This window comes from Rhizobium sp. USDA 4016 (genome assembly GCF_056279705.1).
Genome location: NZ_JBWCCY010000004.1, coordinates 334,073 through 389,171 on the forward strand (window position 1 = coordinate 334,073; position 55,099 = coordinate 389,171).

Annotated in this window: 56 protein-coding genes, 1 other RNA gene and 1 pseudogene (2 of these 58 cut by a window edge); 21 read left to right on the forward strand and 37 right to left on the reverse strand. The window is 60.2% G+C overall.

All coding sequences use genetic code 11. The annotated features are described in order from the left end of the window. The 7 genes from ACZ9DP_RS16825 to ACZ9DP_RS16855 form a co-directional block, all read right to left on the reverse strand. On the reverse strand, positions 1-421 hold the 5' end (the start) of the coding sequence (locus ACZ9DP_RS16825; RefSeq protein WP_476202958.1) for a 5'-nucleotidase C-terminal domain-containing protein. Its footprint begins 1,439 nt before the window's first position; the window shows 421 of its 1,860 coding nt (coding positions 1-421); the start codon lies at positions 419-421; its stop codon lies off the left edge, out of view. Positions 422-629: 208 nt separating this feature from the next. After that, positions 630-992: an outer membrane lipoprotein Omp10 gene (gene omp10 / locus ACZ9DP_RS16830; protein ID WP_027508040.1), complete on the reverse strand. Its 363-nt coding sequence runs from the start codon at positions 990-992 to the stop codon at positions 630-632. A 169-nt stretch (positions 993-1,161) separates the two neighbouring features. Beyond that, a complete protein-coding gene (locus ACZ9DP_RS16835; protein ID WP_476202960.1) occupies positions 1,162-2,616 on the reverse strand; it encodes a homospermidine synthase in 1,455 nt (484 codons plus the stop codon). 209 nt (positions 2,617-2,825) lie between these two features. Further along, positions 2,826-3,110 (reverse strand): YciI family protein, encoded by a 285-nt coding sequence (locus ACZ9DP_RS16840; protein WP_074069646.1) that lies wholly within the window; start codon positions 3,108-3,110, stop codon positions 2,826-2,828. An 88-nt stretch (positions 3,111-3,198) separates the two neighbouring features. After that, positions 3,199-3,825, reverse strand: a complete 627-nt coding sequence (locus tag ACZ9DP_RS16845; protein WP_476202963.1) for an aminotransferase class IV family protein — start codon at positions 3,823-3,825, stop codon at positions 3,199-3,201. Then, positions 3,822-4,982, reverse strand: a complete 1,161-nt coding sequence (locus ACZ9DP_RS16850) for an aminodeoxychorismate synthase component I (RefSeq protein ID WP_476202964.1) — start codon at positions 4,980-4,982, stop codon at positions 3,822-3,824. The genes ACZ9DP_RS16845 and ACZ9DP_RS16850 overlap by 4 nt, the downstream gene beginning before the upstream one ends. Positions 4,983-5,273: 291 nt before the next feature. Then, entirely contained in the window at positions 5,274-7,127 is a 1,854-nt protein-coding gene (locus ACZ9DP_RS16855; RefSeq protein ID WP_283069515.1) for a M3 family oligoendopeptidase, read from the reverse strand. A gap of 206 nt (positions 7,128-7,333) precedes the next feature. Here ACZ9DP_RS16855 and ACZ9DP_RS16860 point away from each other — a divergent pair, with 206 nt between their 5' ends. Together ACZ9DP_RS16860 and ACZ9DP_RS16865 are read left to right on the forward strand one after the other, a co-directional pair. Beyond that, positions 7,334-8,881, forward strand: a complete 1,548-nt coding sequence (locus ACZ9DP_RS16860; RefSeq protein ID WP_194728175.1) for a sigma-54-dependent transcriptional regulator — start codon at positions 7,334-7,336, stop codon at positions 8,879-8,881. Positions 8,882-9,061: 180 nt separating this feature from the next. Next, positions 9,062-10,885, forward strand: coding sequence for a peptidoglycan L,D-endopeptidase MepK (locus ACZ9DP_RS16865; protein ID WP_074069641.1), 1,824 nt, complete (start codon positions 9,062-9,064; stop codon positions 10,883-10,885). A gap of 110 nt (positions 10,886-10,995) precedes the next feature. Here ACZ9DP_RS16865 and ACZ9DP_RS16870 read toward each other — a convergent pair whose 3' ends face one another. The 4 genes from ACZ9DP_RS16870 to ACZ9DP_RS16885 form a co-directional block, all read right to left on the reverse strand. Continuing rightward, positions 10,996-11,817 (reverse strand): alpha/beta fold hydrolase, encoded by an 822-nt coding sequence (locus ACZ9DP_RS16870; RefSeq protein WP_476202966.1) that lies wholly within the window; start codon positions 11,815-11,817, stop codon positions 10,996-10,998. A gap of 350 nt (positions 11,818-12,167) precedes the next feature. After that, the gene (locus ACZ9DP_RS16875; protein ID WP_003585771.1) at positions 12,168-12,431 is read right to left on the reverse strand and encodes a DUF2312 domain-containing protein; all 264 of its coding nucleotides are present in this window, start codon (positions 12,429-12,431) and stop codon (positions 12,168-12,170) included. Between the two features lie 90 nt (positions 12,432-12,521). Then, the gene (locus tag ACZ9DP_RS16880; protein ID WP_476202968.1) at positions 12,522-12,827 is read right to left on the reverse strand and encodes a DUF1244 domain-containing protein; all 306 of its coding nucleotides are present in this window, start codon (positions 12,825-12,827) and stop codon (positions 12,522-12,524) included. An 11-nt stretch (positions 12,828-12,838) separates the two neighbouring features. Beyond that, positions 12,839-13,630, reverse strand: a complete 792-nt coding sequence (locus ACZ9DP_RS16885; protein WP_476205385.1) for an N-formylglutamate amidohydrolase — start codon at positions 13,628-13,630, stop codon at positions 12,839-12,841. A 218-nt stretch (positions 13,631-13,848) separates the two neighbouring features. Between ACZ9DP_RS16885 and ACZ9DP_RS16890 the strand changes: the two genes are divergently transcribed. The 3 genes from ACZ9DP_RS16890 (at position 13,849) to ACZ9DP_RS16900 (ending at position 16,509) form a co-directional block, all read left to right on the forward strand. After that, a complete protein-coding gene (locus tag ACZ9DP_RS16890) occupies positions 13,849-14,316 on the forward strand; it encodes a DUF1036 domain-containing protein (RefSeq protein ID WP_022715823.1) in 468 nt (155 codons plus the stop codon). Beyond that, on the forward strand, positions 14,316-15,755 hold the full coding sequence (gene pyk, locus ACZ9DP_RS16895; RefSeq protein WP_476202969.1) for a pyruvate kinase: 1,440 nt from the start codon (positions 14,316-14,318) through the stop codon (positions 15,753-15,755). Before ACZ9DP_RS16890 ends, pyk begins: the two co-directional genes overlap by 1 nt. Positions 15,756-15,873: 118 nt before the next feature. After that, positions 15,874-16,509, forward strand: coding sequence for a LysE family translocator (locus tag ACZ9DP_RS16900; protein ID WP_476202970.1), 636 nt, complete (start codon positions 15,874-15,876; stop codon positions 16,507-16,509). A gap of 1 nt (position 16,510) precedes the next feature. On the opposite strand, the gene ACZ9DP_RS16905 is transcribed toward ACZ9DP_RS16900, so the two are convergent. Together ACZ9DP_RS16905 and ACZ9DP_RS16910 are read right to left on the reverse strand one after the other, a co-directional pair. Beyond that, the gene (locus ACZ9DP_RS16905) at positions 16,511-17,059 is read right to left on the reverse strand and encodes a DUF4865 family protein (RefSeq protein WP_476202972.1); all 549 of its coding nucleotides are present in this window, start codon (positions 17,057-17,059) and stop codon (positions 16,511-16,513) included. Then, positions 17,056-17,484, reverse strand: coding sequence for a tautomerase family protein (locus ACZ9DP_RS16910; RefSeq protein ID WP_476202973.1), 429 nt, complete (start codon positions 17,482-17,484; stop codon positions 17,056-17,058). Before ACZ9DP_RS16910 ends, ACZ9DP_RS16905 begins: the two co-directional genes overlap by 4 nt. 114 nt (positions 17,485-17,598) lie before the next feature. Here ACZ9DP_RS16910 and ACZ9DP_RS16915 point away from each other — a divergent pair, with 114 nt between their 5' ends. Next, on the forward strand, positions 17,599-18,516 hold the full coding sequence (locus tag ACZ9DP_RS16915) for a LysR substrate-binding domain-containing protein (RefSeq protein ID WP_074069634.1): 918 nt from the start codon (positions 17,599-17,601) through the stop codon (positions 18,514-18,516). Between the two features lie 17 nt (positions 18,517-18,533). Here ACZ9DP_RS16915 and ACZ9DP_RS16920 read toward each other — a convergent pair whose 3' ends face one another. After that, the gene (locus ACZ9DP_RS16920; RefSeq protein WP_476202976.1) at positions 18,534-19,508 is read right to left on the reverse strand and encodes a threonine ammonia-lyase; all 975 of its coding nucleotides are present in this window, start codon (positions 19,506-19,508) and stop codon (positions 18,534-18,536) included. A 70-nt stretch (positions 19,509-19,578) separates the two neighbouring features. After that, complete coding sequence (locus tag ACZ9DP_RS16925; protein ID WP_074069633.1) at positions 19,579-20,649, reverse strand: helix-turn-helix domain-containing protein; 1,071 nt, start codon at positions 20,647-20,649, stop codon at positions 19,579-19,581. A 157-nt stretch (positions 20,650-20,806) separates the two neighbouring features. Between ACZ9DP_RS16925 and ACZ9DP_RS16930 the strand changes: the two genes are divergently transcribed. Beyond that, positions 20,807-21,514, forward strand: coding sequence for a hypothetical protein (locus tag ACZ9DP_RS16930; protein ID WP_476202978.1), 708 nt, complete (start codon positions 20,807-20,809; stop codon positions 21,512-21,514). 12 nt (positions 21,515-21,526) lie between these two features. Here ACZ9DP_RS16930 and ggt read toward each other — a convergent pair whose 3' ends face one another. From ggt to ACZ9DP_RS16965, 7 genes are all read right to left on the reverse strand, one after another. Further along, positions 21,527-23,272, reverse strand: a complete 1,746-nt coding sequence (gene ggt / locus ACZ9DP_RS16935) for a gamma-glutamyltransferase (protein WP_476202979.1) — start codon at positions 23,270-23,272, stop codon at positions 21,527-21,529. Between the two features lie 68 nt (positions 23,273-23,340). Beyond that, complete coding sequence (locus tag ACZ9DP_RS16940) at positions 23,341-24,351, reverse strand: alpha/beta hydrolase (RefSeq protein WP_476202980.1); 1,011 nt, start codon at positions 24,349-24,351, stop codon at positions 23,341-23,343. Between the two features lie 66 nt (positions 24,352-24,417). After that, positions 24,418-25,032 carry a tetratricopeptide repeat protein gene (locus ACZ9DP_RS16945; RefSeq protein WP_239597010.1) on the reverse strand — a complete coding sequence of 205 codons (615 nt, stop codon included), beginning with the start codon at positions 25,030-25,032 and terminating at the stop codon, positions 24,418-24,420. A gap of 113 nt (positions 25,033-25,145) precedes the next feature. Next, entirely contained in the window at positions 25,146-25,271 is a 126-nt protein-coding gene (gene ykgO / locus ACZ9DP_RS16950) for a type B 50S ribosomal protein L36 (protein WP_003582204.1), read from the reverse strand. A 157-nt stretch (positions 25,272-25,428) separates the two neighbouring features. Continuing rightward, a complete protein-coding gene (locus ACZ9DP_RS16955) occupies positions 25,429-26,493 on the reverse strand; it encodes a 5-(carboxyamino)imidazole ribonucleotide synthase (RefSeq protein WP_476202982.1) in 1,065 nt (354 codons plus the stop codon). Beyond that, complete coding sequence (gene purE, locus ACZ9DP_RS16960) at positions 26,490-26,984, reverse strand: 5-(carboxyamino)imidazole ribonucleotide mutase (RefSeq protein ID WP_028739727.1); 495 nt, start codon at positions 26,982-26,984, stop codon at positions 26,490-26,492. Before purE ends, ACZ9DP_RS16955 begins: the two co-directional genes overlap by 4 nt. Before the next feature lie 19 nt (positions 26,985-27,003). Further along, positions 27,004-27,207: a YdcH family protein gene (locus tag ACZ9DP_RS16965; protein WP_027508067.1), complete on the reverse strand. Its 204-nt coding sequence runs from the start codon at positions 27,205-27,207 to the stop codon at positions 27,004-27,006. A gap of 228 nt (positions 27,208-27,435) precedes the next feature. On the opposite strand from ACZ9DP_RS16965, the gene ACZ9DP_RS16970 reads away from it, so the two are divergent. Beyond that, positions 27,436-27,609 (forward strand): YdcH family protein, encoded by a 174-nt coding sequence (locus ACZ9DP_RS16970; protein ID WP_022715810.1) that lies wholly within the window; start codon positions 27,436-27,438, stop codon positions 27,607-27,609. A gap of 161 nt (positions 27,610-27,770) precedes the next feature. Here the strand turns inward: ACZ9DP_RS16970 and ACZ9DP_RS16975 are convergent, their stop codons facing one another. Together ACZ9DP_RS16975 and ACZ9DP_RS16980 are read right to left on the reverse strand one after the other, a co-directional pair. Next, positions 27,771-28,031: an ArsR/SmtB family transcription factor gene (locus ACZ9DP_RS16975; protein ID WP_022715809.1), complete on the reverse strand. Its 261-nt coding sequence runs from the start codon at positions 28,029-28,031 to the stop codon at positions 27,771-27,773. Between the two features lie 81 nt (positions 28,032-28,112). After that, a complete protein-coding gene (locus ACZ9DP_RS16980) occupies positions 28,113-28,877 on the reverse strand; it encodes a sulfite exporter TauE/SafE family protein (RefSeq protein ID WP_283072404.1) in 765 nt (254 codons plus the stop codon). 107 nt (positions 28,878-28,984) lie between these two features. Between ACZ9DP_RS16980 and ACZ9DP_RS16985 the strand changes: the two genes are divergently transcribed. The 6 genes from ACZ9DP_RS16985 to ACZ9DP_RS17010 all read left to right on the forward strand — a co-directional run bounded on the left by ACZ9DP_RS16985 (position 28,985) and on the right by ACZ9DP_RS17010 (position 35,778). Next, positions 28,985-29,638, forward strand: a complete 654-nt coding sequence (locus ACZ9DP_RS16985) for a thiamine phosphate synthase (protein WP_283069491.1) — start codon at positions 28,985-28,987, stop codon at positions 29,636-29,638. 10 nt (positions 29,639-29,648) lie between these two features. Continuing rightward, entirely contained in the window at positions 29,649-30,728 is a 1,080-nt protein-coding gene (locus ACZ9DP_RS16990; RefSeq protein WP_476205386.1) for a tetratricopeptide repeat protein, read from the forward strand. A gap of 196 nt (positions 30,729-30,924) precedes the next feature. After that, complete coding sequence (locus tag ACZ9DP_RS16995; protein ID WP_476202983.1) at positions 30,925-31,725, forward strand: inositol monophosphatase family protein; 801 nt, start codon at positions 30,925-30,927, stop codon at positions 31,723-31,725. Between the two features lie 114 nt (positions 31,726-31,839). Then, positions 31,840-32,934: a flagellar motor protein MotA gene (locus ACZ9DP_RS17000; RefSeq protein WP_074069625.1), complete on the forward strand. Its 1,095-nt coding sequence runs from the start codon at positions 31,840-31,842 to the stop codon at positions 32,932-32,934. A gap of 3 nt (positions 32,935-32,937) precedes the next feature. Then, positions 32,938-33,969 carry a peptidoglycan -binding protein gene (locus ACZ9DP_RS17005; protein ID WP_074069624.1) on the forward strand — a complete coding sequence of 344 codons (1,032 nt, stop codon included), beginning with the start codon at positions 32,938-32,940 and terminating at the stop codon, positions 33,967-33,969. A gap of 171 nt (positions 33,970-34,140) precedes the next feature. After that, positions 34,141-35,778 (forward strand): FAD-binding dehydrogenase, encoded by a 1,638-nt coding sequence (locus tag ACZ9DP_RS17010; RefSeq protein ID WP_476202985.1) that lies wholly within the window; start codon positions 34,141-34,143, stop codon positions 35,776-35,778. Between the two features lie 30 nt (positions 35,779-35,808). Here the strand turns inward: ACZ9DP_RS17010 and ACZ9DP_RS17015 are convergent. Then, positions 35,809-35,998: pseudogene (locus ACZ9DP_RS17015) on the reverse strand (YegP family protein). A 66-nt stretch (positions 35,999-36,064) separates the two neighbouring features. Beyond that, positions 36,065-37,048, reverse strand: coding sequence for a Bug family tripartite tricarboxylate transporter substrate binding protein (locus tag ACZ9DP_RS17020; protein ID WP_476202987.1), 984 nt, complete (start codon positions 37,046-37,048; stop codon positions 36,065-36,067). 235 nt (positions 37,049-37,283) lie between these two features. On the opposite strand from ACZ9DP_RS17020, the gene ACZ9DP_RS17025 reads away from it, so the two are divergent. Then, a complete protein-coding gene (locus ACZ9DP_RS17025) occupies positions 37,284-38,501 on the forward strand; it encodes an adenylate/guanylate cyclase domain-containing protein (RefSeq protein WP_074070422.1) in 1,218 nt (405 codons plus the stop codon). Between the two features lie 3 nt (positions 38,502-38,504). Here the strand turns inward: ACZ9DP_RS17025 and ACZ9DP_RS17030 are convergent, their stop codons facing one another. Next, positions 38,505-40,307, reverse strand: a complete 1,803-nt coding sequence (locus ACZ9DP_RS17030) for an ABC transporter transmembrane domain-containing protein (protein WP_476202989.1) — start codon at positions 40,305-40,307, stop codon at positions 38,505-38,507. Between the two features lie 192 nt (positions 40,308-40,499). Here ACZ9DP_RS17030 and rpmE point away from each other — a divergent pair, with 192 nt between their 5' ends. Then, entirely contained in the window at positions 40,500-40,721 is a 222-nt protein-coding gene (gene rpmE, locus ACZ9DP_RS17035; protein ID WP_027508080.1) for a 50S ribosomal protein L31, read from the forward strand. A 628-nt stretch (positions 40,722-41,349) separates the two neighbouring features. On the opposite strand, the gene rcdA is transcribed toward rpmE, so the two are convergent. The 3 genes from rcdA to ACZ9DP_RS17050 form a co-directional block, all read right to left on the reverse strand. Next, complete coding sequence (gene rcdA, locus ACZ9DP_RS17040) at positions 41,350-41,865, reverse strand: protease adaptor protein RcdA (protein ID WP_022715797.1); 516 nt, start codon at positions 41,863-41,865, stop codon at positions 41,350-41,352. A 366-nt stretch (positions 41,866-42,231) separates the two neighbouring features. Further along, entirely contained in the window at positions 42,232-42,420 is a 189-nt protein-coding gene (locus ACZ9DP_RS17045) for a DUF1192 domain-containing protein (RefSeq protein WP_022715796.1), read from the reverse strand. Between the two features lie 21 nt (positions 42,421-42,441). Next, complete coding sequence (locus ACZ9DP_RS17050; RefSeq protein WP_074069622.1) at positions 42,442-43,722, reverse strand: MFS transporter; 1,281 nt, start codon at positions 43,720-43,722, stop codon at positions 42,442-42,444. Positions 43,723-43,893: 171 nt separating this feature from the next. On the opposite strand from ACZ9DP_RS17050, the gene ACZ9DP_RS17055 reads away from it, so the two are divergent. Continuing rightward, positions 43,894-44,058 carry a hypothetical protein gene (locus ACZ9DP_RS17055; protein WP_022715794.1) on the forward strand — a complete coding sequence of 55 codons (165 nt, stop codon included), beginning with the start codon at positions 43,894-43,896 and terminating at the stop codon, positions 44,056-44,058. Here ACZ9DP_RS17055 and ACZ9DP_RS17060 read toward each other — a convergent pair. The 7 genes from ACZ9DP_RS17060 to tkt all read right to left on the reverse strand — a co-directional run bounded on the left by ACZ9DP_RS17060 (position 44,055) and on the right by tkt (position 53,598). Further along, positions 44,055-44,972, reverse strand: coding sequence for a PhzF family phenazine biosynthesis protein (locus tag ACZ9DP_RS17060; RefSeq protein ID WP_476202990.1), 918 nt, complete (start codon positions 44,970-44,972; stop codon positions 44,055-44,057). The genes ACZ9DP_RS17055 and ACZ9DP_RS17060 overlap by 4 nt on opposite strands. Positions 44,973-45,242: 270 nt before the next feature. After that, entirely contained in the window at positions 45,243-46,268 is a 1,026-nt protein-coding gene (locus ACZ9DP_RS17065; protein WP_476202991.1) for a class I fructose-bisphosphate aldolase, read from the reverse strand. A gap of 223 nt (positions 46,269-46,491) precedes the next feature. Continuing rightward, positions 46,492-47,691 (reverse strand): phosphoglycerate kinase, encoded by a 1,200-nt coding sequence (locus ACZ9DP_RS17070; protein WP_074069619.1) that lies wholly within the window; start codon positions 47,689-47,691, stop codon positions 46,492-46,494. 71 nt (positions 47,692-47,762) lie between these two features. Then, positions 47,763-49,625, reverse strand: a complete 1,863-nt coding sequence (locus tag ACZ9DP_RS17075; protein WP_074070420.1) for a potassium/proton antiporter — start codon at positions 49,623-49,625, stop codon at positions 47,763-47,765. Positions 49,626-49,919: 294 nt separating this feature from the next. Next, positions 49,920-50,426, reverse strand: a complete 507-nt coding sequence (locus ACZ9DP_RS17080; RefSeq protein ID WP_476202993.1) for an N-acetyltransferase family protein — start codon at positions 50,424-50,426, stop codon at positions 49,920-49,922. 125 nt (positions 50,427-50,551) lie between these two features. Next, positions 50,552-51,562, reverse strand: a complete 1,011-nt coding sequence (gap, locus tag ACZ9DP_RS17085) for a type I glyceraldehyde-3-phosphate dehydrogenase (protein ID WP_194728154.1) — start codon at positions 51,560-51,562, stop codon at positions 50,552-50,554. 62 nt (positions 51,563-51,624) lie between these two features. After that, the gene (tkt, locus tag ACZ9DP_RS17090) at positions 51,625-53,598 is read right to left on the reverse strand and encodes a transketolase (protein ID WP_476202994.1); all 1,974 of its coding nucleotides are present in this window, start codon (positions 53,596-53,598) and stop codon (positions 51,625-51,627) included. A gap of 339 nt (positions 53,599-53,937) precedes the next feature. Between tkt and ACZ9DP_RS17095 the strand changes: the two genes are divergently transcribed. The 4 genes from ACZ9DP_RS17095 to ACZ9DP_RS17110 form a co-directional block, all read left to right on the forward strand. Further along, positions 53,938-54,213, forward strand: a complete 276-nt coding sequence (locus tag ACZ9DP_RS17095; protein ID WP_022715786.1) for a DUF4164 domain-containing protein — start codon at positions 53,938-53,940, stop codon at positions 54,211-54,213. Positions 54,214-54,228: 15 nt separating this feature from the next. Then, entirely contained in the window at positions 54,229-54,606 is a 378-nt protein-coding gene (locus ACZ9DP_RS17100; protein WP_039846043.1) for a cell division protein ZapA, read from the forward strand. Positions 54,607-54,665: 59 nt separating this feature from the next. After that, positions 54,666-54,824, forward strand: a non-coding RNA gene (gene ssrS / locus ACZ9DP_RS17105) — 6S RNA. Between the two features lie 256 nt (positions 54,825-55,080). Next, positions 55,081-55,099, forward strand: the beginning of a protein-coding gene (locus tag ACZ9DP_RS17110) for a LysR substrate-binding domain-containing protein (protein ID WP_476202996.1). 905 nt of this gene lie beyond the right edge of the window; the window shows 19 of its 924 coding nt (coding positions 1-19); the start codon lies at positions 55,081-55,083; its stop codon lies beyond the right edge, outside the window.

Below are 55,099 nucleotides of genomic sequence, written 5' to 3' on the forward strand. Positions count from 1 at the left end.
ACTGGACCTTGTCGAGGAAGGCGGCGAGGCCGTCTTCGCTGTCGTCAAATTCATGGTTGCCGACGGTCATCACATCGAACTTCATGGCGTTCAGCATCTCGGCTTCCGCAGTACCTTTGTAGGTCGTGTAAAAGAGCGAACCCTGAAAGTTGTCGCCGGCGTTCAAAAGCAGGACGTTCTGGCCGGACAGCGCCTGGCGGCGCTGGTCGATCGCGGTCTTCAAGCGGGCGGCGCCGCCGAAGCATGCGTTCTTGCCTTCGTCCTCCGCCGAGCAGGTGGAATCGAACTTGTTGATCGACTCGATGCGTGAATGGAAATCATTGATATGAAGAATATTGAGCTGGTAGTCCGCGAAAGCTGCGCCAGCGCTAAGCGCCAGCATCGATGCGGTCAACAGACCGAAGCTAAATGACTTGGTCATACTGTTCTCCTGATTTAATGGCGAAGCCCCGTACCCCTGACTTCGTCCTTCCCTTACTCGTTTGGCGGCTACCCGGCGTGCGGATGTTTTCATCAACGATGACCGACCGCAAGTGCAAAAAAGCTGTTGTTCTCGGGGTGCTTTCCAAGAGGCAAAAAACGAAAAAAGCTCCCGCAAAGGAGAGCTTCTTCATTAAAAGCGGAGGAAATTACATGCGGCGCGTCAACGTGAATTGCGAACCTGCATCCGAGGTGCAGTTCAACTGACTTTGGTTGACGAGCGCGCAATTGACCTTCGACTGCGTCTTGCGAACCAGCGATGTCATGCTGATTTCGACCAGTGACGGTGAGGTGTTGATATAGGTGCCGGACGCGAGCAGCTGGTTGCTGTCGGTCGTGCGGGTGGTGAAGGTGCCCGCCTGGAAGGTAGAAATGATGCCGTTCGGATCGGCCCAGGAACCCTCGACGCCGGTCGGCGCAGCGCGTGTCGCTACCGGCATGGGGCGGTCTGAGACGCAGGCGGCAAGCGCTGCTGCAGCACCCGCAAGGACGAGAATGTTTCTGAACGTCATATGGTTCTCCCGGCGATTCGGAGCGGACTCTATCCGCGAAAGTCTTGAAAAACATGGCGCGAGCCCGCCGCCATGGCAAGCCTCCTGCAACGATGAAGCGAAATTACGCGGCAGGCGTTACAAAAATGCCCGCCTTTCGGCGGGCATCGATGCGGATTTGAATGCCCGGTTAGGCACGAACCAGGATGTTCTTGAACTGCCAGGGATCCTTGGTGTCGATGTCTTCCGGGAAGAGGCCCGGACGACCATTAAGCGGCGTCCAGTCGGTGTAGTGACCTTCAACCGGGCCGAGATAGGGCAGCTGCACTTCGAGGCAGCGCTTGTAGTCGATCTCGTCGGCTTCGACGATACCGGCCTTCGGGTGTTCGAGAGCCCAGACCATGCCTGCGAGAACGGCAGAGGTCACCTGCAGGCCGGTCGCATTCTGATAGGGCGCGATGCGGCGGGTTTCTTCGAGCGACAGGCGCGAGCCGAACCAGTAGGCGTTCTTCTCGTGGCCGTAGAGGAGCACACCGAGTTCGTCGATGCCGTCCTCCAGTTCGTCTTCGTCGAGAACGTGGTGGACCGGCTGCGACGTGCCGCCGTTACCGAACATCTCATGCAGCGACAGGATCGCATCGTTGGCCGGATGGTAGGCATAGTGGCAGGTCGGGCGGAACGTGACTTCGCCATCCTTGTCGCGGACCGTGAAATAATCGGCGATCGAAATCGACTCGTTGTGAGTGACAAGGAAACCGTATTGCGGACCGGGCGTCGGGCACCAGGTGCGCACGCGGGTATTGGCGCCCGGCTGTTCCAGATAGATCGCGGCCTTGCAGCCCTTTTTCTGCTTCTTGGCGTTCTTCGGCATCCAGTTTTCATGGGTGCCCCAGCCGAGCTCTGCGGGCTGCATGCCTTCGGAGATGAAGCCTTCGACCGACCAGGTATTCCAGAAGACGTTGAGCGGCTTCGGATGCTTGGTGCGCTGCGTGTCGCGTTCGGCAATGTGGATGCCCTTGACGCCGACCTTCTTCATCAGCTTCGCCCAGCCTTCACGGTCGTGCTGATCCGGCTCGTCGAACTTCACGCCGATTTCGTTGGCGAGGTTGACAAGCGCCTGCTTGACGAGCCAGGACACCATGCCTGGGTTTGCGCCGCAGGTGGAAACGGCGGTCGCCCCGCCAGGGTTCTTCGCCTTTTCCTTGCGGACGGTTTCGCGTAGCGCATAGTTGGTGCGGTCGGCGTTCTTCATGTTCTTGTCGAAATAGAAGCCGAGCCAGGGTTCCACGACGGTGTCGATATAGAGTACGTCGAGCTTGCGGCAGAGCTTCATGATGTCGAGCGAGCCGGTATCGACCGAGAGATTGACGCAGAAGCCTTGACCGCCGCCTTTGGTCAGAAGCGGCTTCAGGAGATCCTTGTAATTGTCCTTCGTCACGTATTCTTTGATGTGGAGGACACCGTACTTCTTCAGGATCTCCATGTCGGCCGGCTCGTCGCGCGGGTCGATGACAACCATCCGGCTCTTGTCGAATTTGAAGTGGCGCTCGATCAGCGGCAGCGTGCCGCGGCCGATGGAGCCAAAGCCGATCATCACGATCGGACCGGTAATTTCGGCATATACCGGGTGGGTCTGTTCCGTCATTCTTTTCTCCTATGGAAGGTGACGAAGGCGATGAACCTTTAAGAATTCTTCTGAAATGGCGCGAGAAATGCGAGGTGACCGGCTCTAACCATAAATCGGCGTCACAATAAAGAGCGTTTGGGCCGGAAATGGATTTATCAGCGCGCGGACATGCGCAAGCTCCGCAACGAGCTCGGCCTTGTGCAGCGTCAGCCCCTTTGTAGGAAACTCTATTTTTTCAGGATATCCAGCCCCTCGGCCACCGTCGTCACCGCGACTTCCGTGATCTCATATTCTGCAACGCCGTGAACCATGAACGGATCGGCGGCGACATAGGCCTCGATCTCGGCACGATTGCCGATAGCGAGGATGACGCCGCCGGTGCGGGGAACCTTGCGGCCGGAGGCAAGGAACCAGCCTTTGGCATAGCCTTCCTTGACCCAGGCCATATGCGGCTCCATGTGCTTATCGGCCTCTTCGTTCGGCTTCACATAGGTGAGCGCCAGCATGAACATGGCAAAATCCTTCCGGCCTATCGTTGCGGATCTGTTGAATATTCGATTGGAACGTTGCCATCCATCTTCTTTTTAGGATTTGCGCGGCTTAGATGACAAGCCGTGCAGGGATGAGGCCGCGGAGCGAATTTCCAACGTAGATCTGGCCGTTGTTCAAATCGTCCAGCCGGATGCGACCGACGCGGGCTTTGCGCTGACAGATCAACTCTGTGCGCAGCACGCCAGCGAGCAGGCCGCAGGAAATCGGCGGGGTGCGAAGGATGCCGGAACCATCGCCGAGGAAGACTGAAGTGATCGTGCCTTCGCAGACGTCGCCGCGTTCGTTCAGCATCAGCACTTCGTCCGCCTGCTGCGGCGTGTATTCGGCGCGGGCGGCTTCGTAGAGCGTGCGGCGGGTGGTCTTGATCCGCAGCAGCTTGTCGGCGCTGTCGAGGCGGGTCGAAGCGATGCGGATGTTCCACACCGTGCCGGGCGCAAGCGGTGTGAAAGGCGCGGTCGTGACGTCTATGCGGCCCTGCGCATCGAAGGTCAGCCGGATGCGCAGAGCGCCCGTCGCGCCTTGGACGGAGGCATTGAGCTCATCGAGCGCATGTCGCGGCTCGGCAAAGCCGATCCGCCGGGCCGAGCGCGTCAGACGGGCAAGATGCAGCCGCAGGCGCATGAAGCCGGTCCCCGGTTCAAACCGCAATGTCTCAATCAGCGAGAAGTCGCTCATCGCGCGATGTCCTGGTCGCCGATCGCAAAACGCGCCTTGAGCAGGCATTCTTCATATTCGGCTTCCGCAGTGGAATCGAAGACGATGCCGCCACCGACATTGAAGATTGCCCTGCCGTCCTCAAAAAGGCTGATCGTGCGGATCGCAACCGAAAAGCGCATGGCGCCTGCCGGAGAGATCATGCCGATCGCGCCGCAATAGGCGTCGCGTGGCGTGTCTTCGAGTTCGTGCAGGATGTGCATGGCGCTGAGCTTCGGTGCGCCGGTGATCGAGCCGCAGGGGAAGAGGGCGGCGAAGATATCGCGGATGGAAAGGTCGGGAACAAGTTTCGCCTGCACATGGCTTACCATTTGGTGCAGTGTGGGGTAGGTCTCGATCTCGAAGAGCTTCGGAACATCGAGCGTACCGACCTCCGTGATGCGCGAGATGTCATTGCGAAGCAGGTCGACGATCATCCGGTTTTCGGCTTGTGTCTTTATATCGTGACGCATCGCCGCGACAATGGCGGCATCTTCGGCCGCATCGGCGCCGCGCTTGGCGGTGCCTTTCATCGGATGCGTCTCGATCCAGCCTTCCTCGTCCGTCCGGAAGAAGAGCTCGGGAGAGCGGGACAGGATGACGGGGCCGCCGAGATCGACGAGCGCACCGTATTTCACCGGCTGACGTTCGATCAGCGACCAGAAGGCCGCGCGCGGATCTCCATTCCAACGTGCTTCGATGGGCATCGTGAGGTTTGCTTGATAGCAATCGCCCTGGCGCAGATGCCGATGCAATCGGTCGAAGCGCTCTTTGTATGCGGGGAATGCCCAAGCGGCTTTGGGCGCCGTCAGGAATTCCTCGTTGTCGAGACGCTGTTTCGGCTGCGCGAGCGGACGACCGTCCTTCTGCGGGGCGTCGAAGATGCCGAAGCAGAGCAACGGCGTCGGCCTGTTCTCTTCCACGAAGCCCGCGAGTTTTTCCTCGAAGAGATAGCCCGCTTCGTAAGATAGATATCCTGCCAGCCACTTTCCGTCCGTCTTGGCCGTCTCCATCCGCGCGAGGCCGGTGAAGAATTCGGCACGCGTCCGGGCGATGATGATCTCGGCGGGATCGGCGAAGAGCATGACTTCGCCGGTGGTGTCGTCGCGGAAGAGGATGCAAGACTGAGAAATTGTCATCCGCGCTCCCATTTGCTGAGACCGGTCGCTCCGGATTTCCTCATTCCCGTGCTTGTCACAGGGTTCCAGCCCCGGCGCATCCGCGTCGCGAATGACTTTTTTCGTTTCAAAGTGTCTCCCGCTCCCAAGGCCTTGGGTGCACTGGATTCCTGTGACAAGCACAGGAATGAGGGAGAAGGGGTTGCCTTCATCATTCCTCGTAAGCGTTGCACAATGCCGCCTGGCTGCTTGCACCGACGGCCGAAGCTCAAGGTCAGGGCTTTCGGTTAGCCCCTGACCCGGAGCTGCGTCTTAAGCCTTATCAAGCGCTTCCAATTCATCGATCAGCCCCTCAATCATCGACAGGCCCTTGCTCCAGAACGACGGATCGGTGGCGTCGAGGCCGAAAGGCTTCAGGAGTTCAGAGTGATGCTTGGTGCCGCCGGCCTTCAGAAGCGCGAAATATTTGTCCTGGAAGCCCTTGTCGGCTTTGCGGTAGACGGCATAGAGCGAGTTCACCAGGCAGTCGCCGAAGGCATAGGCGTAGACATAGAAGGGCGAGTGGATGAAGTGGGGGATATAGGCCCAGTAGGTCTCGTATCCCTCGGAGATCCTGATCGCCGGACCGAGGCTTTCCGACTGAACCGAAAGCCAGAGTTCGCCGATATCCTCGGCGGTCAGTTCGCCTGCCTTGCGGGCCGTGTGAAGCTCGCGTTCGAATTCGTAGAAGGCGATCTGGCGCACGACCGTGTTGATCATGTCCTCGACCTTTTGGGCGAGCATCGCCTTGCGCTCGCGCTTGTCCGTCGTCTTGTCAAGCAGTGCGCGGAAGGTCAGCATCTCGCCGAAGACGGAGGCGGTTTCAGCAAGCGTCAGCGGGGTCTGGCACATCAGCGCGCCCTGTGCACCGGCCAGCACCTGATGAACGCCGTGGCCGAGTTCATGGGCAAGCGTCATCACATCCCGCGGCTTGCCCATGTAGTTGACCAGCACATAGGGATGCGCTGAGGGAACCGTGGGGTGAGAGAAGGCGCCGGGCGCCTTGCCGGGACGCACGGGCGCGTCGATCCACTGCTCGTCGAAGAAGCGCTTGGCGATGGCCGCCATTTCCGGCGCGAAATTGCCGTAGGCCGAAAGAACGGTGTCCTTCGCTTCGCCCCAGGAAATCACTGCATTGGAGGTTTCGGGCAAGGGCGCATTGCGGTCCCAGAAATTCATCTGGTCCATTCCGAGCCACTTCGCCTTCATCTTGTAATAGCGGTGCGAAAGGCGCGGATAGGCCTGCTTGACGGCAGCTGCCAGCGCATCGACCACGTCGCGCTCGACGCGGTTTGCCAGATGGCGGCTGTCGGCGATATCCTCGAAGCCGCGCCAGCGATCGGAAATATCCTTGTCCTTGGCAAGCGTATTGGTGATCAACGTGAAGGTGCGGATATTCGCCTTGAAGGTTTCGGCGAGCGCCATTGCCGCCTTGCGGCGCGCTTCCGGATCCTCGTCCTGCAAAAGATTGAGCGCGACTTCGAGCGGCACTTTCTCGCCGTCGATATTGTAGCGGAGCTCGGCCATGGTCTCGTCGAAGAGGCGGTTAAACGCAGCCGCACTCGTCATCGACTTTTCGAGAAAGAGCTGTTCCAGCTTGTCTTCCAGCTGGTAGGGCTTGTCCTTGCGCAGGTCGATCAGCCAGGGGCGGTAATGGCCGGCCTCAGGGTCGTTTGCCATGCATGCGTCCATCACCGCGTCGTCGATGCGGTTCAGCTCAAGCGCGAAGAAGAGAAGGTGGCCGGAGAATTCGGTGATCTTCGCCTGGACGTCGCCGTAGAGCTTGCCGTTTACCGGGTTGGTCGTATCGGAGAAATAGGTGAGGCCGGCAAAAGAGCCGAGACGGCCGATGAGATCGTCCAGCGCCTCATATTCCTTCAGCGCCTCGCCGATGCCTCCGGCGCCTTTTTGGGCCGCTGCATCGGCAAGTTTGCCTTTCCATTTTTCCTCGAAGGCGAGCGCGTTGCGGCCTGCCTTTTCCATGTCGCTGGTGAAGGCGGTCGAGGTGGCGGAAGGGTAGAGATCCTGCAGCTTCCAGACCGGGAGGTCGCCGAGCGCCGGATCGGTCGCGGCCGAGGCAACTGTTGCCGAAAAATTAAGACCGGCGCCGGGGAGCACGAAATTCATGGCTGGGTTCCTCTTCCTCATTTCGAACAGGTCTGACTGTCTAAGCGCCGGAAGGCCCCGTATCAAGGGGCTTTCGGGATGCTGGAGGCCCGCTTCGATACGGATTCGGTATCGCCACAATCGTTAAAATGCAATTATTTCTCAAAACTGGATGTTCAAGCCTTTCTGCCAGAGTGCCCGCAGGTTTCGCATGAAGTGAGGCGACAATGACCGGTTATAGTGAGCTCAAGGGTGCAGGGCAGATTCTCGTGGTCGAGGACGACCCGGTGCAACGCCGTCTGCTGAAGAACGCAATCGAGCGTCACGGGCATGTCGTCCATCAGGCTGAGAACGGCCGCATCGGCCTGGAGATGGTGAAGCGCGACAGTGGTCTCTTCAACGTCATCCTTCTCGACCTGATGATGCCGGAAATGACCGGCCTAGAATTCCTCGAAGCGCTCCATGAACTCGGCACGCAGATCCCGGTGATCGTGCAGACCGGGCAGGGCGGCATTGAAACGGTCGTGCAGGCCATGCGTGCCGGCGCCTTCGATTTCGTCGTCAAGCCCGTTTCACCGGAGCGAATCGCAACCTCGATCGCCAACGCAATGAAGCTGGACCAGCGCGAAGTGCGGGCCCGCTCGGGCCGCCGTTCGCGCTCCGGCCTCGTCGGCTTCGACGACATTGTTTCGGCAAGCCCGGCGATGATCCGCGTCATCGATCTGGCGCAGCGTGCGGCGCAATCCAACATTCCGGTCGTGCTCGAAGGCGAGTCCGGCGTCGGCAAGGAGCTGGTTGCGCGTGCCATCCAGTCAGGCGGCGACCGCTCGGGTAAGCCCTTCGTCACGGTGAACTGCGGCGCCATTCCGCACAACCTCGTCGAGAGCATCCTCTTTGGCCATGAAAAGGGCGCGTTCACCGGTGCAACCGAGCGCCATACGGGCAAGTTCATGGAGGCCGACGGCGGCACGATCTTCCTCGATGAAATCGGCGATCTGCCGCTCGACGTGCAGGTCAAGCTGCTGCGAGCCGTGCAGCAGGGCGAAGTCGAGACCGTCGGCGCACGCACGGCGCACAAGGTCAATGTCCGGCTCATTTCCGCGACGAACAAGGACCTGATCGAGGAAGTGAAAAACGGCCACTTCCGCGAAGATCTCTATTATCGCCTCAATGTCTTTCCGATCACCATTCCGGCGCTGCGCAAGCGCAAGGAGGACATTCCGAATCTGGTGCGCGTCTTTGCCGACCGCTTCTCGTCCGAACAGAAAAATGGCCATCGCATGACGGTCAGCGCGGGTGCGTTGGCATTGCTGACGGCCTATGACTGGCCGGGCAACATCCGCCAGCTCGAGAACGCGATCTTCCGCGCCGTCGTGCTCGCCGAAGGCCACGAGCTCAGCGAAGCGGATTTTCCGCAGATCGCTGCCCAGCTGCCGCAATATGACGTGGTCGATCACCTGGCGCTGGTTGCCGACAATACATATCGCGAGCACGAGGTGGAGTTTGCGGAATTTCACGTTCCGCAGGTCTCTGCGAGCGAGTCGCGCGGGCACCACGACGAGATGCCGGAGAATGCGATCGCAAGCGTCAATCCGGCGGGCGAGGTGCGCAAACTTGCCGATGTCGAGGAAGAATTGATTCGATTCGCGCTTAAATTCTATCGCGGCCAGATGAGTCAAGTGGCCAGAAAACTCGGCATCGGACGCTCAACGCTTTACAGAAAGCTCAAGGATTACGGCATCGATCCCGACAATCCCCAGAAAGATGCGGCATAAGCGGCGTTCCATTAATATTCCCGCAAGCATGTTTTGTTACCCGATATAAACTACTTGTTAGTCGATCGTTGACTATGTAAAGAAAAGGTTGATCGAGTGTGGCATTTTTGCCATCGTGTCACCGCAATTGACAGTCATTGGGACAGTTCGGGGACCTGGGCAGTCTGACGGGGATTGAGTTTGCCGGATCTGAATGAGAACACCAAGCCTTCGCGCTTGAGCTGGCGTACAGTGTGCGCCGACATTGGCGGAAAGGCGGTTAGGACGGCCATGGCTGTCCTTCTCGCACTCGCGGTTTCCTCACCAGTATTCGTTGGCACGCCGTCCGAAGCAGCGGGCGAAACGCGCAGTCTGAAACTCTATTTCATCCATACCGGCGAAAAGGCCGTCATCACCTACAAACGCAATGGCAGGTTCGACCCGAAGGGCCTTGGGCAGTTGAATCGATTCCTTCGCGACTGGCGCAAGAACCAGCCGACGAAGATGGACCCCCATCTTTTCGATCTGATCTGGGAAGTCTACCGCCAGAGCGGTTCCAGGGACTACATCAACGTTGTCTGCGGCTTCCGTTCGCCCGCCACCAATTCAATGCTCAAGTCCCGTTCGCGCAATTCCGGCGTTGCCGAGAAGAGCCAGCATATGCTCGGCAAGGCGATGGACTTCTTCATTCCGGATGTGAAGCTTGCAAAGCTGCGTGCGATCGGCATGAAAATGCAGGTCGGCGGCGTTGGCTTCTATCCGAAGTCCGGTTCTCCCTTCGTGCACATGGATGTCGGCGGCGTTCGCGCCTGGCCGCGCATGAGCCGCCAGGAGCTGGCGCAGCTTTTCCCGAACGGCAACACCATTCATATCCCGTCGGACGGCAAGCCCCTGCCGGGCTACCAGCAGGCGATGGCCGACTATAAGCGCCGGGTCAGCACCAATCAGCTTGTCATGGCAAGCGGCGGCGATGCCGAGACGAGAAAGCCGAAGACATTGTTCGCTGCACTCTTTGGCGGCGGCGCAGACGAGGAAGAGGATAGCGCGGAGGATTCCGCTCCGGTCGCCGTTGCAAGGGCAACGCCGCCGAAGGCCGAAGCGCCTGCTGCCGCGGCTGAGCCGCAGCCGACTGAGGTTGCCGCCGTGAATGCACCGGTGCCCCAGGTTCGTCCAGCCTTTGCCGGTCAGCTTGCCGGCGGCGAAGTTGCAAATGCTCTCGTTTCACCGAATTCCGGCAATGCTGCACAGCAGGCACTTGCCGCTGCCACCGAAGAGCAAGGCCAGCCGCAGCAGTTCGCCGATCTCAGCGCCTATCACGTTCCGGTTCCCTCGCTGCTTGGCCCGCGCAACGCGCCAGGTGATGCGGAAGTCGCATCCAACGATCCGATGGTTCCAACCCCGGCCGAACGTCCGGCGGTCGCCGAAAATCTGCTTGCGGCGGCAGCAATCGATCCGCAAGCGGATGCGGACGAAGCCGAAGCGGACCGGCTTTCTCCGGCACTGGCTCAAGCGCTTGATCAGAACAATGCAGTCGATAGGCGGGTGGCTGCCCTTGCGCCGGCCACCGTCGAGCAGGCCATCAGCGCAGCGATGCCTGCCGCCAAGCCGGCTGAGAATAAGGCACCGGTGCAACTTGCCGCACTTGCTCCTGTCAAATCCGCAAGCTTCGGCGACGCCTTCGACCTACAGCAGATTTCCGAAGACTCCACTGCCAATGGCGTTGCAACCAAGGGCGGGCGCCCGACGAAGGAGGCTGCTGCCGCTGCCGACGCAAGCCGCGCGACGGTCCGTACCGAGCCGAAGCTGACCCAGAAGATAATTTCGCAGTGGGCGCTGACCAATTCCCGCATGGAAATGATCACGAAGCCGGTCAAGGCACCCCGTTTCGTCAGCCAGACGCTTCGCGCCCAGCCGACCGCCGTCTACGCCGAAGGCTTCAACGTCAAGACCGCTTCCATCGATCCGGCCCGCTTCAGCGGCTCGGCGGTGAACTTCATGGAAGTGCGCAAGTTCAATACGAACTGAGCGAATCTATCAAAATGAACGACAGGCCGCCGGAGAAATCCGGCGGTCTTTGTTTATGCGCTGGGCACATCCTCCCGCACTGGAGGCGGGAGGATTGATGGCCCGAAGGATCAGGCCTTCAGGAAGTCGAGTACATCCTTGTTGAAGCGGTCGGTATGCGTCTCAGCAAGACCGTGGGGAGCGCCCCGATAGACCTTGAGAATAGAGCCCTCGACGATCTTCGAGGACTCCAATGCGGAAGCACCGATCGGCACGATCTGATCATCGTCGCCATGAATGATGAGCGTCGGCTTGTCGATCTTCTTGAGGTCGTCGGTGTAATCGACCTCGGAGAATTCGTGGATGCAATCCAGCTGCCCCTTCAATCCGCCCATCATTCCCTGCATCCAGAAACTGTCGCGGATGCCTTCGGAGAACGTCGCGCCATCGCGATTGTAGCTGTAGAAGGGCGTCACGAGATCCTTGTAGAACTGCGAGCGGTTTTCGAGCGTGCCCTTGCGGATGCCATCAAAGACTTCAAGCGGTAAGCCGCCGGGATTCTTGTCGGTCTTGACCATCAGCGGCGGCACGGCGCCCACCAGCACGACCTTGGCGACGCGCTTCGTGCCGTGGCGGCCGAGGTAATGGGTGACTTCGCCGCCACCCGTGGAGTGGCCGATCATGATCAGATCCTTGAGGTCGAGCGTCTCGATCAGTTCGGCCAGGTCGTCGGCGTACTGGTCCATGTGGTTGCCATCCCAGGTCTGGCTCGAACGGCCGTGGCTGCGACGGTCATGTGCGATGACGCGGTAGCCGTTATTGCCGAAGAAGACCATTTGCGCATCCCAGGCGTCGGCCGAAAGCGGCCAGCCGTGGGAGAAAAGAATAGGCTGGCCCTTGCCCCAATCCTTGTAGAAAATCTCCGTTCCGTCCTTCGTGGTAATCATCGACATGATTTAAGTTCCTCTTGAGCAGGGTTGATTTTCGCTTCGGCTTTGATCTCGGCGCCATGCGAGGCACCGGATGGGAGTGAGCGAAGCTCGCGGCTTCGCGCATGTCTGAAATAGGAATGCATGCATTGTGTGTGCGAGGCGCAGCAAAGAAAAAACCGGCAGCCGCTTGCTACAATTAAGTCAAATAACTGAATATTAAGCGGAACCGGACGCGGCTCCAGTATGCGGCGGAGGGATATTATCGCGCCGGATGCAAAGCACAATGGGAAAACAGCGGGCTAATTCCAAAGCATGATTCAAAAAGCCGCCGGGGTAAATCCGGCGGCTTTGAAAACTGCCAATGGCAATCCTCAGCCTTCCGGCGGGGACTCGATCATGCCGAGCGCGTGCAGGTAGGTATCGAGGATGGCTTCCTCTTCCATGCGCTCTTGCTCGTCCTTCTTGCGAAGGGCGACGACCTTCTTCAGGATCTTGGTGTCGAAACCCATGCCCTTTGCTTCGCCGTAGACGTCCTTGATATCGTCGGCGATGGTCTTCTTTTCTTCTTCCAGCCGTTCAATGCGCTCGATGAAAGCGCGAAGCTGATCGCGGGCGACGCCATGAGCATCGGACATCGTGTTCTCCTGATTTTCTCGTCTTGAATTCGGTGGGGAGTGACTGCCGCGAAGCTGCGCCGCGGTCAAGTCCAATCGGGCGTCATGAACCTATTTGTGCGGCTTGTTCAGTTCAAATGCAGTTTTTTGTGCGTCCGAGGCCTCGTTCTGGTGCAGGTTTTTCCAGTCTTCGTAGGGCATGCCGTAGACGATCTCGCGCGATTCGTCCTTCGACAGCGGCACGCCCTCAGCCTCGGCGGCTTGGCGATACCAGTTCGACAGGCAGTTGCGGCAAAAACCCGCCAGATTCATCAGGTCGACATTCTGAACGTCGCTCCGGTCGCGCAAATGCGCGACAAGGCGGCGGAAGGCGGCAGCTTCGAATTCGGTCTGCTGTTCCTTGCTGAGTGCGGTCATCTCGCTCTCCTTCATTCGTAAGGGCCGGTGCGCGACACATGGACATCGTATTCATGCAGCGCCGGATCGGCATTCATAGCCGCGAAGATCGGAGCCAGGCGTTCGGCCCATTCGCAAATGCCGGCCTCGTTTCCGATCAGGTCCTGACGGATCTCGAGCAGCGCATGCGGTATGCCGGTGACCATGCAGTGCCGGTACATCGTATCGCCTTTGAGTGCGCCGTCATACGGCTCGTTGTCGCCGACCATCAGATCGGGATCGCGGCTCAGCATGTCAAGCAGAGGGGCGACGGCGCGGTGGTCGCTGTCCCAGAGGACGGCGGCATGCCATGGCCGCGGTACGCCTTTCCAGGCAGGCGTGTAGGAATGAAGCGAGAGCACGAGCGGCGCCTTGCCGGTCGCGTTGGCGACCTTGTCGATCGTCTTGGAAACGGCACTGTGATAGGGCCGGTGGAAGGCCTCGATGCGGTAGTTCCACTCCTCATCCGTGATCGGATGATTGCCAGGAATGATCGCGCCGTCGGAAATCTTCATGATCAGCGTCGGGTCGTCCTCGCCGCGGTTCGGGTCGATTAGAAGCCGCGAAAAGCCGCCAAGAACGGCCGGAACCCCCAGCCTCGCGGAAAGCTCCCGCACCAGGCCTTCGATGCCTATGTCATAGGCGATATGGCGGGAGAAGACGGATTCGGCAAGCCCGAGCCTATCATACCGTTCAGGCAGGCGGTTCATCGCGTGATCGCCCAGAATCACCATGCCGCTGTCATGATCTCCAGGTAGAATTTCGAAGGATTGGAAGGGATTCATCAGGGAATTGCCGATCGTCATTTGGCGCTCGCCGTCACTGATCGCATGCACATGCTGCAGGTTCAAGCGCAATGCGCACCAGCCCGCGGCAAGTCAGTGATCACGAGCAGGTTATGAAAGGAATATAATCGATTAGCATCGCGTTGACATTCGTTTGATGGCGGCGCAAGAAGGCACGGACAACGAATAACCGTGGGAGCCATTCGGAAGCCGTGTTGATGCAAGCCGCACCAAGTTTCCTCACCCGGTCCGGGATTGCCCGTTTCGCCTTATTTGCATTCGCTGCCCTCTCACCGTTTTTCGCTGCCGATGTTGCGCGCGCCGATTTTCGCGTCTGCAACGGCACGCAGAACCTTGTGGGTGTGGCGATCGGATACCGTGCCAAGGACGGGTGGATCACGGAAGGCTGGTGGCAGGTCCCGGCAACGACCTGCGCGACGCTGATCGAAGGAGAATTGCAGTCGCGATACTATTACCTCTACGCAGAGGATGCCGCCCGGGGGGGACGTTGGACGGGTGACATCCAGATGTGCGTAGCGGAAAACGAGTTCAAGATCGCGGGCGTGCAGGACTGCTATGCCCGCGGTTATCAGAGGATGGGATTCAAGGAATATGACACGGGCCGCCAGGGCAGCTGGATGGTTCAACTTTCCGACACTCCCGGCACGCAAGAAAGTCCGAATTGATGAAGCGTAACCGCAAAGTGAAAATCCTCGCGACGCTCGGCCCCGCCTCGAGCGAAGAAGCGATGATCGAAAAGCTGCACCAGGCCGGTGCCGACGTTTTCCGTATCAACATGAGCCATGCAAGCCATGACCTGATGCGCACTCTGATCCAGCGTATTCGCGCCGTCGAGGCCCGCTCCGGCCGTCCGATCGGCATCCTGGCCGATTTGCAGGGGCCGAAGCTTCGTGTCGGCAAGTTTGCGGAAACCAAGGTTGAACTAAAGCCGGGCCAGACATTTACGCTCGACAACGATGACGCACCCGGCGATGCAAGCCGTGTCTTCCTGCCGCATCCGGAAATTCTTGAAGCCGTCAAGCCCGGCCACCGTCTGCTGATCGATGATGGCAAGCTCGCATTGCGCGCCGAAAAGTGCGACGGAAAGAGCATCGTTACGACGGTCATTTCCGGCACGAAGATATCGGACCGGAAGGGCATCAGCCTTCCAGACACACTGCTCGGCGTCGGCGTTCTGACGGAGAAGGACCGTACCGATCTCGATGCCGTTCTGGCGACCGATGACGTCGACTGGGTCGCGCTCTCTTTCGTCCAGCGCCCGGAAGATCTCGCGGAGGTCCGCAAGATCGCCAGGGGTCGGGTCGGCCTGATGTCGAAGATCGAGAAGCCCCAGGCAATCGAGCGCATCGAAGAAATCATCGAACTCTCGGATGCCTTGATGGTCGCCCGCGGCGATCTCGGCGTCGAGATGCCGCTCGAATCCGTTCCGGGCATCCAAAAGCAGTTGATCCGCGCCTGCCGCCGCTCCGGCAAGCCGGTCGTCGTCGCGACCCAGATGCTGGAATCGATGATCTCCGCGCCGGTGCCGACACGCGCCGAAGTCTCGGACGTCGCGACCGCCGTTTTCGAAGGCGCCGATGCCGTCATGCTTTCGGCTGAATCCGCCGCGGGCGACTATCCGGTCGAAGCCGTTGCGACGATGGCGTCGATTGCCAGCGCCATCGAGCGCGAACCGCATTATCCGGGCATCATCTATGCCCAGCGCGCCCAGCCGGAAGCAACCGGTGCCGATGCGATTTCTCTCGCCGCCCGCCAGATTGCCGAGACGCTGAAGCTTTCGGCGATCGTCTGTTACACCTCGTCGGGCACTACGGGCCTGCGCGCTTCGCGCGAGCGCCCGCAGGTGCCGGTTCTGGCGCTCTCGCCGATCATCAAGACAGCCCGCCGGCTGGCGATCGTCTGGGGCCTGCACTGTGTCGTCACGCATGACGCGACCGATCTCGACGACATGGTCAACCGGGCCTGCCGCATCGTCGCCGGCGAGGGTTTCGGCAAGCCGGGCGACCGTATCATCATTTCGGCCGGCGTGCCGCTCGGAACGCCGGGCGCCACCAACATGCTCCGTATCGCCTATATCGGCTCCGACGGCCAAAGCGGCATGTGATCCGTTCGCGTTGGCTCGAACCAGCTCGCTGCCTCGGAAGGAAACGGGCTTTTCGTTTTCGGCTTGATCGCGATCCCGGCAAATGCAAGCTTCCGATATCCGAGCTCTGGAGGGACCTATGGATATCGTCACGCTTCTTGCTTACGCCGCGGTTTCCTTTGTCGGTATCGCAACGCCGGGGCCGACCGTGCTCCTGGCGCTGACCAACGGTTCGCGTTACGGCACTCGCCGGGCGATTGCCGGCATGCTGGGTGCCGTGCTTTCGGATTTCGTTCTGATCGGTGCTGTGGCGATCGGCCTCGGTGCGCTGCTTGCGGCCTCCGAATTCTGGTTCTCCGTGCTGAAATATTTGGGTGCCGCCTATCTTGCCTTTCTCGGCATCATGATGCTGCGCTCTCAGGGGACGATCGAAACGGCAATGAAGGTGGAAAGCGCCGGCAGCGCCGCTTCAGCCTTTGCGATCGGGCTGAAAAGCTTCATGGTGGCAGTCACGAATCCCAAGGGCTACCTGTTCTTCTCGGCTTTCCTGCCGCAGTTCATCGATCCTACGCTGCCGCAGCCTGCTCAGTATACGGTGCTTGCCCTCATCTTCGCCTCGATCGATTTCGTGATCATGTTCGGATACGCCGCCTTCGGCGCGCAGGCTGTCCGCCTACTCAAGAACTCCGGCGCCATGTGGCTTGACCGTATCAGCGGCGGCGCACTCATCGCGCTCGCCGGGTCATTGGCATTTTATCGGCGCGCGACCGCCTGACCTACGGCAAGGAGACATGGCCGACGCGATAGATCTGGTCTCCGTTGGAGATCAACGGCATGTCGCGAAAAAGCGTGAAGCGCACAAGGCTCCAGCCGGACGGCTCGAAGGCGGATATCGAGGCCAGCACGCCGCGTCGCGCCGCTTCAGCATGTGACCGCGTGACCTCCTCCTTGCGGATTTCGGCAAGCGGCGCGTAGGCAGGGATCGGCAGGATATCGCAGCTTGCAAACTTTGCGGCTCGCAAGTCCGCGACCTCGGCATTCCATACCATCCAGTGCCTTACCTGCGGCCAGCCGAAAGACTGCGTCAGCCCTTCGAAACCGGGCCCGGCGAGGAAATCGCTGGCGCCTTGCGGCTGCTTCCAAAGATAGAATGGAGCATAGAGGTTCTCCCGGCTGCCGAATTCGCCCTTGCGGGCGCTGAGGTAGGCCTTGAATCCAAGATTCGAAAAGCCGTCCAGCATTGGCCCCTTGTCGCGGATCCGGCGATCGATGATCGTCATGTCATAATCTGCCGGCAGCGTGAAGCCGTATTGCATGGCGATCATCGGGATGGCTCCATGGGCGCGAGCGCTCGGATTTGCCAACCTTGTTCCGTCATCGAGGCTTCGCCATTGGCGAAGGACCATTCTTCCGGAGAGGTGGTATTGACCACGATCATCACATCTTCAGGTCTCAGGCCCGGAGACTGTCCAAGCAGATCGGCCGCACGCCGGTAAAAGGCCTTGCGCATCCCGGTCGTGCGGGGCTTGCCCGCGGTGATGGAAAAAAGCACGAAATCGTCCGAACGCGGGCCCCCGAGATAGTGGCGGTCGAAGATCAGTTCACCAGGCTCATGCTGATGAATGACCTGAAAGCGGTCATTCGGAGGGACGTCGAACGTCTCGACCATGGCACGATGAATGTTGTCTGAGAGGGCACGGAGATAATCCGGCGACTTGCCTTTCAGCAGAGAGATTCGAACGAAAGGCATTGGAGCCTCCTTTTCCTTGCTAATCCAACCTTGACTTCATAATCCTCGCACGCCACGATGATGCAGAAAATCAGAATTTTGTGGATCAATTGTCCTGAAAAATGGGATTAAGCGATGCGTAGGATGGTCTTCGACCTCGATGTACTTCGAACCTTCGCGACTGGAATGGAACTCGGGAACTTTGCGAAGGCGGCGGACCGGCTTGGGCGCTCCACCTCGGCCGTCAGCGCACAGCTCAAGAAACTGGAGGAGCAGGCCGGTACGCCGATTTTCCGCAAGGCGGGCCGTGGCCTGGCGTTGACGGAGGCGGGCGAGACGATGCTCGCCTACGCCCGACGGCTGCTCGACCTTAACGACGAAGCGGCAGTGGCCGTCCAAAGCGTCGAGTTGGAAGGCTGGGTGCGGCTTGGCCTACAAGAGGACTTCGGCGAAAATCTGCTTCCCGATGTTCTGGGCCGTTTCGCCCGCGCCCATCCGAAGGTGCGGATCGAGGCGCGAGTCGTCCGCAACGCGGAACTGCTCGAGCGGGTCACAACGGGGAAACTCGATCTGGCGCTCGCTTGGAGCGATGCAACCCTGACGGCCCATTGCGAAAAGATCGGCGAGGTGCCGATGCGCTGGATCGGTCCTGCCGCAGGTGAGCCCGGCTGGAATGCCGCAAGCGGCGAGCCGCTGCCACTCGCCTCGCTGGAGGCGCCCTGTCTCCTGCGAACCGCCGCGACGAATGCGCTGGACAGGGCCAATATTGCCTGGCGGCTTGCCTTCGTCAGCCCGAGCCTCGGCGGGCTGTGGGCTGCGACCGCGGCCGGGTTGGGGGTGACAATACGCACCCCGATCGGCTTGCCGGCAAAGGTCAGGCCGCTGAAGCCCGCGGAACTGGGATTGCCGGAGCTGCCGTCGTTGGGTCTCGTGCTTCACCGCGCGGAAGCTGACCCTGATCCGGCGACGGCACGGCTCGCTTCGATCTTGCTGCGGGCGGTAGGCGAGGCGATCTCGGATTTCATGCCGCAACGGGTATCGGAGAATGCGTAGGCGGCAACTTCGCTGGGTTAGCCGTATTTCTTGAGAGCGGCGGCAAAGATATCCGCATCGACATTGCCGCCTGAGGTCACGGCGATGACGTTGTCGCTTTCGAGGGCCTCGCCATGGAAAAGGGCAGCGGCAAGCGCAACCGCCCCGCCGGGCTCGACGACGATCTTCAGCCGTTTGAATGCGAGCGCCATGGCGCGCAGCGCCTCTTCGTCGGTGACGACAATGCCCGCGCCTGCGAGCCGCTGCAGGATCGGGAAGGTGATCTTGCCGGGTTCCGGTGTCATGATCGCATCGCAGATCGTGCCCGTCATCGCCGCGTTGCGTTCGATCCTGCCGGAGGCCAGTGAACGCGTGGTGTCGTCGAAGTCTTTCGGCTCGCAGGGCCGCACGGTGAAGCCCGGCGCACTTGCTTCGAGCGCCAGCGCGATGCCGGACGTCAGCCCGCCGCCGCCGCAGGGAACAAGCACTTCTGCCGACTTCACGCCTTCCTCTTCTGCCTGTTCGGCAATTTCAAGCCCGGTCGTGCCCTGGCCGGCAATCACCAACGGCTCGTCGAAAGGCCTGATCAGAGTGAGGCCGCGCTCAGCCGAAAACCGGGCGCCGATCGCATCGCGATCCCCATTTGCGCGGTCGTAAAGCACCACTTCGGCACCGAAAGCGCGGGTATTGTCGATCTTCAGCGCCGGCGCGTCGGACGGCATGATGATAACGGAGGGAATGCCGTGAAGCTTTGCGGCAAGGGCGACGCCCTGCGCGTGGTTGCCGGACGAAAAAGCGATAACGCCTTTCGCACGCACTGTAGGATCAAGGCCGGAAACGGCCGACCAGCCGCCGCGGAACTTGAACGAGCCCGAATGCTGCAGACATTCCGCCTTCACGAAGACATGCCTTCGGGCGATCTCGTTGAGGAATGGGGAAGAAAGAAGCGGCGTTCGCCGTGCATGGCCCCGCAGACGGGCGCGAGCGGCGACGATCATTTCAATGCTGGCCATTGTGAACTCTTTCGGCTGATAGTTCATCCATGAATATGATGCCCGCCTTCACTTGTGAACGCAGACTTTGTCACCGTGACACAAAAGCCGGCACTTTCGCATCAGCGATGTCAGCCATGCCGATGATGCGCCGGCGCCGGAAGTCGGTCGGGCTCGTGCCGGTCACGCGCAGGAACTCGCGATTGAAGTTCGATTTGCTGATGAAGCCGGAATCGAACATCACGCGCGTTACCGGTTCATCCGTCTTGATCAGTTGATCGCAGGCCGAACGGATGCGGAACTCATTGACATATTGCGAGACGCTGACGCCGTGGATGCGGTTGACGGCAATCGATACGCGGCGGGCAGGCAGACTCATCTTTCGCGCAATGCGGTTAAGGTTGAGCTCGGGATCGCGATAGATCTCGCGGGATTGCATCAGTGCATCGAGGGAGGCAGCAACTGCGCCGTCCTCTTCCGTCGGCATCAGCGGCGGGGTGGGGGGTGTTTCCAGGCTCTGCTCCTCCGCCGGTTGGCCGCCGCTGGCGATGGACGCAGCACCCCCGAGAACCAGGAGCGTGATGACGTTGCCGAGCGCCACGATGGCACCGCCATGTGTCCCGCCGGTGCGGTCGAAGTCCAGGCTGATGTAGATATCGGCGACGGCGGCAGCAATGAGCGCCGCTGCGGTAATCAGGAGCGAACGATAGGAAAGTAGCGCGCCGTCCAGCCGCGATGCGATAAGTCCGTCCGGGCCATGGCGCGCGAGCCAGAGCAGGGCCGCTCCATAGCCAAAAAAGATGAGGGTCAAGGCAACGCCCACCGGCTCGCGCCAAAATACCAGCAGGGCGGCGATCAGAACCGCTGGAAGGGCATGAGGCCACAGGTGAGCGAATGAGCGCGGCCCTTCCAGCGTCAGGCTCCGGAAGCTGACCCAGGCGAGTGCGGCAATCATCGCCGCCAGAATGGCTTGTGCCGGCATGATCGCGAGGACGTCGTAGCCCCAGCGAATTCCGATCAGCACGGACTGCAGCGCGTAGATGCCGATGAGAAGCAGGAACGGCCGCTTTTCCGGCGCACGCCAGTCCTCCTGCCGCAGCAGGCGGATCTGGACGATGAAGAGCAGCAGTGCAACGACGAAGGGAAGCGGAACAAAGATCATGAGGCGGCGTCCGGGTTCGATGGTTCGATATCAGCACGAGAATGGCCTCGATCGCAATTGCAGGCGACCCGGATCATGATTCAGGTCTCAACAAAGAGGACTGGAAGGCAACCTGATATGGCCGGTCATTTCGACGGCACCATCAAGGAGAAAGCCGATGTCGATAGTCCTGTCCATTCCCCTGTTTTTCATGATGCTGATATCCAGTTTCGCTGATGTGAGGCCGCTCGGCGAGACCTTTGATGTTTCCAGCATCCGCACGATCGTGATCATTGGCGATGCAAGCTCAATCAAGATCACCACGAAATCCGATGAGCCCTATCGTGCAGCAACCAGCGGCCGCCGGAGCGGCTGGTTTTCATCCTGGTATTCGAGCTGGTTCTTCAATATCTGCAAGGACGAGAGCCGGGCAGAAATCGACGGAGCGACATTGACGCTCGACGTAGCGATGTCGGCCTGGAGCGACATTGCCGATTGCTCGCCGGAAGTATCGGCGAATGTCCCGCCCGGCAGCGCCGTGCGCATCGAGCAGCAGGTATTCGTGGCGAAACTGAACGGCGACTTCGCAAGTCTTGGCACGTCGGGAAAGGCGGCGGACATCACGCTCGACGGCCACGCTTCCAGCGTCGATATCTCCGGCGCCGCCGTTCGCGCAAACCTCACCTACGATGCCGTCAAACACGACGAAAAGATCGAGATCGCCGCACAGTCGCTCGATGCCTATCTCGGATTCGGCAAGGATGTCCCAGTCGATTACACTGTGACCGCCAAGGCGTCCTACATTGACAGCCTCGTTCCAAGCGTCCCGGGCACGCGCCCGCTGGTGAACATCAAAGGAGATTATGTACGCGCCCGGATCCGGTAGCCCAGCCGGCGCTTAATATCCCTTTGCCGCACCCTCGGTGGCGCGGCTATCCATCGCACCATAATAGCGCGCGCCGCCACCCTTCTCGATATCGGCAATGCTCTTGCCGCCGACAAGGATGCCGGCCGCCTGGCCCCATTGGGGCGGACCACTGCCATCGTCGAAGCTGTAGCCCATGGCGGCGAGCGTCTTTATCGTATCCGGAGAAAGGGTATAGGGTTCGAGATAGATCTTGTCCGGCTGCCATTGATGATGGATGCGCGGTGCATTGACGGCCTGGCTGATGTCCATGCCGAAATCGACAACGTTCAGGATCGCTTCCAGCGTGATGGTGATGATGCGCGAGCCGCCGGGGCTGCCGATCACCATGAAGGGCTTGCCGTCCCTGGAGATGATCGTCGGGCTCATGGAGGAGAGCGGCGTCTTCTTCGGCGCGATGGCGTTGGCCTCGCCCTGGACGAGCCCGTAGAGGTTGGGCACGCCCGGCTTCGAGGTGAAGTCGTCCATTTCGTTGTTGAGCAGGATACCGGTGCCGGGGGCAACCACGCCGGCACCGAAGGAGCCGTTCAGCGTATAAGTGACGGCGACCGCGTTGCCCTCGTCGTCGATGATCGAATAATGGGTGGTTTCAACGCTTTCCTTGGCGCCGAGCGGCTTCAGGTTGACAGATTTACCGGCCTTGTAGGGATCGATCTTCTCGCGGATTTCCTTGGCATAGCCTTTGTCCAGAAGCTTCGAAACCGGGTTGTCGACGAAGTCCGGATCACCAAGCGCGGCGTTGCGGTCGACGTAGGCGTAACGCATGGCCTCGACCATGGCGCGGACTGTCTCGGACGAACCATAACCCATGTAGGAAAGCGGGTAGCCCTCCAGCACGTTCAGGATCTCGCAGATGATGACGCCGCCGGAAGAAGGGGGCGGCGAGGAGACGATGTCGTAGCCACGGTAGTTGCATTCGACCGGTTTTAATTCGCGCACGCTATATTGCTCGAAATCTTCCTTCGCGAGAACGCCGCCTTTCGTCTGGCTTGCCTTTACGATCGCCTCGGCAGGTGCGGCCTTGTAGAAGGCGTCCGTGCCCTTCTCGGAAATACCGGACAGCACCGCGGCGAGCTCGGGCTGCAGGAGCTTTTCTCCCGCGGAATAAGGTTTGCCATCCGGCTTCAGGAAGATCTTTGCGGCAGCTTCATCTTTTGCGAGGCGCTTTGCGCTTGAGGCGAAAGTCGCGGCGTCGCCCTGTTCCAACGTAAAGCCGTCCTTGGCAAAGCGGATCGCCGGCGCCAGCAACTCGGCGCGGGGTTTGGTGCCATATCGCTCACGCGCCGTTTCGAAGCCCATGACCGAGCCCGGTACGCCGACGGCGAGATAACCGTCCAGGCTGGCGCGCGGAACGACATCGCCTTTGGCATCGAGATACATGGTCTTTGTGGCGGCCAGCGGTGCGCGCTCACGAAAATCGAGGAAGGTCGTCTTGCCGTCCTTCAGCCGGATCGTCATGAAGCCGCCGCCGCCGATATTGCCCGCCGTCGGATAGACGACTGCCAACGCGTAGCCGACCGCCACTGCCGCGTCCACGGCATTGCCGCCGTTCTTGAGGATTTCGACACCGACATCCGTCGCCAGATGCTGTGCGGTTACGACCATGCCATGTTCGGCTTCGACGGGCGCAGGCGAGGCGGCGAAAGCCGGTGCGAACGGCGAGACGACAAAGGCAAAAGCGGTAAATAGCGAAATGGCTTTAATGCGCAAGCGTGCCATCACTTTCCCTCCAAACCATCAAATTATTCGGAGGGATATGGTTTCGTTTTGGCGGTGCGCAAGTCCGTTCAGGCGGCAATTGCGCTGCCGCCTGACAACCTTTCTTCGGCAACGCGCACGGCGGCCTCAAGATCGCGCGGCATTCCGGCGATATTTTCCAGTGCGGCGATGGCGACATCGGTTGCGAGATAATCAGGCTTATGGCCGACGCCCTTGATCTTCAGCAGTTTGGAGCCGGCGATGTCGCGGGCAAGGCCTTGAGAATGCAGGTGCTCCCAGACGATGCCGTCGCTGTCGCCGGTAATGATGACGGTCGGCGCCGTGATGCGGGTATAGAAGGGCGATTGCGCCTTCAGATATTCAAGCAACCTGATGAAATCGGTGGCGTTGGCATGGAAGGTCTTCGGCCGCAACACCAGGGACGGCCCAGTCCTTGAGATGTAATCAGCCGGGCGCGGATTGGGCCGGAAGACATTAAGCGTAACCTGCTCCAGCCGCCACAGGCCCAGTGGTACGACAACAACTCGACTAAAGAGCCAGCCGATCAGCGGCACGGTCGCGATATGATAATACCAGTCGATGCCGCCCGGCCACGGATGCGTCGCCGGGGCAAGGAAGAGGAGACCGGCGGTCTTTTCCGGATGGTGCACGCCGAGCGCCGCGGCGATCGCGCCGCCGAAGGAGTGACCGACGATGATCGCCTTTTCAATCCCGCGCTTTTCCATGAGCTTTGCGATCGCATCCGCTTGGCCGGAGGGAAATGCGTTCTCCGGTCCTCCGCGTTCCGAATAGCCATGTCCGGGACGGTCGACGAAGAGCATTTCCGCGCGCCCTTCGAGCGGCAGTAGGAAGGCGCCGATCTGGTCGAGCAGATTGCCGCTCGCGCCATGGATAAAGACCAGGGGCGGTAGATCGGCGGTGTCGGGGCGGGGGATGTGCACGGCGTTCATCCTGTAGCCGTCGATATCGGCCAGTTCGCCGATATTGGGAAATGCCTGTTCAAACTGCCGGGCTTTGTAAGACGAATACCCGATTGCGGCAGCGATGGGGACGAGAATGGCGGAAATTTCGGCAAACATGGCTTTGAACCGGCAACAGTTACGGCACCAATCCGTAAGATTGCGCATGCCGGTTCGGCGTCAAGGTCAGGTCCGGCTTCCGGCGAGTTTTTCGGAGAGGGTATTCGCCTGCTGCTGCGCCGCGCGGTTTGCGGGGTAGACCTCCAGGAAGCGCTCCCAGGCTTTCAAGGTGAGTTGGTCATTGCCCGACATATTGAGAATCGTCGCCAATCCCGAGAGTGCACCGAAGTGGCGCGGCTCGAGATCGAGCACGTGCTCTATGTCGGACATCGACTTCCGGTAGTTGCCCATGGCGTAATTCAGCGTTGCGCGGCGGTTCCAGCTTTCGGCGTAGTCAGGCTTCAGCGCAATCGCCTGATCGAGGAAATCAAGGGCTGCAGGACTGCGCTTTTCCTCGATCGCCTTGTCGGCCCACTGCATCAGCAAGTTCACAGTGGCGCTGCCGGAATTATTCCACTCGAGGCGGATTTCCTCCGCAATGCCGCCCGCCTTGTCCGGATCGCGCTCGCGCTTCAGCTGGGCATAGAGATTGTCGAGATGCTGTTTCGGAGAGGAGTTGGCATCCGACTGGTCGACAATAACTTCCTTCTCCGCGGCAGCGGCAGGGAAAGCAGGAGCAAGGAAACCGAGAGCAAGCGGCAGCGCCGCGCAGGTCAAAGCAAAAAAGCGCATGGCGGACAATGTAGCCCGCCAGCGCCGAAGATCAAAGAAAATTTGATGTGATCACCGAAGCGACCCTAGCGGAAAAGCCCGCAGCGCATAAACGCGCAGGCGTAATCCGGCTCACGCTATGATCAGCCCTGACGAGCCTTGTAGCGCGGGTTCAGCTTGTTGATGATGTAGATGCGGCCCTTGCGGCGAACCAGACGGTTGTCACGGTGGCGAGCCTTGAGCGACTTGAGCGAATTCTTGATCTTCATTTTTCTGATCCGCGATCTCTGTGGGGGAATTTCACATTCGCCCGTATCTTTTAAACAATCAAAAAGCGCGTCTGTGCGCGCTCTTTAGGTTGGGCGTGCAGATAACCCGGCCTCAGGTCTGTGTCAACCACATGAAGGCGTTTTCTCGGGCAAAAACCTAGGCTTTCCACGTCAGTACCGTCACATGCCCCATCTTCCGGCCGGGGCGGGATTCGGTCTTGCCATAGAGGTGGACGAAGGTATCGCGGCGTTTCAGCCATTCCGGCAGGCTCAAGATATCGTCACCGATCAGGTTCTGCATCACGCATTCGGAATGACGGTCTGCGTTGCCGAGCGGCAGGCCGCCGACGGCGCGGATGTGCTGCTCGAACTGCGAGACAACGCAAGCTGCCTCGGTCCAGTGGCCGGAATTGTGGACGCGCGGGGCCATCTCGTTGGCGATCAGGCTGCCGTCTGCGAGCACGAAGAATTCGATGCCGATGACGCCGACATAGCCGAGCGAGGAGAGGATTGCTTCCGCCGCCTGGTGTGCGGCCGCGGCGGTCGCCTCTGAGATCGACGCGGGCACCGTCGACGTGTGCAGAATGCCATTGCGATGCACGTTTTCCGCCGGATCGAAGGCGACGACGGTGCCGTTCGCCGCGCGGGCGGCGATGACCGAAATCTCGCGCTCGAAGGCGACGAAGCTCTCCAGAATCAGCGGCACGCCGCCGAGGCCGGCATAGACGCCTTCTGCGCTGTCGGCGGCGGAACGGAATACCTTCTGGCCCTTGCCGTCATAGCCGAGGCGGCGCGTCTTGAGCACGCCCTGACCGCCGAAGTCCTTCAGCGCTGTGTCAAGCTCGCTTTGGCTGTCGACGGCGTGAAAGCGCGCGGTCGGGATGCTGCATTCATTGATGAAGCGCTTTTCGACGAGACGGTCTTGTGCCACTTCCAACGCCTTAGGCGGGGGGTAGACGGGAACATCCCTTGCCAAGGCCTCGGCTGCGGAAACCGGCACATTCTCGAATTCGTAGGTCACCACGTCACAGGCCTTTGCGAGTTCGGCCAGCGCGGCGGGATCGTCATAGGCTGCAACGATCTGGCGGTTGGCGGCCTGTGCGGCGGGACAATCGGCTTGCGGTTCCAGGATGATCGTGCGGAAGTTCAGCCGTGCTGCGGCCATCGCAAGCATGCGGCCGAGCTGGCCGCCGCCGATGATGCCGATCGTCTTTGCCGTCATAGGTTGTCCATGGGATATTCCGCAATCGAGGCGCTTTGCCGTTCGCGGTATTCATCGAGACGCTCGGCGATATCCTCGTCCGAAAGCGCAAGAACGGCGGCGGCCAAGAGTGCTGCGTTGATGGCACCTGCCTTGCCGATCGCAAGAGTGCCGACCGGAATGCCACCCGGCATCTGGACGATGGAAAGAAGGCTGTCCTGGCCGGACATCGTCTTCGACTGGACGGGAACGCCGAAAACCGGAAGCGGCGTCAGCGCGGCCGTCATGCCGGGAAGGTGGGCGGCGCCGCCCGCACCGGCGATGATCACCTTGAAGCCCTCGTCGCGCGCGGTCTTGGCAAAATTCACCATGCGCTCGGGCGTCCGATGCGCCGAAATAATGCGCGCTTCATAAGGAATTTCCAGCGCCTCCAGCGTGTCGGCGGCGTTTTTCATGGTCTCCCAGTCGGACTGGCTGCCCATGATGATGGCGACGGGCGGTCTGTCTGTCAGCGTCAACGGCATTACCCTTTCAGGCGATGATATCCGGAATGATCTGGTCTTCCAGCTTGGTCAGCTTGTCCTTGATGGCGAGCTTCTTCTTTTTCATGCGCTGGATGCGCAGCGCGTCGCATCCCATGGCAATCATGGCGTTGATCGCGGCGTCGTAATCCTCGTGCTCCTGACGCAAGCGCGCTGCCATGAGCCTGATTTCCGCCTGTTCCTGATCGGCCATTCGTATTCCCCATAATCGTCTTCGGACGTTGTCCGGCCTGCCGATGATTTCCGCAAGCTCCTATCACCAAATAGCGGCAGCGGCTAGTTGGTGTTGATCATGAATTTGCCATGGACTGAGCACGTTTTCGCCTTCGACAAGGATGTAAAAATATGTCACATTCCAAAAGTTGACGCCTAGAACTCCAGCGATGGATGGCTGGGGAAGGCAAGAGGAAGGAAGGGTCAAATGACTGTTCAAGCTCATCTTGAGTCACTCGAAAAAAAGCATGTAGCTCTTGAGGAGGAGTTACATTCGCTGATGGCATCTCCCTCCAGAAAAGACACCGACATTGCGGATTGCAAGCGCAGAAAGCTGCGCATCAAAGACGAAATCCAACGTCTGAAATCATCCGTTCACTAAGCGATAATGCCGATTGCCGGCGCGCTGATCCTGCAGCATAAAGAGGATAAAATCCAATCTTTCAAATGGGTTAGTTAATCACCGGCGATTTTTGAGAAAATCATGCGCCAGTCCCAAACAGTGCGGAGTTGGGCTGGCGCATTTCTTTTGGACGAAGGCGTTCACGCCCAAAATTGATCAAGCCACAGATTGAGTTTGTCGAAGCCGCGGTTGTTGACCGCATAGATGCGCCTCGTGCCCTCGGAGGTTACCGACACGAGGTTGCTGTCAAGCAGCGCCTTCAGATGCTGCGAGACCGCCGGCCGGCTGATCGGCAGGCTTTCGGCGAGCTCGTTGACCGTTCTCGGCGCGCGCCGCAACTGCTCCAGCAGGAACCGCCGGTTCGGATCGGATATCGCGGCGAAAGGGTCGGTGGTCGACATGGCGAAAAGCTACGTCAAAGGCAGCCTCCGGGCAAGGAAATTGTGCGCCGCAACCGAGCGGCGTTTGGCCGGCGTGAGGACCTAGAATCCAAGCCCTTCGTGAATGATCAGAAGCGCTGCGATCAGTGCCATCGCATACATGAACGGATAGAATATCTCCGGCTTCATGCGCTTAACGCACCAGGCGCCAGCAATGGTCGCAAGCGGGGCGAAAGGCAGCAATGTCGCCGATGTTACGAGATTCTTGGTATCGAGCTGGCCGAGCGCAAAATAAGGAATGAGTTTCACCGCGTTCAAGATGGCAAAGAAACGCACGCTGGTGCCGATGAATTCGCGTGGGGGCAGTTTCAAGGGCAGGGCGTAGATCTGAAACGGCGCACCGCCGGCATGGGCGACGAAACTGCCATAGCCGGAAAGCGTGCCCCAGGCGCTCGCAAGCAAGGGCCGCTGGCCGCGCGGCAGGACGACCCTTCCTGCACCGGGGCCGAAATTGTTCCAGAAATATCGGGCGCAGAAGAGTACGGTGACTGCACCGATGACCACGCGCAAGACATTGCCGGGCACCAGTGCGGATGTTGCCCAGCCGACCGCGATGCCAAAGAGGGCACCCGGCAGCATGATCCTCAGCGTCGTCCAATCGCCGTGCTTGCGCCAGACAACGAGCGAGATCATGTCCATGAAGATCAGGATCGGCAGCAGGATGGCGGCTGCTTCGACAGGCGAGACAACCAGGGCTAAAATAGGGACGCCGATCAAGGCCAGTGCGTCGCCCATGCCGCCCTTGGCGAGGCCGACGAGCAGCACGGCCGGCACCGCGGCATAAAAGAATGACAGTTCCGGCAGCATGCTTTTCAAGTCCTCCCCTTGCCAGCCCCGTCTAACGGAATTACTCACACAAAACGAGTGTGGATTTGCCGCCTACTGGCGAAACCCGCTGAAAATGGAAAGAGTTCATGACCGGACCGGAAGACCGCTGCCGCCTTGTCCTGATCGTCCCGGACATCGCGGATGCCGACGAGCAGGCAAATATTGTCGCCGACGCGCTGAAGGGCGGCGACGTTGCCTCGGTGATCGTGCCGCAATACGGGCTCGATGCCGGCGCGTTTCAGAAACATGCCGAGAAACTGGTTCCGATCATCCAGAATGCAGGGGCAGCGGCGTTAATTGCGGGCGACAGCCGCGTCGCCGGACGCGCAAAGGCAGACGGTTTGCATTTGACGGGTTTAGCCGCCGAAATCGCCGAGGCGATCGATAAACATGCCGGCAAGCTGATCATCGGCGGCGGTAAAGCGACCGACCGCCACACGGCTTTGGAGATCGGCGAGGCACGGCCGGACTATATTTTCTTCGGCAAACTCGACGGCGACATCAAGCCGGAGGCGCATCCGAAGAACGTGGCGCTCGGCGAATGGTGGGCCTCGATGATCGAAATTCCCTGCATCGTCATGGGCGGGACCGATCCGGCTTCTGCCCTTGTCGTCGCCGAGTCCGGTGCCGAGTTCGTGGCATTGCGCCTGGCGGTGTTTGGCGAGCCGGGGCTGGCCCCGTCGGTCGTCGCTCAGGTCAACGCACTTCTTGACGAAAAAGCGCCACGGTTTGGGGATTGATATCGCGGCCATGCCGATCCTCTCCGCCTGTTTGCGCCGATCCCTCCTGTCTGCCGCCGTTTTCGCGACTGTTTTGCCGTATGGCGCTTCGGCGCAGACGGTCGACAACGTCGTGACACGTCCGCTGGCTTCGGAAGCTGAACCGTTCAAGACCAACCGGCCGGCGGAAGGAGCGCAGCCCTCGACCGGTCTCGGCGTGCTGGATCGCATGGGCGCCAAGCTGCCGGACCTGCCGCCGGAGAAGGATTACAAAGGGCCGATCGATACGGCTTACGGCGCCTATCAGCGCGGTTATTACCTGACGGCGATGCAGCTGGCGCTGCCGCGCGCGCAGCTTGGGGATCCGGCAGCGCAGACGCTCATTGCGGAAATGCAGTATGCCGGGCTCGGTGTTCGTCGCGATCTGAAGAGCGCAGCATTCTGGTACGGCAAGGCCGCCGAAGGCGGCGATGTGGCGGCGATGTTCAAATATTCGCTGATCCTGATGGCGGGAGAGCTCGTGCCGCGCGACAAGGCGAAGGCGGACGATTACATGCGCCGGGCGGCCGACGGCGGCAATCCTTCAGCGCAGTTCAACTGGGGGCAGTTGCTGACGACCGATCATCCCGGCCCCGAAGGACTGAAGCTCGCGCTTCCCTACTATGAAAAGTCCGCCCAGCAGGGTATTGCCGACGCCCAATATGCCGTGGCGCAAATCTATTCCGTGCTTGCCGATCTGCCGAAGCAGAAAAAGAAGCTGGCGCGCGAATGGCTCGCCCGTGCAGCGCGCGCAGGTTACGACACCGCGCAGCTCGATCTCGGCGTATGGCTCGTCAATGGCACAAATGGACCGCGGGACTTCGTGAAGGGCTTTCAGTGGATGAAGCTCGCTGCCAATCGCGGTAACGTCGCGGCGCAGAACAAGCTCGCACATCTTTATATCGGTGCGCTCGGCACCAAGCCGGACCCGGTCGAAGCGGCGAAATGGTACGTGCTCTCCCGCCGGGCAGGGTTGCCCGATCCGGAGCTTGAGGATTTCTATCTCGGCATCGAGCACGCTCAGCAAAAGCAGGCGATCGACCGGGCAAACAAGTTCCGCCGCCTGCCCTGAGGTTCACAACAGCGCATCGGCGAAGCCTTCGGTGCCGGCGACCTCTTTCAGGGTCCGCAACGCTCTCCCCTTGAAATTTGCCTGATTTTGTGGTCTTGAGGCCGCCATCTAATTAAGAGCGCTGCCCTTTCCGGCGATCAGGGACCCTTCCCGCCCTGACAGCGCACCCCGTACCAGTTCCAAGGAAAATGCCCCAATGGCCCGTTCTGCTCTTCTCAATGTCATGGTTCAGGCTGCCGTCAAGGCAGGAAAGTCGCTGGGGCGTGATTTCGGGGAAGTGCAGAACCTGCAGGTTTCGGTGAAGGGGCCCGGCGATTTCGTTTCCAATGCTGACCGGAAAGCCGAAAAGATCGTCAGGGACGAGCTCCTGAAGGCGCGCCCGACCTATGGGTTCCTTGGAGAGGAGGGCGAAGAGATCAAGGGAACGGACGGGGCGCACCGCTGGATCGTCGATCCGCTCGATGGCACGACCAACTTCCTGCACGGCATTCCGACGTTTGCCGTGTCGATCGCGCTTGAGCGCAATGGCGAAGTCGTTGCGGGCGTCGTCTTCAATCCGGCGATGGACGAGCTCTATACTGCCGAGCGCGGCGGCGGCGCCTTCTTGAACGACCGCCGGCTGCGCGTCGGTGCGCGCCGCGTTCTTTCGGATTCCGTCATCGGCTGCGGCGTGCCGCATCTCGGCCGCGGCAACCACGGCAAGTTCCTCGTCGAGCTTCGTCATGTGATGGGCGAAGTGGCCGGCATCCGCCGCATGGGCGCTGCCTCGCTCGATCTCGCTTATGTCGCGGCTGGCCGCTTCGACGGCTTTTGGGAAATGGGACTGTCGCCCTGGGACATGGCAGCCGGCATCCTGCTTATCCGCGAAGCTGGCGGCTATGCGACCGATTGGAACGGCGGCACGGATATCCTCGATGGCGGCGCGATCGTCGCCGGCAATGAATATATTCACAAGGCGCTGATCGAGACCATCAAGCGCCCCATACCTGCGAAGTGAGACACGTCGGAAACCGACTGTTGTAAAGACACGGTTTTCTCTGCCCGCGCACTTCAATTCGGCACAATGTTGATCTAGTCTTCGGCTGCAAGCAATCCGGAGGGCTGCGCAACCATGGAAAATGTGAATGCGGCGGAATTCGGCTCGACCGAAAAACCGAGCAGCAACTATGTCTATAAACTCTCCAGCCCGATGCCGTTCCTCTGGACGATGCTCCTGTTCCTGGTCATCGTCGGCTTCATCGCCGCCATCCTTTTCCGGCAGACGCAGACAGCGTTCATGCACAATCCGGGCCTCAACGGCCTCATCGTCGGCGTGCTTGCGGTCGGCATCATCCTGGTCTTCAGCCATGTGCTGGCGCTTCGTCCGGAAGTGCGCTGGTTCAATTCCTTTCGCGCAGCCGGCAGTGCGGACAAGGTAAACCGCAATCCGAGACTTCTTGCCCCCATGCGGGCGCTGATCGGTAACCGTAAGTCAACGGCGACGCTTTCGACCACCGCGCTACGCTCTATTCTGGATTCGATCGCCACCCGCCTCGATGAATCGCGTGATACGTCGCGTTACCTCATCGGCCTTCTCGTCTTCCTCGGTCTTCTCGGTACCTTCTGGGGTCTCATCGGCACGATCGGCTCGATCAGCGGCGTCATTCAGTCGCTGGATGCAGGCTCGAACGGCACCGGCGACGTGCTGACCACGCTCAAAGAAGGTCTGTCCTTGCCGCTTTCCGGTATGGGCCAAGCCTTCTCGTCTTCGCTGCTCGGCCTTTCCGGGTCGCTCATTCTCGGCTTTCTCGATCTTCAGGCCGGTCGGGCGCAGACTCGCTTCTACACGGAACTCGAAAACTGGCTTTCCTCGGTGACCGATGTCGGGTCGGATATTGCCGTTCCGGCGCTCGACTCCGGTACGTCTTCCGAGGACCTTCGCGCGATGTCGGACTATCTGAAGAAGGTTGCCGAAGAAGGCGGAGCCGGCAGCCAGCGCTCGGTTGCCGCGATGGCAAGCCTTGCCGAAGGCATTCAGGGTCTCGTCAAGAACATGCGCAACGAACAGCAGATGCTGCGCGACTGGATCGAAGCGCAGCAGGACGAGGCAAAGGCCATGCGCCGCACGCTGGACCGACTGGCCGAACGCATCGGCGCGCAGGAAAAGCAGAGTGGCGCCGAGAGAAGCCACCGCGTCAGCCAGATCGAAAAGAGCGAGGGCAAGTAAGCCATGGCGCTCGCCCGAAACCGCCGCCGCCACGGCGAAATGAACTACTGGCCGGGTTTCGTCGACGCACTGTCGACGCTGCTGATCGCCATCATGTTCCTGCTGACGGTTTTCGTCGTCGGCCAGTTCATTCTAAGCCGCGAGATTTCCGGTCGCGACGAAGTGCTGACCCGCCTCAACAGCCAGATCAACGAACTGACGCAGCTGCTCGCGCTTGAGAAGGGCAGCAAGCAGGATCTTGAGGATTCCGTTGCCAATCTGCAGGCATCTCTCGCGACCGCTGAAGGTGACCGCTCGCGGCTGCAGGCATTGCTCGATGCCGGTTCCGGCGGAAAGGATGCGGCACAACAGCGCATCGGCGGCCTGACAAAAGAACTCGACGAACAGAAGCAGTTAAGCGACCGGGCGCTCAGCCAGGTCGAAATTCTCAACCAGCAGATTGCGGCCCTTCGCAGCCAGATCGCAGCCGTCGAGGCGGCGCTTCAGGCATCGGAGCAGAAGGACCAGAGTTCGCAGGCGAAGATCGCCGATCTGGGCCGGCGGCTGAATGTTGCGCTGGCGCAGCGGGTTCAGGAACTCAATCGCTACCGCTCCGACTTCTTCGGCCGCCTGCGCGAGATCCTGTCCGACCGCGAAAACATCCGCATCGTCGGCGACCGTTTCGTCTTCCAGTCAGAGGTTCTGTTCCCTTCCGGAAGTTCCGATCTCAATCCTGAAGGCACGACGGAGATGACGAAACTTGCCACTGCGCTGCTTGATCTTTCCAGGGAAATCCCGCCGGAAATCAACTGGGTGCTCCGGGTCGACGGCCATACAGACAATGTGGCACTTTCCGGGGCCGGCCGCTTTCGCGACAACTGGGAGCTTTCCTCGGCGCGTGCCATCTCCGTCGTCAAATACCTGATTTCGCAGGGCGTGCCTTCCGACCGGCTCGTCGCGGCGGGTTTTGGCGAATTCCAGCCGATCGCGCCCGGCGATACGCCAGAAGCTCGCGGCACCAACCGCCGCATCGAGCTCAAGCTGACCGAGAAATAGTTGGTGATAGGCACACCTGCCCTTTCCAGCCGCAAGGGGCGGGCGGCCCACCAAAGGTTCTGCCACCCATTCGAAATCATCGATGAAAAATTCGCGATGGGAAGTCCTGCGGTTGCATTGACGTTTACGTGTGCGTAATTTCATGCCGATGGATGCGGGGAGGCGTTCGGGATGGAATATGACGTGCTGGTCGTTGGTGCGGGTCTTGCCGGGCTTGTTGCTGCGGCGGAAGCGGCAGATCGGGGACGCAAGGTCTGCATTCTCGACCAGGAGGGCGAACAGAGCCTCGGCGGGCAGGCCTTCTGGTCGCTGGGCGGCCTTTTTTTCGTTGACAGTCCCGAGCAGCGCCGCCTGGGCATTCGCGACAGCCTCGATCTTGCCAGGCAGGATTGGGCGGGTTCGGCAGGCTTCGACCGGCCCGAGGATTACTGGCCGCGGCTTTGGGCGGACGCCTATCTCGATTTTGCGGCGGGCGAGAAACGCTCCTTTCTGCATCAACAGGGCATGCGCTGGTTTCCGGTCGTCGGTTGGGCGGAGCGTGGCGGCGGCATGGCGCATGGTCACGGCAATTCCGTGCCGCGCTTTCATCTGACCTGGGGCACGGGGCCCGCCGTGCTTACGCCATTTGTCCGGCGCGTTCGGGAGGCAGAGGCGAGAGGGCGCGTCACATTTGCCTTCCGCCACTGCGTAGACGAGCTCATGGTCGAAAATGGCGCCGTCTGCGGCGTCCAGGGGACGATCCTCGAGCCCGATGCTGCGCCGCGTGGCAAGGCAACGGTTCGCAGGGCTGCCGGAACATTCGAATTCCGTGCGGGCGCCGTCATCATCACTTCCGGCGGCATCGGCGGCGACCACGATCTCGTGCGCCGGAACTGGCCGGTAGAGCGTCTTGGTCCTCCGCCTGCGTCGATGGTTGCGGGCGTTCCCGCTTATGTCGACGGCCGCATGTTGGCGATCGGCGAGCGTACCGGCGCGAGCATCATCAACAGCGACCGCATGTGGCACTATACGGAAGGCGTGAGGAACTGGGATCCGATCTGGGCGAACCACGGCATCCGCATCCTTCCCGGTCCGTCGTCCTTCTGGTGCGATGCCGACGGCAACCGTTTTGCTCCGCCGGCGATGCCGGGCTTTGACACGCTTGCCACCTTGAAGGCGATCCGTGCCAGCGGGCATGATTATAGCTGGTTCATTCTGACCAAGGCGATCATCAAGAAAGAGTTCGCGCTTTCGGGTTCGGAGCAGAACCCCGACATCACCGGTAGGGATATTCAGTTGCTTTTGAAACGGCTCGGCAAGAACCCGCCCGGGCCGGTGCAAGCCTTCATGGAGAAGGGCGAAGATTTCATCGTCCGCAAGACGCTCGAAGAACTGGTCGAAGGCATGAATGCGCTGACCGGAGAAAACCGGCTCGACACTGCGCATCTGCGAGGGCAGATCGAGGCGCGCGACCGGGAAATCGACAATGCCTATTCCAAGGATGCACAGGTAACTGCCATTCGCGGCGCCCGAAATTACATTGGCGACAAGCTGTTGCGGACGGCAAAGCCGCACCGGCTACTGGATACCAAGGCAGGGCCGTTGATCGCCGTGCGGCTGCATATCCTGACGCGAAAGTCGCTGGGCGGTCTGCAGACGGATCTTTCGGCGCGGGTGATCAGTATAAATGGTGATGCGGTGCCGGGTCTCTATGCCGCCGGCGAGGTCGCCGGTTTCGGCGGAGGCGGCATGCACGGCTACAAAGCGCTTGAAGGAACTTTTCTCGGCGGTTGCATCTTTTCGGGCCGGGTGGCGGGAAGAGCCGTATGAGGCGGCGCCTTTCGAGCGCCGCCAGTCTCGTTAAGCCGTTGCCTTGGTCTGGTCGTCGACCGTTGCGTCGGGCGCGTTCTTCTTGATGGATTCAATGGCGCTCAGCGCGGATGCCTTGGCCTTGTAGCCCTCCGAGTTGAACATGGATTCGCCCGTTCGAAGCCTTGAAGCGGAAACGGAATTCGCCAGCCTTATCCTTGTACACTTCAAACTTATACATCGATTTTCTCCCAATTATCAGGAAGTTGTCTCGGTAACGGGAGACAATCTAGTGCAAAAGTTGAGTCTATTCCATCTGGATATTCGCACCCTTGACGATGGGTCCCCACTTGGCCAGTTCGGCCTTCACATGTGCGCCAAGTTCCTCCGGCGTGGAGCCGACGATCGTGGCGCTGAAGTCTTTCATGCGTTCGGCAACGGCCGGGTCCTTCAGAGCCTTGTTGGCGGACGCGTTGAGCTTTGCCACAACATCCGCGGGCGTATTCGCCGGCGCGAAGAGCGCGTTCCAGGTATAGGTCTCGTAACCCGGAACGCCGGACTCAGCGATGGTCGGAATATCCGGGAAGGATGGAGCACGTTTCGCCGTAGTGACCGCCAGCGCCCGCAGCTTGCCGGATTTGATGTGGCTGGACGACGACGGCAGGTTATCGAACATGATCGATACCTGATTGCCCAGCAGATCGGTCAGCGCCGGGCCTGCACCCTTATAGGGGATGTGCTGCATCTTGACGCCGGCCATCGAATTGAACAATTCGCCGGAAAGATGAAGCGGCGTGCCGTTGCCGGAGGAAGCATAGCTCCATTTGTCCGGCTCGGCCTTCAGCATCGCGATCAGTTCCTGGACGTTCTTTGCAGGCAGCTCCGGATTGACGACGAGCACGTTGGGCACGATGACGAGCAGTGAAACCGGCGCGAAATCCTTTTCCGGATCGTAAGGCGTGGATTTAAGGATCAGCGGGTTCAGCGCGTGCGTCGCGACCGTTCCCATCAAGATGGTGTAGCCGTCCGATTCTGCACGAGCCACGTTGCCCGCACCGAGATTGCCGCCCGCACCGGCGACGTTCTGGACGATCACCTGCTGACCAAGGTCTTCCGACATCTTCTCGGCTATGATGCGCGCCACGACATCGGTCGACCCGCCGGCGGCAAAGGGAACGACGAGCGTAACCGCGCGCTCCGGAAACCCTTCGGCATGCGCGGCCCCGGCGCTCAAGGCCGCAAGCAAGCCGAGGCCGAGTGCCATGCGGCGGGTCATATTGAAAAGTGCCATTCGATTCTCCTCCCGGAATTCAGCGATGATGTCGCCCGACTGCATCAAATCGGGCAAAAGGAGGGTAGGGCGGAGGCGGATAAAAGCAACCGAAAGCCGCCGCATGGAATTGCAACTTTAGTCGCTGAGGTAAACTATCCGACTATTGATATTACAATCCGTCCTCCGATAACCATCTATGCGAAAGACGCAATCGAATGTGTACGCTTGGCGGGACGAGATCGTGGAGTTTGACATGCAGCCGGTATCCAATCCATTTCCGGCAGTTGAGAACGAGGAGGACGGTCTTTGGCCGGTGCGCCGGCACAAGATCCTCGACTGGCTGATTAATGAAACGCGCAACCAGCGGTTCATCGACAATATCTTAGTGGAGATGTGCGAGCGGCTGCAAGCTTCGGGCATTCCCGTCGCCCGCGCGACGATGCATTTCCGGACGCTGCATCCTCAATGGCTCGGCGCGCGCATCCTCTGGCGTCCCGGCTTGCAGGAAGCAAAGATCACCACCTTCGGCTACGGCGTCGAGACAACGTCGCAATTCCTGAACAGCCCGATCAACGAGATCTTCAGCGGCGGTAGGGAAGTGCGGCAGAGTCTCGAAGGCGAAGTTGCTTCCTATCCGCTCTATGGCGAGTTGCAGGGTGAGGGGCTGACGGACTATGTGGCCTGGCCGATGGAGCACACGCTCGGAAAACGGCACGTGATTACCTTCTCAAGCGACACGCCAGGCGGCTTTAAGGAAGACCATCTGATTTTCCTCAAGGATCTTTTACCGGCGCTCACGCTTGTCACCGAAATCCGGATCAAGAACATTCTTGCCCGCACGCTGCTGCAGACCTATGTCGGGCCGCATGCCAGCGAGCAGATTCTTGCAGGCGCCACGACCCGCGGCAGCGGCGCAACGGTCGGCGCAGCGATCCTCATCTGCGACTTGCGCGACTTCACGACGATCTCCGACTTATGGCCGCGCGACGATGTCATCGAACTGCTCAACGCCTATTTTGATGCCATGTCGGAGCCAATCGAAAAGCACGGCGGCGAAATCCTGAAATTCATGGGCGACGGCTTGCTCGCCATATTTCCGCTGACCAATCCGGATGCCTGCATCAATCTTCTCCGGGCGATCAAGGAAGCGCAAGCGGCAATGACCGAGCTCAATCTCTTCAACGCGGAAAGGGGACATGTGGAGCTGCGCTATGGCGTCGGCGTGCATGTGGGGGATGTCATGTACGGCAATATCGGCTCGCGCAAGCGGCTCGATTTCACCGTCATCGGCCCGGCCGTCAACATTGCATCGCGGCTGGAGAGCCTGACCAAGGAAATTAAGCGTCCTGTGCTGCTGTCGAAAGCCTTCGTCGAAATGGCAGGGTGCGAAAGCGACCTGGAAAGCCTCGGATCCCACCCGCTGCGCGGCCTGGATGAGCCTGTGGATGTCTACGCGTTTCCTCAGGAGTAGCGTCTATTTGGCGGTAGTCAGGAACTCTTCTGCACCTGCATCGAACTGCAGCTTCGCCAGCTTGGCATAGATGCCGCCGTGGCGGATCAGGCTCTGATGCGTGCCTTCCTCGACGATGCGGCCCTGATCCATGACGAGGATGCGGTTGGCCTTCAAAACGGTCGCAAGGCGATGGGCGATGACGAGCGTCGTGCGGCCGTGCATGAGACCGTCGAGGGCCTTCTGCACCAGCGTTTCACTCTCGGCGTCAAGGGCTGACGTCGCTTCATCGAGCAGGAGGATCGGGGCGTTCTTCAGGATCGCGCGGGCGATGGCGATGCGCTGGCGCTGGCCGCCGGAAAGGGTAATACCGCGCTCGCCGACCTCGGTGTCGTAGCCCTTGTCCAGCCTCGCGATGAATTCATCGGCCTGGGCGGCAATCGCTGCGGCGCGTACGTCCTCGCGCGTCGCGCCGGGGCGGCTGAAGGCGATGTTGTCGTGGATTGAAGCGGCAAAGATGGTGACGTCCTGCGGCACGATCGCCATGCGTTCGCGCAGATCGCCGGGCGTTACTTCGCGCGCATCGATGCCATCGATCCCGACGCTGCCCTGCTGCGGATCGTAGAAGCGGAGCAGCACAGAGAAGACGGTGCTCTTGCCGGCGCCTGATGGGCCGACAATGGCGACGGTCTCGCCCGGCGTCACATTGAAGCTCAGGCCATGCAGCGCCGATTTTCCGGGGCGTGACGGATAGGCGAAGTGCACGTTCGAGAATTCGACGCGTCCTAGGGCGGGAACGGGCAGGGTCTCGGGCTTTTCCGGTGCTGCGATCGTCGAGACTTCGTCCAGCAGCTCGGTCAGCCGGTCGGCGGCGCCTGCGGCTTGCGAGAGTTCTCCCCAGACTTCCGACAAGGCGCCGAGAGAGCCGGCGGCGATGACCGAATAGAGCAGGAACTGCCCGAGCGTGCCGGCGGACAGCGTTCCCGTCAGCACATTGTGCGCGCCAACCCAAAGGACAGCAACGACGCTGCCGAAGATCAGGGTGATCGCAATGCCTGTCAAAAGCGCGCGCGAGCGGACGGCGGAGCGTGCTGCCTCATAGGCGGATTCGACGGCAGCGCCGTAGCGGCTTGCGGCCGCATCCTCGCCGTTGAAGGCCTGGACGGTGCGCGTGGCAGCAATCGTCTCGTTGGCAAAAGCGGAAGCTTGGGCGAGCGTATCCTGCGCGGCACGGGAGCGCTTGCGCACGGACCGCCCGAAGCCGACGAGCGGGAAGACGATCAGCGGGATTGCGCCGAGCACAAGACTTGAAAGCTTCGGCGAGGTCACGATCATCATGCCCATGGCACCGAGACAGAGGATCAGATTGCGAAGCGCCACCGAGGCGGTGGCACCGACAGCCGATTTGATCTGCGTGGTATCGGCCGTCAGGCGTGACACAATCTCGCCGGACTGGTTGACATCGAAGAAGGAGGGAGAAAGCCGTGTGACATGCGCAAAGACATCCCGGCGCAGGTCTGAGACGATGCGTTCGCCGAGCGTGATGACGAAATAGTAGCGAAAAGCGCTTGCGGCCGCGAGTATTACGGAGATGACCAACAACATGGCAAAGTAGCTGTTGATGAAGGTGCCGTCAGCTTGCGTGAAGCCATGATCGATCATGCGGCGCACGGCAAGCGGAAGTGTGAGCGATGTCACGGCGGCAACGACAAGCGAAACCAGCGCGCCTGCGACGATGCCGCGGTAACGCTTCACATAGGGTGCCAGCCTTCCGAGCGGCTTCAAGGAACGCGACTTCTTTTCCGCGGTCTGCACTGCGTTTGCCAAATCATCTCCAATCGCCCCAATACCGCTGATCAGCGGTTTGTAGGCCCTTGTTATCCGGGCGGCCTTCATGTATAGGCACCGCATCCGAATGGGAAGCCGTAGCCTTAGCGACTGCGGCTTCATTTATTCAATCGGTTCTCTTGCCGCAATGACTTGCGTCAAATTGGACCCTGGCATCGCAGGAAGATTGTTATGAAGGCTGATATCCATCCCGACTACCACGTCATCAAGGTGGTGATGACCGATGGCACCGAATACGAAACCCGCTCGACCTGGGGTTCGGAAGGCGCTGTCATGAACCTCGAAATCGATTCCAAGTCCCATCCGGCCTGGACCGGCGGCAACCAGCAGCTCATGGACCGCGGCGGCCGCGTGTCCAAGTTCAACAAGCGCTTCGGCGGCCTCGGCCTCTAATCGCTTCTGCGGTACGGAATTTGAAAAGAGCCCGGGTTTCCGGGCTTTTTTATTGCTTGAACCTGAATGAGTGCCGGGGCATGCAAGCTGCAGTTCACGATCCTCGATGAGATACAGCGGCAACCAATCGCCGCGCGACGGATAATCCGAGTACTCTGCACGTAGTGGCTGTTCATTGATCATGAAAAGCAAGCATCCTTTAGCTTGCGGATATCTTGCAACACTTTTCCATGCGCTGGACGTCCCGTTTGAACTTTCCGGATTGAACAGGCGTCAGCACAGATCAGCGGCCAAGATCGTCGAAGAGGGCGTCGGCATTTTCGAACCGCTTGCCTTGGCCATCTTCCGGTTCCTTCATTGCTTTTTCCGTGGAACGCTTCGGCACACTTCAAATGGCAGGCGATGCTCGTTGGCACCGCATCACCAGAAGACCGATTGCGTCGGAAACGGAAACCCCATCGCTTCGAGGTCGGCAGTCGCCTTCTCTATTGTTTCTGTATCTATATTCTCGCGCGCACCACGGCATGTGCGGACATCGCCTTCCTCCTGGATGTAGCGACAAGCAGTATGCAACAAAAAACCGGCCGCGTATCACGCAGCCGGTTCCATCTTTAGCCTTTGCAAGCTCTCAGTTGTTGCCGAAAGCCGTTTGCAGAAGGCTCAGTTGTGCCTGGACGCTGTTCTGATTGTCCGGAACGATCGGCGCTTCATTCGGGCGATAGATTTCACGGTCGAGAAGGGCAACGCGGTTCTGGAGGCGCAGCGAGCGTTCGACGAGATCGCGGAAGGCTTCCGGCAAATCGCCCCAGCCCGGAGCATTGCGGTCCACGTTGAACCCGTCGAGGCGGACCTTGTTCTTTTCAGCGAGAACCTGGTCTCGCGACATCTCGCCGTTATTGACGGCACGCTGCAGGAGCAGCCAGGACGCCATCTGCATCAGGCGGGTCGTGAGGCGCATCGATTCGGCAGCGTAGAGAACAGAAGCCATGCGGGGCAGAACCTTGGATGCGGCGCGGCCATTGCCATCCAAATAGGCGGCAGTTTCCTCGACCAGCGACATGCCTTCCGCGTACAGTGTCTTGAACTGCGAGGATGCGGCAACGCGGCCCGCAAAACTGATGGTGTTCAAACCGAGTTCCGACATTCAAATGGTTCCTGTTGCACGCGTCTACATATGTTCAGGTAACGCCAGCCTGAAACAAAAGTTTCAGAGGCCTGTCTTTATGTCTTTAGGATGGTATCTTTAGCCCAAATGCGCAAGGCGTTTCTTAAGAAAAGGTTAACTTCCACAGTTTCGTGGGAAATCGGCGCCGGCGCAAAAAGAAGAGCCGCAAAAGCGGCTCTCAAGGTAAAACAGGGAGAAAAATCAGACCAATTCGCCGCATGGAAAACTGTCTGAGATCCAGACGAAATCTGGATAAGAACAGTAATATCTCATAAAGCTTAATATTCTATTAACATTGTTTCGTATTAAGACTTGCGGCAGCGGTTATTCGCCTTTGATCGAACGCTAGGAGCGAAAAAGGCTTTCGGCTGCGGCGCGGCCCGAAGCCTTCCTCGTGACTTCGGCCTCTATGCGGGTAATCTCCGCCTTCAGCTGTTCGACACGCTCCTTCAGCTCGTCCACGGAAAGCATGGAGAGATCGGATCCGATTTCGTAAGCCGCCTTCTTAGGCAGGTCATCGTCAATGAAGCTCATGAGCAATCCTCCGTCCGGTTCTCAGCCGTATTTTACAGCAGGATCGTCGCTTTCGGGAGGCTTGTTCGACATGGGCTCGACAAGCGACATGCTTTCGGGCGTCAGCATCTGCGAGGTGCCGGTCGGCATCGTCGTGTAAGTGTCGCGTTCGCTTGCCGGCACTGCGGCGCGAATGCGGCTGCGGATGATTGCGTAAGCGGTGATGAAGACATGCGACAGCGCCGTGACGAGGAAGAGTGCGTGCGGGCTTGTCATCGCCATCACAGGGCCGCCGATCGTTGGTCCGATCACCGTCCCGATACCATAGAGCAGCAAGAGCCCGCCGGAAACCTTCACGAAATCCTCGGCGGAGGCGAAGTCGTTCGCATGCGCTACGGCGATCGGATAGAGCGTGTTGGCAACTGCGCCGTAGAGGATGACAAGGCCGATCAGAAGCGCGGGCGAAGAGGGATGCAACACCACGATCAGAAGGCCCGCGACCGCGGCAATCGCAGACATGACTGCCAGAACATACCGGCGGTCGACGCGATCGGAAAGGCGGCCGGCTGGAAGCTGCATCAGCGCACCGGCGAAAATGGTGGCGCTCATCATAATTGCGATGCTGGCATCGGAAAGTCCCGCACCTGCCCCGAAAACCGCGCCGAGCGTGCCGTAGGCACCGTTGGCGATGCCGACCATCAGGATGCCGAGGCAGGAGACAGGCGAGTTGCGGTAGAGCGCAGGCAGGTCGAGCTTCACGGCCTTCAGCGGCTGCGGCGAGGCTGCGGTCGAGAGCGTCGTGGGCAGCATGGCGATGCAGTAGAAGATGCCGCAGACCATGAAGAGCAACGGCGTTCGCACGTCTTCGAGCGGGATCATCATCTGGCCGCCGACGACGCCGAGAAGGGTGATGCCGATATAGAGCGAGAAGATTGCACCGCGGCTTTCGTTCGTGGCGCGCTCGTTCAGCCAGCTTTCGATGATCATCGAGGTGCCGGCGGTCGAAAAGCCGGTGACGGCGCGCAGCGCGATCCACCAGATCGGATCGATGATTATGCCGCTCACAAGGGCGATGATGGCGATGATCGAGATGAAGCCGGAGAAGGCGCGCACATGTCCGACGCGCCGCACCAGTTTGGGGGCGACGAGGCAGCCGACGACAAAGCCCGCCGCCCAGGACGTGCCGAGCAGGCCGAGCGTGGTCGTGGCATAACCTTCGAGGTTGCCGCGGACGGGTAGCAGGATGCCCTGCAGGCCATTGCCCATGAAGAGGAAAAGCGTTCCGAAAAGCAGCGCGGCGACGGACAGCAGATTTCTTCTCATTTCCAAATTCTCGGCAAGTTCGATTTAATAAGTCATAAGACAAGACGCTGCCCGCCCTGTCCCAATGGTGTTGATTATGGTTCGGAATGCCGTTACGGCATGAAGAAGTGCTGTGTTCGCGCGGAATAATGTCCGTCCTGTGACATTCTGAAATATTGGAAAAATAATGCCATGACAAAGCTTCTGGCGCTGTTGCTCGTCCTTGCCATGGTTATACAGATCATCAAGCCGCTGGGGTTGCCCGGTTTGCGGCAACGGATGGACTTCTGGAAGATTGCGCTGATTGCGTTTGCCGTTTGGGCGGTCGCGCTTCTTGGCCGCGACCTGATCGCCTAGACGATGATCTCACCGCGCATGACCGGCACGCAACTGCCGGAAATCGCGACGTCCGTCACGACGCCATCCTTCTTGACGACATCGACTTCGATGATGCTGCGCCGGCCCATCTCGACACCTTGCTCGATCGTCACACGCCGGGTCACGGTTTGCTCCGGTGCGAGTGAGACGAGATGGGCGGAGAGTGCCGCCGAAGCGCTGCCTGTCGCCGGATCCTCGGGAACGTTGTCTAGTGGCGCGAACATGCGGGCGCGGATCGTCCAAGGCTCGTCCGGCGAACGGACATAGACGAAGAGCGAGAAATCGTGATTGCTTTCAGCGTTCGGGCCGGCAGCCTCTTGGAAATGCGTGAGATTCGGTCGGGCGGCGCCAAGCGATGCCAGACCGTCGAGTTCGGCAACCGCAAAGGTAAGGCCGACGGAGACGAAAACCGGCTGGTGGGTCGATTTGACGATTGCGCTGCGGTCGATGCCGATGCAGCGCGCAATGGTTTCTTCGCAGACGGCAGCCCCGATATCCAGAGGCCGAGGTGCACGGATCGTTGCAGCAGTTACCCGACCTTCAATACGCCGAAGCGCCACTTCAACCAGACCGGCCTTTTCTTCGAAACGCAGCGTGTCGCCGATCGGCCTGCCGAAGATCTCCTGCTGCTGGCCGAGAACATAAGCTGTACCGACATTCGGATGACCTGCGAAAGGCACCTCCATCGTCGGCGTGAAGATTCGGACATTCGCCGTGTTGGCGGGATCCTTGGGCGGCAGGACGAAGGTGATTTCGGAATATTTGAATTCCGCTGCGATCTTCTGCATCGTCTTGGGGCTGAGCTGCTCCGCGCCGGTGACGACCGCGAGCGGATTGCCTTCAAAACGGTTAGAAGTGAAAACGTCGACGGTCGTATAAGAAAGGACGGTCATTGCGGCTCCGATATTTTGGAAGCCGCAACAATGAGTCATGTCCTTCGATCGCGAAAGCGCAATCTTGTCGCCGTGACAATGCAAGAATTGAGCTTGGCGAGCTTGCGCCGCCCTCCTGCATTCCTGTGCTTGTCACAGGAATGCAACCACGCAGCGTCCGCGCCTTGAATGGTTCTCTTCATTCATTTCGAGTCATCGCGCCATCGACACGGCGCGGCTGGACCCCGTGACAAGCTCACGGGGCCGCGTCGCAAAGGCGCTAATTGGCGGCTACGCCGCCTTTTCGAGTTCCTGTTTCCAGCTGCCCTTGGCCGCAAGGCTGTTCATTTCGGCGCGGTGGCTGAAGGCGCGCTGGCCGGCGGCGACGTTTTCCTGTTTTCCGCCCCACGCCTTCAGGGCCGTATCCTGCAGCGCGCGGCCATAGGAGAAGGTGACCTTCCAAGGCAATTCGAATCCGGAATTGATCGCCGAGAGGTGAGCTGTCGCCTCTTCGGTGGATTGACCGCCGGAAAGGAAGGCAATTCCGGGAACGGCGGACGGAACAGTGCGCTTCAAAACCTGGACAGTGCGTTCGGCGACTTCCGCGACGGATGCCTTGCGGGCGTTCTTGCCGTCAATGACCATGTTTGGCTTCAGGATCATGCCTTCCAGGCTGACGCGTGCATCGGCAAGTTCTTCAAAGACGGTGCGCAGCGTCCATTCGGTGACTTCGGCGCAGCGGTCGATATTGTGGTCGCCCGGCTTGCCGTCCATCAGGCATTCCGGCTCGACGATCGGCACGATACCGGCTTGCTGGCAGAGCACGGCGTAGCGGGCGAGCGCATGAGCGTTCGCTTTCATCGAACCCCAGGTCGGCAGCGAGGAGGAGATGGCGATCACGCCGCGCCACTTGGCGAAGCGGGCTCCGGCTTCATAATATTTGGCAAGGCGGTCGGCGAGGCCGTCGAGGCCTTCGGTGATCGTTTCGCCCGGATACTTCGCCATCGGCTTGGCGCCGGTATCGACCTTGATGCCGGGAATGCTGTCTGCAGCCTTGATGATGTCGACGAAGGGCGTGCCGTCGGCCGCCTTCTGAAAAAGCGTCTCTTCATAGAGGATCACGCCCGAGATATACTTCTTCATAGCCTCTTCGGAGCGGAAGAGCATTTCGCGATAATCGCGGCGGCTCGTTTCAGTGGATTCCAGGCCGATCGTATCGAACCGCTTTCCAATCGTACCGGTCGATTCATCGGCGGCAAGCAGCCCCCGGCCACCCGCTACCATCTTTGCTGCAATGTCTTCCACGCGTTCGCTCATTTTTACTCTCTCCACGACAAGAAAATCGGCAACCATGCATATAGGTCGGCGATAACAGAAGTTTATAGGTAGGAGAATGGAGCGCTAAGTCATTGAAACGATTGAAATCATTTCAATCGTTTGAAACTTTGAGATTTTTTTCGCGGCCTGAGCAAAAGACCGCCGAAGCCTAAACGCTTCCGCGGTCTATCCACATGTAAAGATTGCCAAATCAGCCGGGCGGTTACTTGCCGGAAAGAACGGCAACGCCCGGTAGGACCTTGCCTTCCATCCATTCGAGGAAGGCGCCGCCTGCGGTCGAAACATAGCTGAAGTCATCAGCAGCACCGGCATGGTTCAGTGCCGAAACGGTATCGCCGCCGCCTGCGACGGAGGTGAGCTTGCCAGCCTTGGTGCGTTCGGCAGCGTATTTGGCCGCTGCGACCGTCGCCTTATCGAAAGGCTCGATTTCGAAGGCGCCGAGCGGCCCGTTCCAGACCAGCGTCTGGGCGCGCTCGATCCAGGCCTTGACCACCTCGACCGACTTCGGACCGACGTCGAGGACCATAGCATCTTCGGGAATGGCGTTGATGTCGACGGTCTGGTTGGCGGCACCTGCCTTGAACTCGCGTGCGACAACGCCGTCTTCCGGCAGAATGATCGCGCAGCCGGCTGTCGCGGCTTCGATCATGATCTGCTTTGCGGTTTCGCCAAGGTCATGCTCGCAGAGCGACTTGCCGACATTGGTGCCGCGGGCGGCGAGGAAGGTATTGGCCATGCCGCCGCCGATCACCAGGGCATCGACCTTCTTCACGAGGTTCATGAGCAGATCGATCTTGGTGGAAACCTTGGCGCCGCCGACGATGGCAACGACCGGGCGGGCCGGACTGCCGAGGCCTTTTTCGAGCGCTTCGAGCTCCTGCTGCATGGTGCGGCCGGCATAGGCAGGAATGAGGTGGGCAAGGCCCTCGGTGGACGCATGGGCGCGATGCGCGGCGGAGAAAGCGTCGTTCACATAGATGTCGCCATTGGCGGCGAGCGCCTTGGTGAACTCCGCGTCGTTCTTTTCCTCACCTTTGTGGAAGCGTGTGTTTTCGAGAAGCAGGATATCGCCATCCTTCATTCCGGCGACGGCCGAAGCAGCGGCTTCGCCGATCGAGTCCGATGCCGTGGCAACCGGCTTGCCGAGCACCTTTGAAACGTCCGGCGCGATCAGCGAGAGCGAGAGGTCCGGTGAGGGGCCTTCTTTCGGACGGCCGAAATGCGCAAGCAGAACAACCTTGGCCCCCTTCTTCGACAGTTCGAGGATCGTCGGCGCAACGCGTTCAATGCGCGTCGTGTCGGTCACCTTGCCGTCTTTCACGGGCACGTTGAGGTCGACGCGGACGAGAACACGCTTTCCGGCGATGCCGCTGAGGTCGTCGAGAGTCTTGAAAGCTGGCATGGGACTATCCGTTCGTTATTTGCCTTGGAAGGTGGCCGACCATAGCAAGGATGCCTCAAGACGCAAGGCGTTCAACCGTGGTTTTCACGCGCGTTTTCGTCACGGTCCGGCACGCCCTTGGCCGTTGCGGCTTCCGGGTTTTTGCGACCCTTGAGGCGGTCGCGGATACGCTGGACGATGTCATGCAGATTGATGAAGATCGGCAGCGTGATGGCAGGCTCGACAGCCTCGAGCGACATGCCGACCGAGGTGATATGGGCCTGGTCGTCGAGGTCGCGGACGATCAGGATGATCGAGCCGAGACGGACGCGATCGGCATAGTCCGCCTTGCCGCCAAGGCGCTGCTTCATCAGTTCGGCGATCGTCAGCCCCTTCTCGGATTCATTCAGCAGGCCCGGGCCGTAGGCGGCATCGAGATCGGCTGCGGGGCGGGCAGGGGAGAGCGCGAAGGCACCAAAGAACTCGGCATCGTCCGCATCCACCGGCGCGCGACTGGCGAAAAGCCGGTCAAGCAGACGCGAGTGGCTCGGCACGATGAACAGATAGACGAGATCGTTCTCGCGCAGCCGCCCGGCATATTGATAACGCATCGACTTGCCGTCGCGAATGACGAGCGAAGGCGTTGCCCAGCGCGGGATGCGCTCGCCGCGAAGGATCGGGCTGTCCTTGATGACGCGATAGGAAAGTAGCTCGTGGTTTGCCGCACCCGGCAGGTCGACCTCGACCTTGTCGACGGCACCCATGCGCGGGGGAATGATGAGGCCGAGCTTCTTGGCCACCGGCTTGATCGTCCAGCCCTGAATCAGCAGCGAGACCAGCACGATGATGAAGGCGGTGTTGAAATAGATCTGCCCGTTCGGCAGCCCGCCGAGGATCGGCATGATCGCGAGCAGGATCGAAACTGCGCCGCGAAGCCCGACCCAGGCGACGAAGCCGATCTCCTGCTGCGTATAGTCGAAAGGCAGGAGCGAAAGCCAGATGGCGAGCGGACGGGCAACGAAGATCAGGAACAGCGCCAGTGCAACCGCTGGGAGGATGATCGCCGGAAACTGCGAGGGCGTCGCGAGCAGGCCGAGCACGAGGAACATGATGATCTGCGCGAGCCAGGTCATGCCGTCTTGAAAACGTTTGATCGATCCCAGCGCCGGAAGCTTGCGGTTTCCGGCATAGATGCCGGCGACATAGACGGCCAGGAAACCGCTGCCGCCGACGGCGCCTGCGAAGGAAAATACCAGCATGGCAAGGCCGAGCACGAAGATCGGCGTGAGGCCGCGGTCAGTGTCCAGACGGCCGACGACCTGCGCGATCATCATGCCGCCGAGCAGCCCGAGGATGACGCCAAGGCCCATTTCCTGAATGAACACCGCGAGCATGCCGATATTGATGCCAGCATAGCCTTCGCCGCTGGCAAGCAGTTCGACGAGGGCGATGGTGAGGAAGATCGCCATCGGATCATTCGTGCCGGATTCCACTTCGAGCGTCGAGCGCACCTTGTCGCGGATGTTGATGCCACCGATGCGCAGCAGGAAGAAGACGGCGGCCGCATCCGTGGAGGCGACGATCGAGCCGAGCAGCAGGCCTTCGAGCCAGGTGAAGTTCAGCAGCCACATGGCGACAACGGCAAAGAGGCCGGCGGTCATCAGCACGCCAACGGAGGCAAGCGTCAGCGAAGGTATAGCCGCGAGCTTGAAGGCTTGAATCGGCGTGCCGAAGCCGGAATCGAAGAGAATGATGGCAAGTGCGATCGAGCCGAGGATATAGGCGAGGTAATTGTTGCTGAACTCGATGCCGAGCCCGTCTACACCGGCAATCAGGCCGATTGCCAGGAAAAGCAAAAGCAGGGGAGCGCCAAAGCGGAAGGCGAGCAGGCTTGAGAAGGCCGCAAGAAGCACAAGCGCCGTCGATACCAGTACGACGATGTAGAATGCTTCCACGTCCAACCCCTTTCATTGCCCGCCGCAATCCGCCCCGGCATGCCGCTATTTCCGCCCTCCACGCTTCATTCCGCCTGCATCAGTAAACGGCAAAACAGGTCGGAAGGGTAGGCCTTGTGGCTTAACCTCGCTTGCCTGCGGCTTCATGCTGCTGAACGGCGCGCCGGACGGCTGGCCGGTGGGGATGCTACGGGAGAGATTCTCTATGAAGAACTTATAGGTAAATCAGGCAAGAGCAGGGCAAGGAGAAGAGGACTGCAATTTTTTGCTTTTCGAAAGGTCCTTAGACGCCGCTCAAATTTTCTTCACCGCGAAGCACTTCTGGATTCTATCCACGAGCGTGCCATCCCGGAGCGGCACCTTTTCAATCGTCCTATATGTCCGGAAGCCCATCTTCTCATAGTAAGCGAGTCCGCCAGTGTTATCGGCGCGGATGGTTGCATTGATGAACGCGACGCCGCGCTCTTCGGCGGCGGACAAGGTCGCGGCGAAGAGCTTGGTACCGACGCCGGGTATCTTCGGGCTCAGGCGAGCAAAGGTTCCGATGTCGGCCCACCCTTTCGGTAGGTTTTCGTAAAGGCTCAGGAACTGAAATCCCGCAATGCCAGGCCCGGCCCGTGCGACGTGGCATGTCAGTGCGGACTTGCCGGTGATGAACCAGTCGGTCAGCTCCTTTACTGAGAGTGGCTCCTCCAGAGCAGTGGTGCCGCCAACTTCGATTATCTCGTTGAGGAGCACACAGAGCTCCTCTGCGTCGTCTGCGCTTGCCTTTCGAATATCGCGATATTCCACGATCTTCATCCTCGTTCTGCCGGCATGGGCAGATGCATGCCGTTTTTGCCGCAAGGGACTTGATAGCCCGGGCAGTGCTCAAAACAAAAGCGGCCCGCTTTCGCAGGCCGCCTTCCTAATCCGCTTCGCAAAACTTAGATGAGTTTCGCAAACGCAACGGCCGTGTCGGCCATGCGGTTGGAGAAGCCCCACTCGTTGTCGTACCAAGTGAGGATTCGGACGAAATTGCCTTCCATGACCTTGGTCTGGTCGATTGCCAAGATCGAGGATTGGCTGTCGTGGTTGAAGTCGCGGGAAACCAGCGGCTCCTCGGTGTAGCCGAGAACGCCCTTCAGCTTGCCGTTGGCGGCAGTCTTGATGGCTTCGTTGATTTCCTGAACCGTGGTTGCCTTCTTGGCGACGAACTTGAAGTCGACGACGGAGACGTTCGGGGTCGGGACGCGGATCGACGTGCCGTCGAGTTTACCCTTCAGTTCCGGCAGGACGAGGCCGACGGCTTTTGCCGCACCGGTCGAGGTCGGGATCATCGAGAGTGCGGCAGCGCGGGCGCGGTACAGATCCTTGTGCATCTGGTCGAGCGACGGCTGGTCGTTGGTGTAGGAGTGGATGGTCGTCATGAAGCCGTGGTCGATGCCGACGGCGTCGTTCAGCACCTTGACGACCGGAACCAGGCAGTTCGTCGTGCAGGATGCGTTGGAGATGACCATGTGCTCCTTGGTGAGCTGGTCGTGGTTGACGCCGTAGACGACGGTGAGGTCAGCGCCGTCGGCAGGCGCCGAGATGAGGACGCGCTTGGCGCCGGCGGTGAGGTGGGCCGCGGCCTTGTCGCGCGCGGTGAAGATGCCGGTGCATTCCATCGCGATGTCGACGCCGAGTTCCCGGTGCGGCAGCGTCGCCGGGTCCTTGATCGCCGTCACCTTGATCGGCTTGCCATTGGCGACGATGATCGTGTCGCCTTCGACCTTGACGGCTGCGGGGAAGCGGCCGTGGATCGAATCATAGCGCAGCAGGTGGGCATTGGTTTCGACAGGGCCGAGGTCGTTGATTGCGACCACCTCGATGTCAGTGCGGCCAGATTCGACGATCGCGCGGAGAACATTGCGGCCGATGCGGCCAAAGCCATTGATGGCAACCTTTACAGTCATTTGCATTCACTCCCTAGATATGGGGCTTGCGGATGAGTGGAGAGCGCCGGAACGCTCCCCCTTTAGAGCTTGGCTTCTGCTGCGGCGACGACGGCTTCCGCCGTGATGCCGAAATGCTTGTAGAGTTCCTTGTATGGGCCGGAGGCGCCGAAGCTCTTCATGCCGATAAAGGTGCCTTCCGGGCCGATAAAGGCGTCCCAGCCTTCGCGGACGGCGGCTTCGACGGCGATCTTGACCGGCGACTTGCCGAGGACCGCATTGCGGTAGGCTTCCGGCTGCTCGAAGAAGAGTTCGGTGCAGGGAACGGAGACGACGCGGGTGGAAATGCCCTTGCCTTCCAGCGTGGTGCGAGCGGCGATGGCGATCTCGACCTCGGAGCCCGATGCGAAGATCGTGACCTTGGCATCATCGGAGCCGGCGAGCGTGTAGGCGCCCTTAGCCGAGAGGTTCTTCTCGCTGTATTCGGTGCGCACGGCCGAGAGGTTCTGGCGGGTGAGCGCCAGGCCCGACGGACGGTTTGGCGTCGTGATGGCGATCTGCCAGCATTCGGCGGTTTCGGTGGCATCAGCAGGGCGGAAGATCATCAGGTTCGGAACGGCGCGCAGTGCGGCGAGCTGTTCGACCGGCTGGTGCGTCGGGCCGTCTTCCCCGAGGCCGATCGAGTCATGCGTCAGCACGTGGATGACGCGGATGCCCATCAGCGAGGCGAGGCGGATCGGCGGGCGGCAATAATCCGAGAAGATCAGGAAGCCGCCGCCGTAGGGGATCAGGCCGCCGTGCAGCGAGATGCCGTTCATGGCGGCCGCCATGCCGTGTTCGCGGATGCCGTAATGCATGTAGCGGCCGGAGAAGTCGGTCGGGGTAATCGACTTCATCTGGCTGGTCTTGGTGTTGTTCGAGGGCGTCAGGTCGGCGGAGCCGCCGAGCGTTTCTGGCAGGAAGCCGTTGATAACTTCGAGCGCATCTTCCGAAGCCTTGCGGGTCGCGACCGTCGGCTTGGTTTCGGCAAGCTTCTTCTTGTATTCGCTGATCGCTGCATCGAAGCCGGGCGGCAATTCGCCGGCAAAGCGGCGGGTGAACTCGGCCTTCTTGTCGGAGGCAGCGAGGCGGCCCTCCCAGGCCGTGATGGTTTCGGCAGAACGGGTGCCCGCCTTGCGCCAGGCTTCCAGAATGTCGGCCGGGACGGTGAAGGCTTCGGCGTCCCAGTTCAGCGCCTCGCGGGTAGCAGCGATTTCATCTGCGCCGAGCGGGTTGCCGTGCACCTTGTGGGTGCCCTGCTTGTTCGGCGCGCCGAAGCCGATGATCGTCTTGCAGGCGATCAGTGTCGGACGGTCGGATTTCTGCGCGGCTTCGATAGCGGCGGCAACGGCAGCCTGGTCATGACCATCGACTTCGATCGTGTTCCAGTGCGCTGCCTTAAAGCGCGCGACCTGGTCGGTCGAATCCGACAGCGATACGGCGCCGTCGATGGTGATCGAATTGTTGTCCCAGAAGACGATGAGCTTGTTGAGCTTCAGGTGGCCGGCGAGCGCGATGGCTTCCTGGCTGACGCCTTCCATGAGGCAGCCGTCGCCGGCGATCACATAGGTGTAGTGGTCGAGCAGGTCGCGGCCGAACTCCTCGCGCAGCTTGCGCTCGGCGATCGCCATGCCGACCGAATTCGCGATGCCCTGGCCGAGCGGGCCGGTGGTGGTTTCGATACCGGTCGCATGGCCGTATTCCGGATGGCCGGCTGTCTTATAGCCGAGCTGGCGGAAATTCTTGATGTCCTCGATCGACATGTCCGGATAACCGGTCAGATAAAGCAGCGAATAAAGCAGCATGGAGCCATGACCGGCCGACAGCACGAAGCGGTCGCGGTTCGGCCAGTGCGGCTGCTTGGGATCGAAGTTCAGGTATTTCGTAAAGAGAACGGTGGCGACATCCGCCATGCCCATCGGCAGGCCCGGATGGCCCGAATTTGCCTTTTCGACGGCATCCATGGAGAGAAAACGGATCGCATTCGCCATCCGGTCATGTTGTTCGGGAGAGGTCATGGCTTTTCCACGGGGTTCCGGTGTCGGGAGATGGCCTCGAGCCTTCTGAAGGCCATCGATGAAAGCGGGTGAGACATAGCAGTTGGAACGGCCAAGTCAATAAATTGCGGGCCATATCCGGGCCGGGTGCGACGATTTTTGACATTTGATCGTTGAGTTGTGCAAAAGACGAATCCGCTGCTTCAGGTGCGTGTATTTCAGTCATCCACAGAATAGGGCCTATGCGCCGGTACGGCTTTTATTGACGCGCCGTCGGCTAGCTGCATATCCTGTTGAAATCACTGGACCGGCAAGGCCTGCCGATTCGAGAGGTCTTGCGCGGGAGAACCGGACAGCGACATGACGCCCACAGGCAAATCCATGGAAGCGGCCCTCAACGAGCTGAAACAGGCGATTTCCGGCTTGGAAAACGCCGTGGATATGCGAATCGAACGCCAGCGCGAGCAGGGCGACATCGAGGGCGAGGTTCGCCGCGTGCATGCCGATCGCTCCAAACTCGCGCAGGAACTCGACCAGGCAGAATTCCGTGCCAACCGGCTGGAAGAGGTCAACCGCGAGGTTTCGCGGCGGCTGGTAACGGCGATGGAGACGATCCGCGCGGTTCTGGACCGCTAATGGAAAGACAGTGACATGGCACAGGTGACGGTAACGATTGACGGGAAGGCCTATCGAATGGCCTGCGAGGAAGGACAAGAAGACCATCTGACCGACCTCGCCAACCGCTTCGACCGCTATGTCGGCCATCTCAAGGGTCAGTTCGGCGAAATCGGCGATCTGAGGATCACCGTCATGGCCGGGATCATGGTGATGGACGAAATTTCCGAGCTGAGCCGCCGCGTGGGTGAGCTGGAAGCCGAGCTCGAAACGCTGCGCGGCAATCGAGACACCGTTCTCGCTGCGACCGCGCGGACGGAGGAAAGCCTCGCCGAAGTGCTCGGAGAGGTGACGAGCCGCATTCGCGGCCTCACCGACAAGCTCAACGGCCGGGCGCCTGCCGAGCTCAATTAAATTTTCGCAGCATGCATGTCCCTCTGGCGCAGCTTCGTGAACGGCCTTATATATCGTGCTGCGATCTGCGCCTCTCGACAGGAACCACAATCCCTGGGGCCATACTCGATCCAAAGGGAGCTGTCCCTGACCAGGCTCGTGGGCCTGGACACACGGTGCCCACCTACGTTTGTAGGCGCCCAGGATCGTAAATCTCCATCGGCTGCCGCGGATCGCACTTCATTTTTCGGCGGCAGGGTTACGCCCCTCGTCTATTCCGATATCTCTCTGCATATGCGCGTTCAGTGCGGTTGCCGGCTGCGGCGGGGCTGTGGATCTTTGCCGCTGCGCTGGAGCGGCGAGGCCGCTAAACGGCAGCAATGCATTCAGAATTTTTATCGAAATCCTCATGGCCTATCTCCCATGTGGTCAATTTATTCTTGCTTTGCCCCGCGGTATAATGAAACTCGACTGTTCTTATCATGAGAGATTTTCATGACAGATCGTCCGTTGC

Bases quoted from the DNA above. Each gene is read 5' to 3' on its own strand.
- ACZ9DP_RS17045 (WP_022715796.1), bottom strand. From the start codon at position 42,420: ATGAGCTTCATTGACGATGACCTGCCTAAGAAGGCGGCTTACGAAATC.
- ACZ9DP_RS17100 (WP_039846043.1), top strand. From the start codon at position 54,229: ATGGCACAGGTGACGGTAACGATTGACGGGAAGGCCTATCGAATGGCC.
- ACZ9DP_RS16855 (WP_283069515.1), bottom strand. From the start codon at position 7,127: ATGAATTTCGTGCTCCCCGGCGCCGGTCTTAATTTTTCGGCAACAGTT.
- tkt (WP_476202994.1), bottom strand. From the start codon at position 53,598: ATGACCTCTCCCGAACAACATGACCGGATGGCGAATGCGATCCGTTTT.
- ACZ9DP_RS17080 (WP_476202993.1), bottom strand. From the start codon at position 50,426: ATGAAGATCGTGGAATATCGCGATATTCGAAAGGCAAGCGCAGACGAC.
- ACZ9DP_RS16985 (WP_283069491.1), top strand. From the start codon at position 28,985: ATGACCGGACCGGAAGACCGCTGCCGCCTTGTCCTGATCGTCCCGGAC.
- ACZ9DP_RS16980 (WP_283072404.1), bottom strand. From the start codon at position 28,877: ATGCTGCCGGAACTGTCATTCTTTTATGCCGCGGTGCCGGCCGTGCTG.
- ACZ9DP_RS16870 (WP_476202966.1), bottom strand. From the start codon at position 11,817: ATGTCGATGATTACCACGAAGGACGGAACGGAGATTTTCTACAAGGAT.
- ACZ9DP_RS17050 (WP_074069622.1), bottom strand. From the start codon at position 43,722: ATGAGAAGAAATCTGCTGTCCGTCGCCGCGCTGCTTTTCGGAACGCTT.
- ACZ9DP_RS16890 (WP_022715823.1), top strand. From the start codon at position 13,849: ATGCAAGCCGCACCAAGTTTCCTCACCCGGTCCGGGATTGCCCGTTTC.
- ACZ9DP_RS16885 (WP_476205385.1), bottom strand. From the start codon at position 13,630: ATGAATCCCTTCCAATCCTTCGAAATTCTACCTGGAGATCATGACAGC.
- ACZ9DP_RS17005 (WP_074069624.1), top strand. From the start codon at position 32,938: ATGGCGCTCGCCCGAAACCGCCGCCGCCACGGCGAAATGAACTACTGG.
- ACZ9DP_RS16970 (WP_022715810.1), top strand. From the start codon at position 27,436: ATGACTGTTCAAGCTCATCTTGAGTCACTCGAAAAAAAGCATGTAGCT.
- rpmE (WP_027508080.1), top strand. From the start codon at position 40,500: ATGAAGGCTGATATCCATCCCGACTACCACGTCATCAAGGTGGTGATG.
- ggt (WP_476202979.1), bottom strand. From the start codon at position 23,272: ATGGCACGCTTGCGCATTAAAGCCATTTCGCTATTTACCGCTTTTGCC.
- omp10 (WP_027508040.1), bottom strand. From the start codon at position 992: ATGACGTTCAGAAACATTCTCGTCCTTGCGGGTGCTGCAGCAGCGCTT.
- gap (WP_194728154.1), bottom strand. From the start codon at position 51,562: ATGACTGTAAAGGTTGCCATCAATGGCTTTGGCCGCATCGGCCGCAAT.
- ACZ9DP_RS16990 (WP_476205386.1), top strand. From the start codon at position 29,649: ATGCCGATCCTCTCCGCCTGTTTGCGCCGATCCCTCCTGTCTGCCGCC.
- ACZ9DP_RS16850 (WP_476202964.1), bottom strand. From the start codon at position 4,982: ATGACAATTTCTCAGTCTTGCATCCTCTTCCGCGACGACACCACCGGC.
- ACZ9DP_RS17020 (WP_476202987.1), bottom strand. From the start codon at position 37,048: ATGGCACTTTTCAATATGACCCGCCGCATGGCACTCGGCCTCGGCTTG.
- ACZ9DP_RS16955 (WP_476202982.1), bottom strand. From the start codon at position 26,493: ATGACGGCAAAGACGATCGGCATCATCGGCGGCGGCCAGCTCGGCCGC.
- ACZ9DP_RS16875 (WP_003585771.1), bottom strand. From the start codon at position 12,431: ATGTCCGATGCTCATGGCGTCGCCCGCGATCAGCTTCGCGCTTTCATC.
- ACZ9DP_RS16995 (WP_476202983.1), top strand. From the start codon at position 30,925: ATGGCCCGTTCTGCTCTTCTCAATGTCATGGTTCAGGCTGCCGTCAAG.
- ACZ9DP_RS17060 (WP_476202990.1), bottom strand. From the start codon at position 44,972: ATGACCGTCCTTTCTTATACGACCGTCGACGTTTTCACTTCTAACCGT.
- ACZ9DP_RS16920 (WP_476202976.1), bottom strand. From the start codon at position 19,508: ATGGCCAGCATTGAAATGATCGTCGCCGCTCGCGCCCGTCTGCGGGGC.
- rcdA (WP_022715797.1), bottom strand. From the start codon at position 41,865: ATGTCGGAACTCGGTTTGAACACCATCAGTTTTGCGGGCCGCGTTGCC.
- ACZ9DP_RS16835 (WP_476202960.1), bottom strand. From the start codon at position 2,616: ATGACGGAACAGACCCACCCGGTATATGCCGAAATTACCGGTCCGATC.
- ACZ9DP_RS16965 (WP_027508067.1), bottom strand. From the start codon at position 27,207: ATGGCCGATCAGGAACAGGCGGAAATCAGGCTCATGGCAGCGCGCTTG.
- ACZ9DP_RS16925 (WP_074069633.1), bottom strand. From the start codon at position 20,649: ATGATCTTTGTTCCGCTTCCCTTCGTCGTTGCACTGCTGCTCTTCATC.
- ACZ9DP_RS16900 (WP_476202970.1), top strand. From the start codon at position 15,874: ATGGATATCGTCACGCTTCTTGCTTACGCCGCGGTTTCCTTTGTCGGT.
- ykgO (WP_003582204.1), bottom strand. From the start codon at position 25,271: ATGAAGATCAAGAATTCGCTCAAGTCGCTCAAGGCTCGCCACCGTGAC.
- ACZ9DP_RS16930 (WP_476202978.1), top strand. From the start codon at position 20,807: ATGTCGATAGTCCTGTCCATTCCCCTGTTTTTCATGATGCTGATATCC.
- ACZ9DP_RS16910 (WP_476202973.1), bottom strand. From the start codon at position 17,484: ATGCCTTTCGTTCGAATCTCTCTGCTGAAAGGCAAGTCGCCGGATTAT.
- ACZ9DP_RS16975 (WP_022715809.1), bottom strand. From the start codon at position 28,031: ATGTCGACCACCGACCCTTTCGCCGCGATATCCGATCCGAACCGGCGG.
- ACZ9DP_RS17095 (WP_022715786.1), top strand. From the start codon at position 53,938: ATGACGCCCACAGGCAAATCCATGGAAGCGGCCCTCAACGAGCTGAAA.
- ACZ9DP_RS16860 (WP_194728175.1), top strand. From the start codon at position 7,334: ATGACCGGTTATAGTGAGCTCAAGGGTGCAGGGCAGATTCTCGTGGTC.
- ACZ9DP_RS16940 (WP_476202980.1), bottom strand. From the start codon at position 24,351: ATGTTTGCCGAAATTTCCGCCATTCTCGTCCCCATCGCTGCCGCAATC.
- ACZ9DP_RS17000 (WP_074069625.1), top strand. From the start codon at position 31,840: ATGGAAAATGTGAATGCGGCGGAATTCGGCTCGACCGAAAAACCGAGC.
- pyk (WP_476202969.1), top strand. From the start codon at position 14,316: ATGAAGCGTAACCGCAAAGTGAAAATCCTCGCGACGCTCGGCCCCGCC.
- ACZ9DP_RS17025 (WP_074070422.1), top strand. From the start codon at position 37,284: ATGCAGCCGGTATCCAATCCATTTCCGGCAGTTGAGAACGAGGAGGAC.
- ACZ9DP_RS17065 (WP_476202991.1), bottom strand. From the start codon at position 46,268: ATGAGCGAACGCGTGGAAGACATTGCAGCAAAGATGGTAGCGGGTGGC.
- ACZ9DP_RS17055 (WP_022715794.1), top strand. From the start codon at position 43,894: ATGACAAAGCTTCTGGCGCTGTTGCTCGTCCTTGCCATGGTTATACAG.
- ACZ9DP_RS16905 (WP_476202972.1), bottom strand. From the start codon at position 17,059: ATGATCGCCATGCAATACGGCTTCACGCTGCCGGCAGATTATGACATG.
- ACZ9DP_RS17010 (WP_476202985.1), top strand. From the start codon at position 34,141: ATGGAATATGACGTGCTGGTCGTTGGTGCGGGTCTTGCCGGGCTTGTT.
- ACZ9DP_RS17070 (WP_074069619.1), bottom strand. From the start codon at position 47,691: ATGCCAGCTTTCAAGACTCTCGACGACCTCAGCGGCATCGCCGGAAAG.
- ACZ9DP_RS16845 (WP_476202963.1), bottom strand. From the start codon at position 3,825: ATGAGCGACTTCTCGCTGATTGAGACATTGCGGTTTGAACCGGGGACC.
- ACZ9DP_RS16915 (WP_074069634.1), top strand. From the start codon at position 17,599: ATGCGTAGGATGGTCTTCGACCTCGATGTACTTCGAACCTTCGCGACT.
- ACZ9DP_RS16840 (WP_074069646.1), bottom strand. From the start codon at position 3,110: ATGTTCATGCTGGCGCTCACCTATGTGAAGCCGAACGAAGAGGCCGAT.
- ACZ9DP_RS16880 (WP_476202968.1), bottom strand. From the start codon at position 12,827: ATGACCGCACTCAGCAAGGAACAGCAGACCGAATTCGAAGCTGCCGCC.